Genomic DNA, 57,671 nt, shown 5'->3' with positions numbered 1-57,671 from the left:
GCCAACGGGCCCGCCGATCTCGCCGACCCCGCCGACCCCGCCGATCAAGCGGTGGAGATCGTGTCTATCCTGTGCACATGCCGATCACGGACGAGGAAGTGGCCCTCGCGGCAGCGCGATCAGGAGCCGCTGTCGTAAGAGCCATGTACGGTGCGTCGCTGGAGCGCTTCGAGAAGACCGCGAGCGACTTCGCCACCTCCGCTGACATCGACGCGGAGAACGCCGTCATCGACGTCATTCGCTCCGCCCGGCCGGACGACGCCGTGACGGGCGAGGAGAGCGGACGCGCCGGCTCGGCCGGAGCGGAACGCATGTGGCTGGTCGACCCCCTGTGCGGCACGCTGAACTACGCCGCGCGCACCACGCTGGTCGCGGTGAACGTCGCCCTGCGCGTCGGCCGGGACCTCACGGTGGCCGCCTCGGCCGACCCGTTCGCCGACGAGGTGTTCTGGACGGACGGCGACCGCGCCTACGTCCGCCGCGACGGCGTGGACGAGGAACTCGTGCCCTCGCCCGAGTCGCGACTGGTGGACCTCAACCTCGACCCGCCCTTCCCGAACGAGCCGGGCTTCCGGGTGGTCCGTCTGCTCGCCGACCCCGGGTTCGCCGAGCGCTTCCACACGCGCGTCCTGTCCACCTCTCTGGCGCTGGCCTGGGTCGCCGCCGGCCGGCGAGCCGCGTACGTCACCGACGGCGACCCGCGGGACAACGTGCACTTCGCCGCCGGGATCGCGTTGTGCCAGGCCGCCGGGTGCGTGGTGACGGACATCCACGGTCAGCCGCCGCACACCGGCGCGGGCGGGCTCGTCGTGGCGGCCGACCGCGAGACGCACGCCGCACTGCTCGAAATGATCGGCGGTCAGTCTCCCCCGGCGCCGTGACCACCGGATCGCCTTCGTGCGGAGACGGCGTTGCGAGTTCATACAGAGCCTTGGATGATGTGTCACCACACGTACGAAGGCGGCATGGTGGACTTCACGACGACATACGAACCCACTCCCGACGAAGTGGCGCGAGCACTCGGGCAGGGCGTCAGGCAGCAACTCAAGATCGCCTATCTGGTGTTGCCGTCGGTCCTGATCGTGTCAGGGCTTGTCTGCGTCCTGGTCGACGCCCTGTACATGGGTGCCGTCATGCTCCTGGTGGCGGTCGTCTTCCCGCTCGCGCTGACGTGGTCGATTCGACGTACCGGCAGGCGGCGGCTCACCTACCTCTGCGTGCCGACCACCCTCCGGTTGACCGACGACGGATACGAGGCCCGGAGCGACCACTTCACCACCACGATGCAATGGTCGCTGTTCGGACGGATCGTGACCGGCCCCGAGTTCTGGCTGTTCTTCGTGAACAAGCAGTTCACGGGCTTCCTCCCCCGGCGTGCCCTCAGCGGTGAGCAACAGGCCGAGTTCGACGACTTCCTGGCCTCTCGGCAGAACACAAGGGTTGCCTGATCTCCCATCGCCCTCTCCCCTGCCGCTCTCCGCCCGCCAATCCTCGAACACCGGCAGATAGAGAACGTCACGTTGCGGCCGTACCTGACCGTCTGTCGACAGATACCTCATCCACCCGGGCACGGTGAGCGGCCGGTGGTGTTCGTGGTCGGCGGCGAGTTCGGCGAACGCGTCCCGGTGCGACCAGACAGACCCTCCGCGTACAGGACTTCCCAGTCAGCGGTTCTGACCACCGCTCCGGCACCGAGGGCGAGCAACAGCGCGGCGACACACCGGCCGTAGTCCCTGAGGGACAGACAGGTCGTCGCCACCATGACCGACAGACTGGTCGCCCACAACCAGGCCGCCGTGATCGCGAGCCAGGCGAACAGCTCGGACACCCTGAACACCGGAATCCAGAGGTACTCCAGCGCCACCAGCACGAGCCACCCGAGTGACACCATCCTGAGCGACGGCCGGCCCAAAGGCTTCTTCTCGCTGGACGCAGTCGACACGGCGTGAAGTCTTCTGGAGCAATCAGCGGCCAAGCTACACCTGGACAGATAACTTCACACCGTTTGCACGGTTTCTCTCCATGTCCACGATGCTCAGGGGACCGCTGCTGAGGAACGAAGCTCCGGACCCTCGATCGCCACCGCAGGGCCTGTTCAGTCAGCCCGTACAGTCCCAAAACCGGTGGATCGCGAGGGGGCTGCCATCCAGACTGGGCCGTATGAGGGAAGACGACCTGGTGGCGGCGGCGACGATCGGGGAGGCGGGGGAGGTCCGGAGGCTGCTGGAGGGCGTTGTGCATCCGGACGGGCCCGGCGAGGACGGCAGCACGGCCCTGTACCGGGCCGCCGTGCGGGGGGACGCGGGCATCGTGCGGACGGCGCTGGCGGCCGGAGCCGATCCCGACCGGGAGAGCGGGGGCGAGGGCGAAGGGCTGCCCCTGTGTGCCGCCGCGGCCTGGGGACACCTCGAAGCGGTGGTCGCGCTGCTCGACGCCGGCGCCGATCCCGACCGGCGAGAGGACATCGAAAGGACCGCGATGACGGCCCTGCACTGGGCGGCGACGAACGAGCACCTGGCCGTCGTGAGAACACTGCTCGACCGGGGCGCCGATCCCGACCTCGACGATTCCGCCGGGCGCACCGCCCTGTCCCATGCCGCCGAGCGCGGCGCGACGGCCGTGGTCAGGATCCTGCTCGACCACGGGGCGAACCCCGCGTCGGCCGGCAGCCAGGACCGGGGCCCCCTCGATCTCGCCCGGCGCTACGCCGGCCGCGACATCGAGGCGGAGGTGCTCGCGCGGGCCGCGGAACACGCCCCGCGGGGAGCGCGGATCACCGTCCGTCGCGAGGAGTCCGAAGGGGGCGACGTGCGGATCGTGGCCGAAGTGCGCGACGACACGGGCAGGCTCCGCTCGGAGTCACGGCTCGGCACCGGCCATGCCGAGATCATCCGCCTCCTGGAGACCTGGACGGCCGGCCACGTCAACCGCCCGTAGCGCTCTCGGGATCGGGGGACGACGACGTGACGCACCGGACCGATTCCACGCCTGGGGCCGTATGGCAGGTTTGACGCCTTTTGTGCTGCCGATCGGCTAGCCGTCGAGGAATCCCTCGATCGCCTCGGCGAAGGCTGCCGGGGCGGTGACCCAGGGGTAGTGTGCCCCGGGCAGCACGATGCTGGTCCCGCGTGGAAAGATCCCGGCCAGCTCGGCCGCGTGCGCGGGCGACGGTCCCGGATCCCGCTCTCCCGCGACCACCAGGACCGGCGCGGTGACCTTCGCCAGGCTCGCCCGGGTCTTCTCGGCGTCGGGCATGTCGGTGTGAAAGCGCTTCGCCGCCTCGGCCGAGCGGTCGGCGAACCGTGTGGCGTGCGCCTCGGCGGTCTCGTTCCAAGGACTGTAGAAGAACGGCTGCGCCCTCAGGCGCCGGCTCTCGTCGCCCGCGTCCCACGCCTTGAGGTCCGGCAGCCTGCTCTCGTACCAGCTCTCATCGGCTCGGTGTTCGATCTGGGCGTACCACTGCTCGTCGGTTATCTCGATCCCCGCCGGGTGCACGCTCGGTGTGACCAGCACCAGGTGCCCTATCCGTTCGGGATACCGGGCCGCGTACAGCAACGCCAGCCCTCCGGCCGCCGAATGCCCGAGCAGGTCCATCCGCTCGAACCCCAGGCGCGCACGCAGCGCCTCGACGTCCGCGACCATGCGGTCCATCGCATACGTGTCCGGATCGAGTGGCGCCGCGGACTCGCCGGTTCCTCGATTGTCCAGCAGGAAGAGCCGACGCCGAGCCGTTAGACCGCCGAGATCTCCCAAGTACCGCGAGGACCGCCCCGGCCCGCCCGGCAGGCAGACCAGCGCCGGCCCTTCTCCCCGCTCATGACAGACGAGCACGGTCCCGTCATACGAAGTGAAACTGATCATTCCTCCATCCTCGCATCGCAGCCCCGGGAGCCGTCAGGCCACGATCTCGATCTCCAGCCCGGAGCCGACCGGACACCGGACAACCGCCTGTGCGCCTCGCCACTGCCACGCGTCGGCTCGTTGGGCGGACCGGATATCTGCGACCGTCGGATCAGAAGTGGAGGACTGCTCTTGCGCTGGCTGGTGTACTGACCTGCGATCCAGGGGGATTGCCCAATCGTGGTGAACCGGGCGTTCCGCGTATGTTCCGAATCTTGTTGACGAGAGATCTATGGCTTTCGGCCGACTGAGCGGATGCGGGCCGGTTCGAGGCTTTGAGCATGGAGCCGGATGGCGAGGCATTCGCGGTGGGCGACGACGGCGGTGCTGCCGGGGCCATCGGCGCTGCGGACGTCCATGGTCACGCCGTCGCCTCCCGGGCTCAAGGCGACTAGCGTGCCGCAGAAGTCGCACCTCCATTGGAGGCATTCCAGGTCCTGGCTGCGCAGGCTCAACCGCGCCCAGGCGGGCGAGGTGTAGCGGTGAAGCTGCTGGACGACGGCGTCAACCTCGGCACCGACCGGGGGTACTCCTCGGGAAGGGCGCGGAGGTTTCCCGATGGGCTGTCGATTACGGCGGCGTCCACGGACGCGCCAATGTCCTCATGGCCGGGGATCACCACGCTGATGCCCCACGGTTGATGGGTGGTCACCCGGGCCCGGACCGTTTGCCCGGGGACAAGGCCGGCCCCCGCGGCATCGAATCGACGCATCCAGCCATTCTCCTGCGTCGAACGCCTCGGCCGGACCGCTGCTTGGCGGCGTTATAAGCTCACGGGCCTGATGCGGGCAGCGCGCTTGGCCTCGTCTCCCTCGGCGGGTTGCCGACATCAGCTTGGGAAGTGCGTGGATTACGGCTTGTAGGCGCGCTGAGCTGGGCGTTTGGCATGTCATGAGTGACCGTGGTTGACCTCTCGTCACCCTGTCTAATGGCACGCCAATGGCACGAGCGGCAGGATGATCCGATGAAGCTGAACGAGAAGGTCGCGGCGCGGATCGCGGAGGAGTACCTGGACCGGTGGCGCCGTGTCGCGCGCTACGACGAGCTCGTCGTGATGGAAGAGAACGACGACAAGGATTGGGAGAACGTCACCGGCCAGGACGGCCAGGAGTACAAGGTTCTCTCCTACGTGCTTCCATATGGCGACGAGACGCTTCGGATGGTGATCTCGGTGAACCACCGGAGGGAGGATCACGCGGCTGCCGACCCGCTGATCCGGGAAGCGGTCATGCGCTCGGACGGCACCGTGACCACACCGGCGGATCTGGCCGAGCTGGAGGACCGTTGGCTTCTGCCCTATCGCGGTATGCAGGTGGTCCAGGTCTGGGTGAGCTATCAGTTGACGTTGCTCCTCGACGGTGACGCCCAGGTGAGCATCGCGTCCACGGCGACGCTCACCGGCGGCCCACTGAGCGCTCCCGATGCGAAGCCGGTCCAACTGGTTCCTGAACGCCAGGAGGTGGCACCGGCTCTGGCTCTCTTCGGCGCGACACTCGTGTCATCGGTCGTCTTCAAGTCCGGTGCGCTGCGGCTGGTCTTCGACACCGGGACGCACCTGAACGTGACGCCCGATTCCCGCTACGAGGCGTGGAGCACCTGCGGTCCTGACGATGTGCGCTTCGTCTGCCTGCCGGGCGGCGGGCTTTCGATTTTTCGATGATCGGAGGAGCCGGTTCGGAAGATCTCGGCACGCGACTCTCGGACCTGCTGTTTCCCAGGTCAGCGGCGGTCGCGCTGTGTCTGTGAGTCCCCCTTGTTCAACCTCCTGATGTGTACGCAACGGGCACGGCATGACGCCAAACCCCAACCGCATTAGGAGCTCGGGTCCTGGCCGTCCCAATCAGTTCCACCTGGACCAACGCGCTCGGCCGGTCCACGTGGAACGGCATGGCACGGCGGTGAACTGCAACCCAAACTGCAACCCGGGCCGGACCATCACCCGCGCAGACGCGCGTATCTCACCCGCCTACTCATTTCGTCTGCCGTCGCCCTGGCCGCGGGGAAGCAGGGTAGGTCCGGGGTCAAGGTGGGGCGCCCTGCTGGAGGCCGGCTGTCGGTTCCGCTACATCTGAGCTTGGACGTTCGACACCTCCCGTGTGACATCGGTGTTCGCCCATCGGTCGTGAAGCGTCCGGCCTTCAGGGTCGAAAAGCGCCCACACCCCATCCACGATGAGAACGATCGGCCCGGCGACCGGCGCGAAGACCAGGAGCGGAAAGATCAGCGTGCGGAGGGCCGTCCTTCCCGCCGTCGGCCGTACTGTCGTCCGCGTGGAGATGAGGCGGATGCGCAGCAGGCGTTTGCCCGGTGTCTGTCCCCACAGGCTGTGCTGCGCCCAAAAGTACAGAAACACAACGAACAGGACGAGTAACGGTTTGGGATCTGCGTTGTCCAGCGAGAGCCCCGCCCCGTTCAAAAGCCCGTAGCCCAGGTAGATGGAGGAGAAAAACTCGTCGATGCCGGTCAGCAGCAGGAGGGGTTGGACGACGAAGGTAAGGACCACGAGGACGACCGCGTAGTCGACCAGTAGTGCCACCGGCCGGCGCCAGGTCACACCGGTCGACGAGGCGACCTCCAGCCGTTTCGAGTTGGCGCCGCTCACCATCCGGGTGACGAGCAGGACGAGCGCGGCGGCGCCCAGGAGGCAGAGCTGGGTGCTTCCCCAACTGCTCATCACCGTGGCGAACCATTCAGTACTGAGGATGGGGATCGGGCCGCCGCACTCCTCCGCCGAAGCGTAGAGGGGAGTGGCCGGCTTGATGACCGCGATCAGAACGAGAACACCTGCCGTTCGGCGGCCCACGCTCCGTGGATTCCGGTGTCCAAGGCAGGCGAGAAATCCTCCCAGGACCAGCAGCGCGGGGATGGCCCATGCCTCCACGTTCTGCATGATCCCGTCGAGATCGCCGCGCAGGAGGTCCAGCGGCGATGTCTCCAACCACCCGGAACCCATGCAAGCGTGCATCTCGACCGGACCGGGGTGAAGCCGAAAGCGCCACTCCTCCCAGGTCGGGAAGGCGGCGACAGCCGCAGCCACCATCCAGGTCAGTAATGCCAGCCTCGACAACCGGGGGGAGTTCGACAAGGTGGTCCTTTCACAGACTGGGACACACCTTAGCGATCTTGGGGCAACATACGCCGATGACCGACCAGGATCGGTGGACAGGTGTTTTGGCTGGTGGAGCCTAGGAGATTCGAACTCCTGACATCTTGCTTGCAAATCGGTCGGGTCTTGGGCCGTACGGGCCGTGAGCTGGGCGGAGGACTCCCCGCGAGTGACCGTGACTGACCCCTGTTGACCGCCCTTAATGGCCCGCTAATGGCCCGGCGGGCAACCTGGCAGATCTGCTCGGCGACCGTCCCGGTCAGGCGCACGACCAGCAGTAGAGCTGCTGGCCATGTTCCTTCGCGCGGCGGGACAACCCGATGAGATTCTTGGCCACGGGCATCAGATACTCCAGGTCGTCCGAGCTGAAGTGTGAGAACTCTTCGATCTTCGCCCAGCGCTCCACCACCCCCGGCAGGCGTGCGTCGTCGGCGCCGGCAAGCAGGTCACGCACGTTCACCGACAACTCCTCGATACCCACGTCGCCAAGGTAGGGCGAGTCCTCGGGCAAGGCGTCCCACTCCTCGTCGGTCTGCGGGAACGGGTCGGGATACGAGGAGGGGTACAGGCTCACTGTGGTGTCCACCCCTGTGGGCAGGTCGACGTTGCCGATGAGCGCCGCCAGCTCGTTCAGGGTTATCCACGGGTCGAGCCACTTGGTCTCCACGGCGTCGAACTTAGGGACGCTGTACTTAGGGTCGGCAATTACACGGGAATGCTCCGGCTGGATGATCGCCGTCTCACGATCCGCAGCCCGGTAGTACTCATAGAAGCCCATGCGGGTGATCCTGGTCCGGCACGCGCAACAGGGCAACTCCCGTCAACGACGTCGTCTTCCTGGCATCCTGCTTGCAAAGTCTCTATCGCGTCTGGCTGCTGAGCTGGGAAGACACTGACCTGCGGGGGAGCGGGACGAGTGACCGTGGTTCCTCATGAGTCCCCCTTGATCACTCTCCTGACGGGCATGCAACGGGCACGCTAGGGGCATCAGGAAGGTCTGTACCTTCGTCGCTCTGGTGCTCGGTGGGCCGGGCGTGAGGAACGAATCCCCGGACCGTCGATCGCCCCCAACCCGTACAGAGACCAGCCCTGCCTGGCGATCGTGAGGGTGGTACCGTTCCGCGGCATCTTGCTTGAAGTTCAGCCTGTGACAGGATAGCGCTATGTCGATCACACGAAAGGGGCATGGCGCGTAGGCGTCCGGCTCTGGTTCGCGCTGATGCCCCGTGGCGCTCGCGGACAACCGTCGCGGAAGTTCCCGCAATTCCAGGCCTGTCGTATCGAGGTCGTATCGCAGTCGCTCGTCTGGAGTACGCACGCTATTGGCCCGGTGCGGCGGAAGAGGCGTTACGCGCCTGGGCATTGTTTTTACGAGACCCATGGCATCGGCTTTTTGATCCGGCGCAGTCCTGCGGGGAAATGTTTTGCTGTCCTGATCCTGTCGAGCTTCGAGCGCTCTTGGACGTCCTGGTTCGTGTCCTGCCCAAAAAGGACGCTCGCGTACTTCGGAAGCGGATCGGTGACCTGGATGATCTCTGGTAGCGGTCTGAGACGTGAGTGCGCAGCCAACGTCAATCCAGAGCATCCGAACGAATGTGAGGCGATGGGGCGGCGGCGCGTCGCTGGGGTCGGTGAATGCATCGGTTACGGCAAGCACGCGGTGCGGCTACGGCTTGGGACCGGCGCCCACGCCGCACGCCTGGACGGCGGGCGGCAGAGGGCCGGATACAGCGGCGCGGCGCGCCGTCGCCTTGATAACCATGAGATTAATTCGGCAACTGTTGGCCGTGCTCTATGTCCTGTCTCGCTTGATGGTTGACACTCTGGCTTCGCTTGATGCTTGACACCTTGATCGTTTTCTGTGCCTGCTCGTGGCGTTGTCTGCGCTTCGGGGAGGCCGGGATGGCATTGGTGGAGTTGAGTGTGGTGGAACAGCGCTATCACGCGGTGATCGAGGTGTTGTCGGGGGCGAAGGTCACCGATGTCGCCGGACGGTACGGAATCTCGCGTCAGTCGGTGCATACCGGGGTGCGCCGCTATCAAGAGGGCGGGTTGAGCGCGCTGGCCGATCGCTCGCACCGGGTGCGGGCGCATCCGATGCGAATACCGGCCGTTATCGAGGCGATGATTTGTGAATTGCGTCGGGCTCATCCCCGGTGGGGGCCGCGCACCTTGGGGTGGGAGATGGCCCGGCGCGGGGTGGATCCGGTGCCCTCGCGCTCCAGCATCTACCGGGCGCTGCTGCGTAACGGCTTGATCGATCCGATGGCCCGTAAACGCAAACGTGGCGACTACGTGCGCTGGGAGCGGCCCGAGCCGATGCAGCTGTGTCAGATGGACATCATGGGCGGGGTGCTGCTGCAAGACGGCACCGAATGCAAGCTGATCACCGGAGTGGACGACCATTCGCGGTTTTGTGTGATCGCCTCGGTGGTGGCCCGGCCCACAGGGCGGCAGGTCTGCGCGGCGTTCGCCACGGCGATGCGCACCTTCGGGGTGCCGTTGGAGGTGCTGACCGACAACGGCAAGCAGTTCACCGGCCGGTTCGGCGGCCCTAAGGCCGGTGAGGTGCTCTTCGAGCGCGTCTGCCGGGAAAACGGCATCCGGCTGCGCCATACCCAGCCACGGACCCCGACCACCACCGGGAAGATCGAACGCTTCCATCAGACAGTGCGCCGGGAACTGCTCGACGATGAGGCGCCGTTCGCCTCGATGAACGCGGCGCAAGAAGCGGTGGACGCCTTCACCGAGCACTACAACACCGCCCGCCCGCACCAGGCGCTGGAGATGGCCTTTCCCGCCGACCGCTTCTTCGCCGCCCGGGCCGGCCAGCAGCAGCGGCAACAGGCCGATGAGGCGTTACCGCTGCGGCTACCGGCGAGCTTGACCATGGCGATACCACCACCGCTCTCGCAGGCCGTCTCGGCGCCGCCGGAGGTCATCACCGATGACGAGACACCGGTCACAGAGCCGATGGCCCTGCAAGCCATCGAGATCGAGCGGGTGGTGCCGGACTCGGGCAACCTGTCGGTCGGCCGCCAGCAGGTCTGGCTCGGCCCCGACCGGGCCGGGCTGGCGATCACGTTGTGGATCAGCGCCGCGCATCTACACGTATTCACCGCCGGTGGCGGCCGGCTCAAGACGGTGGCCTCTCGGCTGACGGTCAAGGACCTGGCGGCTTTGGTCGCCTCCGGCGCTGCGCGTCCAGCCGGGCCCGCGCCGGTCCTGGAGGCCCCGCGGCACCGTCCGGCCATCGAGGTGGATCGGCTGGTCAGCTCGATCGGGATCGTCAGCTTGGCCAGCCAGGCGTTGTGCATCGGTGCTCATCTGGCCGGGCAACGCGTCACCTTGCGCCTGGACGGCATCACCGCCCAGGTCATGGACGGCGAACGCACCCTGCTGCGCGCGGTGCGCTGCCCGCTGCCGATCACCGAGTGCGGGCGGCTACGCGGAGCTCGGCGGGCCGGGCCACCGCCGACCGCGCCCACTGGGCCGGTCACCGTCCAGCGCACGGTCTCCATCCGCGGCACCATCATGGTCGTCGGCCAGAAGATCCAGGTCGGCCGGGTGCACGCCCGCAAGATCCTCGACGTGGTCGTCGATGACACCCACATCGCCATCCATGCCGACGGTGAACCGATCCGTGTCGTGTCCCGAACCACCACCCAGGAGATCACCAGGATCAAGTCCAGAGCGCATACTAAACAGCGAAAGACCAGCTAGGAGTGTCAAGCATCATCCGGCGCCAAAGCGTCAAGCATCAAATGAGACTAGACATTGGCCGTGCTCTAGGTACAACGGGCGGCCGATGCTGCGGGCGGTAACAGCGGCCATGACGCGGTTGGCCAGTCGTTCGATCAGCAGGCCGGGTAGTTCCTCGACGGGGTGGAAGTCGTAGCCGGCCAGCTCGTCGGTGCCGAGTCGGATGCTGTTGCGCATGCTCGGGGTGAGGGTTCCCCCGTCGAAGAGGAACAGGATCTTGTCGCCTTCTTGGGGGTGGGGTGCCCAGTCGACCACGAGGAGGTCGCCGATCGGTGGTTGGATGCCGAGTTCTTCGTGGACTTCGCGTACGCATGCCTGGAACGGGGTCTCGCTGGGTTCGATGTAGCCGCCGGGGATGTCGCGGTAGTCCTTGTAGTGGGGGCGGACCAGGAGTAGGCGGCCGTGTTCGTCGAAGAAGAGTGCCCCGGCTGCGGCGCGGGGAGTGGCCATTGGCGGGGTCTCTTGTCCGGTCATGATCCCTACGGTATGGGAAGTCCGCCCCGTGTGAAGGTTCCTCAGGTGACGCGCAGCCGGCGGGCCAGATCGGTGAGCCGGTGGCTGGGCTTGCCTTTCCGGCGGCGGATCCAGCTCAGGACGAGTTGGCGGCTGAGGTAGTGGTGGCGGATCTGCTCGGGGGCCAGGTGCTCGGCTTGGAGGAGGGTGTCCAATGCCTCGTCGGTGCGGTTCCACTGGCTGAACGCCTGGGCGACGGTGATGCCGTGGCGGGCGCGGCGCTCAATCGGCAAAGCACTGGTGTCCAGGCCGGGGCCGAGGTCGATGGCGACTTGGACGTCTCCCAGTTCGATGGCGGTGGCTACCTGGTGGATGGCCACGTTGGTGGGGCCGAACGCGGTCCACACGTGGTTGGCGTCGCCTCCCAGACGGCGGGCGGACTCCGCGGCTTCGGTCAGGAAGGCTCGGGTGGTGGCGCGGTCTTCTGCGCGGGCGGCGGCCATCGATCCGGCGAGGAGGAGTGTGCCGTGCACCGACAGGAGTTCGGGACTCGCCTGGGAGAGGTCTTCTTGGAGGAGTCCGGCGGCGTCGCTCGTCAGTCGGGAGGCGGCGTCGTAGCGGCCGTTGGAGAGCAGGGCGTGGGTGACCGATCGCAGCAATGAGGCGACCACGATCTGATCGCCGGAACTCTGGGCGTAGGTGAGGCCGCGTTCGGCGGCGATCCACGCGAGGTCGGTCTCTCCGACCTTGACGAGGATGGTGGCCGCGGCGTGGTAGGTCTGGCCGAGCAGGCTGAGGGCCTGGATGCGCTGGTCGGCGTGGTAGGCGCCGACGGCGTGGTGGGCCTCGGCGAGAAGCGCCGACAGGCGGCGGACCACGAGTCCGTACCGGGATGCCTGGTAGGCGTGCCATACGTCGGCGATCTCGCTGCGCAGCTCGGTGAGGCTGGGGGGTTCGTGGGCCCGGGCGAGATTGGCGAGCGGGGTGAGCCGGCGGTAGTCGGTGATCGCTGCCCGCAGGGCCGGGATGGTGCGATCTCCGCTGTCGGAGTTCCAGTCGAGTAGGGACGGCTCGGCGAGGAGGTCGCCGAGGGCGACGTCCAGAGCGCCCGCCAGGGATTTGATGACCGACAAGCGGTCAAGGTCGATGCGGTCGTTTTCGACTTTGCTCAGCCAATCGACCGTGCGGCCGACAAGACCGGCCAGGACTTCTTGTGACATTCCTCGTCGTCGGCGATACCACGCTACGCGTTCTCCGATGGTCAGGTGATCCGTCATGCCTCGCATATCGGTCAGCCTCGCATGGATGTCTCGGATACCCCGGAATTCTTTTCCGGGGCGGAGCGGCCTGTTCTTCCTAGTGTCTCGACTGATCGAGAAAACGTCCATCGCGGCGGAGGAGTAAGGAGTGGATAGACAGGCTCACATGCGACCGGCGGGGAGGGCTGTTCATCCTGCCGGGGCAAGAGGTGGCGGTATGTCGAGGTGAGCGCGGCCTACGGCGTGCAGGTCATCGACGGCCGACGCAGCCGGAGAACACGGAGCGATTGCTTCGACTGCTCCGGAACCGGGCGGTGGGAAACATGACAGACGTACTTGTTTGGCGATGTCCGGTTGAATTGGAAAGCGATGATTCTTCCTATTCTGCTGCGGTGCTCGCCGAGGAGCTGCGAAATCTGGGAATGCCCGCCGATATTCACCGGAGTTTCGGTATTGCGCTGATTTCGGTGTGGATTGACCTGGTCGTCTGGACCAACGGGATCTCCTACCACTGGTGGTCGGGAACGGTGTCGGCGCGCGGACGCCGGCTTTATGCGTACAACCCGGTGGGTGATCCGGTGACCGCTGCTCGCCGGATCGCTGCCCGGTATGCGGAGCTGCGCGGTGGTCACCCCTTGTCGAGGCTGGTCGAAGAGACGCAATGCGTTCTTCCGGATGATCGCCGACCGATCGACCTGCGCGGGAGGCGTTCCGTCCCGCCTGTCTGTCCGGAGTGATCCGTGACCCTCAACGAGTTGAAGGCCGTCTACGGCAGGCGCTGGAGTATCTCGGCGTCTCTGGGGGGCGGGTGGTACGCGGTGCGCCGAGAGGACCTTTCCCTCAAGAGCCTCCAGCGTGGCCTGTCCCATGTGCGGTGCGGCCAGACCTTGGAGGAGTTGGCCTGCCGCCTGGCGGCCGAGAAGCGAATCGAGGAGCAGTGGTGGACGGCCGGTGTTCTGGACGAAGGTCCCGGGTCGGCTGCCGGTAGTCCACCGAAGCAGGCGCGACGGAGAGATTGACCGCTACTGGTGTGCGGCCGGCACTGAGCGTGTCCTTCGCCGCCGCGCTGTGGCCCGGCAAGCCTGCCCTTCCCACACCTAGGCTTGCCGGGCCTTCCACCGATGGCCGGCTCTTCCGGACTCGTACGGGCGGGCTGATCTCCGGGTCGGCGCACGCCAAGGTATGGAAGGAGGCTCGGATATACGCCTTCACCCCTGACCAGGTCGCCTTACCCCTGGCGGGCAGGCCGTACGACCTGCGGCACGCAGCGGTCTCCCTCTGGCTCAAGGCCGGGGTACACACGCCGGAAGTCGCGGAGAGGGGCAGTCATGGGGTGGACGTGATGCTCAAGGTCTACGCCAAGTGCATCGACCAGGATTCGAACCTGCGACCGCCGGATCAGAGGTCCGATGCTCTGTTCAGCCGACGGTCGTGGCTTGTCCAACACCTTGGCGGCATGAACGAACGGGACCGGACAGCGGACGGTGGCCCGTCAGGCGTCCGTGTCGTATGGCCGTCGGCGGCGATCAGCCGCCGAAGAGCTGGGTGAGTTTCTGGAACAGCTCGTAGACGCCGTAGGCGAAGGGGAGGCCGACCCAGGTCCAGGCCAGGATCATCAGGGGGGTGTTCCCGGCCAGGGCGCGGTCGTCCGCCATCACGAGTCTCCTCCTCTTTCGTGCCGAATTTCGTGGTGTACGGGATCCTCATGCTGGCCGGGACCCTCGTGGTGGACGGGATGCACCGGGCGGATCAGCTCGTTGGCCAGGAAGCCGACCACCAGCAGCCCGATCATGATGTAGAGGGACGTCGTGTAGAGCTCCGGTCCCGACCGGCCCGCGGCCTTCTGCGCGTCGGCGATGGCGTTGACGATCAGCGGCCCGAGGATGCCTGCGGTGGACCAGGCCGTCAGCAGCCGTCCGTGGATGGCCCCTACCTGGTACGTCCCGAACAGGTCCTTCAGGTAGGCCGGTACGGTGGCGAATCCTCCCCCGTAGAAGGACAGGATGCCGAGCGCGCAGAGGATGAACAGGAACTTGTGGGAGTCCCCGGCCAGGGCGATCGCCAGGTAGAAGAGGGCGCCCACGCCGAGATAGACGCGGTACATGTTCTTGCGGCCGATCAGGTCCGAGGTCGAGGACCACACGAAGCGCCCCGCCATGTTCGCCAGGGACAGCAGCGCCACGAAGCCCGCCGCCGCGGCGGTCGTGACCGGCATGCCGGTGTTCGCGAAGAAGTCCTTGATCATCGGCGCGGCCTTCTCCAGGATGCCGATGCCCGCGGTGACGTTGAAGCACAGCACGACCCACAGGAGCCAGAACTGCGGCGTGCGGATCGCGTTGCGCGCGGAGACGTCGGCGGCGGTGACCAGCGGGCGGGCCGCGGCCTTCGCCGGCTCCCAGCCCCGTGGCCGCCAGCCCTGCGGCGGGACCCTGATCAGGAGCACGCCCATCGACATGAAGGCCGCGTAGACCAGGCCGTGCACCAGGAAGGTCGTGGCTATCCCGCCCGTGCCGGTGCCGAACGTCTCGAGCATCTGGTTGGACCACGGTGAGGCGATGAGGGCCCCTCCGCCGAATCCCATGATGGCGATGCCCGTGGCCATGCCCGGCCGGTCGGGGAACCACTTGATCAGTGTGGACACCGGCGAGATGTAGCCGATGCCGAGACCGATCCCGCCGACGAAGCCGTACCCCAGCACGACGAGCCAGTACTGCCTGGTGGCCACGCCGAGCGCGGAGATCAGGAAACCCAGGGAGAAGCAGACCGTGGAGACGGACATCGCCCAGCGCGGGCCGTTGCGCTCGACCAGCGTTCCCCCGAACGCGGCCGACAGGCCGAGCATGACGATGCCCACCTGGAAGGGCAGGGCGCTGGCCGTGCCGGAAAGGTGAAGCGCCGACTCCAGGGGCGGCTTGAAGACGCTCCACGCGTACGCCTGGCCGATGGCGAGGTGCACCGAGAGTGCCGCCGGGGGGATCAGCCAGCGGCTCCAGGCCGGCGGCGCGACCGTACGCGCACGGCTGAAGAAACCAGAGGAGACGGTAAATATGGGGGGTTTTGCCCGTTCGCCCGGCATGCAGATAACCGTATTCCGCGATCACTCCTTCGTCGAGAGTGGCCGATGCGGCAATTGAAACGATTTTCTGGGGATGTGGCCGGGCGTTCCGGCTCGCTCACGGTCCGGCGGGGATCGCGGTGCCGGTAACCGGAGGAAGGGGGCTGGACGAAACCGGCGTCCCTGGGGTGGCGGTAGAAGGTGACCTCTCCGGCTTCCGGGGCGTACGACCGGGTGGGGGCGTCGCGAATCCCGTCCATCCCATCGCTGTATCGTGTTTGACTTATATAAGCTGTTCTTGAAATAGTCATCGAGCACACGTTCGAGGCCCTCGGCGAACCCAGCGCCGGAGCCGACGAGCGGGCCGCCCCGTGACCGGGGACGGCCTCGTCCTTCACACCCGCTGCCAGGAGTTCACCGGATGTCGCAGAAGATCACTACTTTCCTGATGTTCCAGGGCGCCGCCGAGGAGGCGATGACCTTCTACATGTCGCTGTTCGACGACGCGGAGATCCTCGCCATCACCCGCTACGGCCCCGAGGGGCCCGGCGCGGAGGGCAGCGTGCAGCACGCCACGTTCACGCTGGCGGGCGGGGAGTACATGGCCATCGACAGCAACGTGCAGCACGCCTTCGGCTTCACCCCGTCGATCTCGCTGTACGTGCAGTGCGAGTCGGAGGCGGAGATCGAGCGCCTGTACGCGGCCCTGTCGGAGAACGGCGAGCCGCTGATGCCGCTCGGCTCCTACGGCTTCAGCAAGCGCTTCGGCTGGACCAACGACCGCTTCGGCGTCTCCTGGCAGCTGAACCTCGCCTGACCGCCGCCCCCCGCCGCCGTGACCCGCCGTGACGGATCCCCGCCCCCGCCGGGGGGATCCGTCACATGTGAGCACGCGGCCATGCGTCCTCGTGCGTGCTCACGGCGTCGTCGCTCAGTTCTCCCGAGGGACCTCGTTCTCCCGCAGGACCTCGCGCAGCCGGGAGGCGAATCCGTCGGGGTCGTCGGCGAAGGCGATGTGGCCGCCGGGGAAGTACGTCGGCTTCGTGCCGAGCGCCGCGGCGAGTGCGGTCGACGCGTGGTCGCAGAGCTGGCCTGCCGACTCCTCCCCGATACCGACCACGACGGAGCCCGGCCCGGCACGCAGGGCGTCGATGTCGGGCTCCCATCGGGTGGTCGCGCGCATCTCGTGCAGGAACCAGAAGCGCTCGTCCGCGACCTGCTGCGGATCGGGCTCGGCCGGTGCCTCCGCGGGACCGCCCGCCGGCTCCTCGAAATCGGGCATCGGGAGGTTGGCGTTGATCATGAACTTGGCCCAGGCGCCCGCGACGTCGCCGGAGACGTAGGTGGCGATGATGTCCTCGACCGCGGCGTCGCGCTCCTCGGGGTCGTCGAGCAGGCGGTTCAGCGGGGGCTCGTGCGCGATCACGGTGCGCACCTGCTCGGGGTGGGCGACGGCGAGCGCGAGCGCGGTGACGGCGCCGCCGCTGGAACCGAAGACGGCGGCCGGACCGGCACCGAGGTGGGTCAGGAGCCGGGAGAGGTCGTCGGCGCGCATTCGCGGGGTCGAGTCCCGGCCGGGTTCGTCGAGGGAACTGCGGTTGACGCCCCGGGGATCGGTGGTGAGCACGGTGTGGTCGTCGGCGAGCAGGTCGGCCAGCGGCGCGAAGTGCGCGGCGTGCATCGGGGCGCCGACGAGCACCACGAGGGGTCCCTGGCCCCGTACCTCGTAGTAGAGCGTGGCGTCGGGGACCTTGAGGTGGTCGGCGGTGACGATCGTCGCGGGGTTCATGGCAGCCTCCTGGAACGGTTTGGACTGGAACGGTTTGGAGCGGTGCTGTGGTGCTCGGTCGAAAGGAAGACTGCCGAGGTGAGGCAGAATCGTCGTTCGTGAGGGAGATTTCTTCGCGGACCGCGAGCAGGGCGACGGAAGGCACCGGGGACGCCGACCCGGTCCGGGCGCGTGGCGCGAACACGGGCCCGGTCCGGGCGCGTGGCGAGGACGCGGACCTGGCGCGGGAAGGGGACAGGAGCCCGGTTCGGGGGCACGACGGTGAGCGGGATCCGAGCTCGGTACATGGCGGTGACGACGATCCCACCCCGGTACGTGGTGGTGATGATGATCTGATCCGGGCGCGTGGCGGTGAGCGGGATCCGAGCTCGGTCCGTGACGGTGACGATGATCTGATCCGGGCGCGTGGCGGAGACGACGCCGCGTTCACCCGTCTCGTGGAGCCGTTGCGTCGTGAGCTGCACGCTCACTGCTACCGCATGCTCGGCTCCACCCACGACGCCGACGACGCCCTGCAGGACGCCCTGCTGCGGGCCTGGCGGGGAATCGCGCGCTTCGAGGGCCGCAGCTCGTTGCGCTCTTGGCTCTACACCGTGGCCACCCGCACCTGCCTGGACATCGTCGCCACCCGGGGCAGGCGGGCGTTGCCCGTCGACCTCGGCCCCTCCAGCGACCACGCCGTGTTCGGCGACCCTCCGCTGACCGACGTCGCCTGGCTGGGCCCCTACCCCGACGCGGGCCTCACCGACGACCCGGCCGGTCCGGGCGCACGCTACGAGCAGCGCGAGGCCGTCGAGCTCGCCTTCGTCGCGGCCCTGCAGCACCTGCCGGGCAACCAGCGGGCCGCGCTGCTGCTGTTCGAGGTCCTCGGTTTCTCCGCCGCCGAGATCGCCACCACGATGGACACCACCACCACGTCGGTGAACAGCGCCCTGGCGCGAGCGCGCAAGGTCGTCGCGGACAAGGTCTTTCCCCGCACCCAGCAGCCGACGCTGCGGAAGATCGGCGACGCCCGGGTACGGGAGATCGTCGCCGGCTACTCCTCCGCGCTGGAACGCGGGGACGCCGACGCCCTGGTCGCGCTGCTGACCGAGGACGTCACCTGGTCGATGCCACCGATGGCGCACTGGTACCGCGGCCTGGAGGCCGTCACCGACTTCGCCGTACGGGTCCCGCTGACCGGCTGCGGAAGCTGGCGGCACCTCCCGGCCGCCGCGAACGGCCAGCCCGCGGTGGGCTCCTACCTCTGGGACGAGGACGCCGCCGCCCACCTCGCCTGGTCGATCGACGTGTTCACCCTGCGCGACGATCGGATCGCCGAGATCACCTCCTTCGTCGACCCCGGCCACTTCGCCCCCCTCGGGTTGCCTGCCTCGCTGCCCTGATCCATCCTGATCCATCCTGATCCGTCCTGTTCCGGGGGTGCGCCGGTATCCGGGCGCGGCCACGTGACCTCGGCGGGGCCCGCCGCCGGCGCGTCACCGGGAACGGCCGTCCCCGACGGCGGGGGCCGCGGCGCCGCTCCTCCGGACTCCGCGGGCTCACCGGCCGCCCGGGCGGTTCAGCTGAACCGCTGATCGAGGTGGAACGTCACCTCGGCGCCGGCCTGGCTCTTGCCGATGAGCTTGCACAGGGCCGCCCTGATGGGAAGCCAGTGCGGACCGTTGCCCGACGGCATGAGGGTGGCGGTGAACGGGTGGCCGTCGATCGTCCCGCCGATCCTCACTGCCCGCCTCGTCCCGAGGAGCTCGGCGGAGTTCGGCACGGTCACGAAGGTGGCGAAGGCCCCGTCCTTCTCGATCGGCGCGGTGAAGGTGTGGTCGAGCGGTCGCGCGGGCTTCTGTACGGACATCTTCGTCTCCTTAGGTGGTGATGGCCGGTCGAAGAGGTGACTCCCGCGATGGGAGGGAATCGTCGCTCGTGAGCAGGAATTCTCCAGGACGGGGGGATTCACCTCATCGGCGGCGGCGGCGCATCCGGCCCCGGAGCACGTGGAGGCGGATGTGCCACCCGGCCGCGGGAGCGGAGGAAGCCACCTGCCGATGCCCACCTGCCGATGCCGTCCGCCAGCGCCGTCCGCCGGCGCGGCCCGAGACCCGGCCGCGTCCCGACCCGGCGCGGTACGATCGTCGACCCTGACGCGGGGGTGGACGAGGACGTGACGGGCGGCACCGAAGGCCGGTCACGCCGCAGAGGTGTTCCCCGGCGAACCGGCGACCGGAGTGACGCAATGGATCAACACCGTCGGCGGACCCTCCGAAGAAGAGGGGGGTGGCTGCTCGCCCTGCTCGGCGCGCTGGTCGTCGCCGCGCTGGTGGGGGTCGCGGTGGCCTTCCCGTCGGTCGCCGCCACGACCTGTCCAGGCTGTTATGGCATGGAACGGCTCAAACCGGGCCTGTACGTCGAGCCGGACCTGCCGGAGGCGCGGCAACGGCAGGTGGCGGAGGTGGTCGACGCGGCCGTCCGGCGGGTGGAGGACTTCTACGGCGGGCGCGAGAGCTCTCCCGGCGTTCTGGCCTGCGTGACCGGTGCGTGCTACCGGAGGATCGGCGGGGGAGGGGAACGCGGGATCGCGGTGCTGAGCCGCACGGTGATGCTGTCGCCGCGCGGGCTCGACCCGGTGATCGCCTCGCACGAGATGTCGCACGTCGAGTTGCACGCCAGGCTCGGATCGCGGAGGGTCCCGCAGTGGTTCGACGAGGGACTCGCCGTCCTGGTGTCCGGCGATCCGCGCTATCTGGCCCCCGAGACGGCCCGCGACCGGTGCCTGGTGGACTCGAAGGAGGCACTGCCCGCGACGCTCGAGGACTGGCTGCGTGTCGCCGGCACCGACCAGCGGCTCTACGCCAAGGCCGCGTGCCGGGTGAGCCGCTGGGCCGAGGCGAACGGCGGGCGACAGGCCGTGCTCGCACTGATCGAGCACGTGGCGGGCGGCGGTGAGTTCCCGGCGGCCGGATCGGCCGGCATGCCTTCCTGACCGCGCGAAGGGACGTGGCGGCGCCGACCGGCGCCACCCGGTCGCCGAACCGGGGACCGGAGGCTGCTGCCGGGCCCGCAGCGGCTTCGATCCGGGCCGCCCGCCGGCCGGTTCGTCCGGCACCCCAGTACCGCTGAAAGGTCCCCGGCAGGTCCCGTGGAAGATCACGTGGAAGGGGGCGGGAATCCGCGGGGAAACTGGCGGGGCGGCAGGCGCGGCACCACGAGCCGGGGTCTCGCCGCCGCGTTGGGGGTGTGCGGCGGCTGGAGGACCAGGCGCTCCTTGGCGGCCTCGATCGCCCGGTCCAGCTGGGTGTCCACCCCCGCCGCGTAGTCCTGCGGGGTGATGTCGACCTCGATGTCGGGGTCGGTGCCGTAGTTCTCCACCCGCCAGCCCACGTCGTCGAAGGCGAAGGAGAACTCCGGCTGGGTGGTGACCGTGCCGTCGGCTAGGTGGTGCCGGGGCCAGATGCCGATCACCCCGCCCCAGGTGCGCTTGCCGATCAGGGGACCCAGGCCCAGCAGCTTGAAGGTGTGGCTGAAGATGTCGCCGTCGGAACCGGCCCACTCGTTGGTGATGGCCACCATCGGGCCGCGCGGCGACTCGTCGGGGTAGGGCTCGGGCACGCCCCAGCGCGGGAAGTCGTAGCCCAGGCGGCGCCGGGCCAGCTTCTCCAGCAGCAGCGCCGACACGTGGCCGCCGCCGTTGAAGCGGACGTCCACCACGAGGGCCTCGCGGTCGTACTCGGTGAGGAAGCCCCGGTGGAACTCGGCGTAGCCCTCGGGGCCCATGTCCGGGATGTGCAGGTAGCCGATCCGGCCGCCGCCGAGCTCGTGGCAGCGGGCCCGGTTCGCCTCCACCCAGTCGCGGTAGCGGCCCGGCTGCTCGTCGCCGATGGCCCGCACGGTGACGGTCCGCCTGTCGTCCCCGCGCCGGATCGTCAGCTGCACCTCCTGGTCGGCCTGGTTGACCAGCAGCTCGTCCGGGCTCGTGTCCGCGCCGACGGGCTGGCCGTTCACGGCCAGCACCGCGTCACCCGGCCGTACGTCCACCCCGAGGCGGTTGAGCGGCGAGGTCGCCTCCGGATTCCACCGGTCGCCGCCGACGATCCTCGCGATCCGGTAGACGCCGTCCGCGAAGGCCCAGTCGACGCCCAGCTTGCCCTGCCGGTAGTGCGGCCGGGACCGGTAGGCGCCGCCGCTCTCGTAGGCGTGGGAGGTGCCCAGCTCGCCGAGCAGTTCCCACAGCAGGTCGGAGAACTCGCCCCGGGTGGTGACCCGGTCGACCAGCGGCAGATAGCGCCGGTAGACGTCGTCCCAGTCGAGCCCGGCCATGTCCTCGGTCCAGAAGTTCTCCCGCTGCAGCCGCCAGGCCTCCCTGAACATCTGCCGCCACTCCGCCTCGGGCCGGATGGACACCTTCACCCTGGACAGGTCCACCCACCCGCTCGTACGGCCGGGCGCGTCGTCGTCCTCGGGCTCCTCGTCCGCCTTGACCATCCGCAGCCGCTTGCCCGACTGGTAGAGCAGCGTGGTCCCGTCGCGGCCGAGCGCGAATTCCGACACGTCCCCGACCAGGGTCTCCTGCTTCTGCTTGGCGAAGTCGTAGACGTGCAGGGTGCCGTCGGAGGAGTCGGCGTAGTCGTCGCCCAGGCTGCCCTCGACGGGGAAGGTCAGGTAGACGGCCTTGCCCTTGATCCCGGCGATGGCGTCGTAGCGTCCCTCGGGGACGGGGAAGACGACGACCCGGTCCTCGATGCCGTCCAGGTCGATGACCACCTCGGGCGGCCCGTCGTCCTCGCCCTCGTTCTCGCCGTGGTCGCCGTCGCCGCCACGGTCGTCGTCGTCATCGTCGTCGTCCCCGAGCGGCCGGGGCTCGGGGACGAAGGGCGAGGTGACGTCGGCGCGGAGCGCGATCGCGTAGGGGCGGGAGCCCAGCGGGAAGCCCAGGTCGAAGTGGAGCTCGTCGTAGACGGGGTTGAAGACGCGCCGGCCGATGAAGTACAGGTAGTCGCCGCCCGGGTCGAAGGCCGGGCGGGCGTCCCACAGCACCGGCCGGGTGGCGAGGAACGTCTCGCCCGTCTCGACCCGGCACAGCTTCACCGCCGTCGTCTGCGCGGTGTCGCGGCAGGCGTACGCCAGCCAGCGGCCGTCGGGGGACCAGGCCAGGTCCTCGATCGCGCCGAACCTGCTGGAGTCGATCACCCGGCCCCGCGCCCGCCCCTCCTCGCCAGTACCGCCGGAGACACGGCTGGAGACACGGCTGGAGGCGCGGCCGGAGACCTCACCGGGCGCGGGCCCGGGCGCGAGGTCGACCAGGATCAGCTCGTTGCGGTGGTTGGCCACCGCGACCAGGTCGGCCGTGGGGGAGACCTCCAGCTCGATGGCGCGGCCGGTGTCGAGGTGGTCGAGCCTGGCGGGCTCGGTGCCGCCGTCGGCGGTGAGCACCGTCAGCACCTCGCGGTCGCCCTCGTCGCTGGCCGCGGCCACCAGCCGCTCACCGTCGTTGAGCCAGTTCAGCAGCCGGTACCGCACCCCGTACAACGCCCCGTGCTGGCGCACCGGGCCCTCCCACGCGGCGAAGGAGAACGCCTTGCCCCGGGTGGTGACGGCCAGGCCGACGCCGTCGGGGCTGAGGGTCGCGCTCTCCAGGAAGTCCTCGGCCGGCGCGAAACGGCGGTTGCGCTGGGTGCGCGAGCTGCGCAGCCGCACCTCGATGGGGCGCGACTCCCCGTCCTCCACCAGGTACAGCTCGGCCCCGGCGTGGTAGACCAGCCTGCGGCCGTCGCCCGACAGGTTGCGGGCGTAGTAGTCGGTGTGGTCGGAGTGCCTGCGCAGGTCGCCGCCCTCGGCGTCGCAGGAGTAGACGTTGCCGACCCCCTCGTGGTCGGAGATGAAGTAGACCCGGTCACCGGTCCAGCAGGGCGACGCGAGGTTGCCGGGCAGCGCGGTGAGCCGCCGGAACCGCCCGTCCTCGCCGGTCCCGATCCACAGGTCGCCCATGGTGCCGCCCCGGTAGCGCTTCCAGCGGGCGGGGTCGGCGGTGTTGCGGCCGAGCACGATCCGCGGGCCGTACGAGATGGTGTTGGCCGGGCCGTACGGCAGGCGCTCGGGCACCCCGCCGGGCTCCACCCGGTGCAGCCAGTTGCGGCCGTCGAAGGGCTGGCCCTGGTCACTGGCGTAGACGACGCCGCCGCGGGGATCCCAGCCGGTGACGCTGGAGCGTGCCCCGTGGTAGGTCACCCGCTGTGCCGCGCCGCCGTCGGCGGGCATCACGTAGACCTCCTCCGGCCCCTCCTCGCGGCCGACGAAGGCGAGCAGGTCACCGTCGGGGGAGAAGCGCGGGTATCCCGCCTCCGCCACCCCGGCGGTGAGGCGGAAGGCCCGCCCGCCGCCGGCGGTGACCATCCACAGGTCGTCCTCGGAGGCGAAGACGACAATGTCCCCGAAGATCGTGGGAAATCGCAGGTAGGCGGGCATCGTGTCACTCCATGATCGGGTGACCGGGTTTCACCCCGGTCACCCGATCATGATTTCACGCCCTCGGCGACTGGATGGGCCGCCCGCCCTGGTGGGCGGGTCCCGTTTCCGGCACCCTGGCCTCGGGCTGCCCGGCCTGTTTCTTCGCCTCCTTGGCCGACCGTGTCGCCTTGATCGCGGCCTTCTTGCTCTTCCCCGAGGCCTTCGCGGCCTTGTTCTTGGAATCCTTGGTGTCCTTGGAGTCCGTCATCGTTTCCCCCGTTGTGCTTGATGGACGATGCCGTTGATTAGGCATTCAAAGAGGTTTAATACCCTTTGCGGGCATCAATCATCCACGTTCGGTGACGTGATGGATGCGCACGGTGATCGGGCGGCGGAGGGGCCGGGTCGTGTTCTCGAACACGACCGACGCGGTGAGGCGGCGGGCGAACGCCGGGTCGCCGGTGTGCCCGTCGGTGTGCCCGTCGGTGTGCCGCAGGGGCGGCGCGGGAATGCGCGGGGCGAATGCGTGGGGAGAACGCGCGGGGGGACAGGAGCCGCCTGACGGGCCGAACCCGGCACTGCCCGGCCGCGCCCCGCCAGTGCCCGGCCGAACCCGCCGGCACGACGCCCGGGGCGGGCCCGGGCCGCACCGGGGCATCGCCGACCACCGCCACGGACGGGGGCCACGATGGCCGCCGGCCTCCTCCGCTTAGTGCTGCTTTAGCAGGCGTCATTAGCGTTCTGACGCGGAAGGCCGAGGTGGGATCCGCGGCACCACCTCGGGAGCGCCGGACCTGACCGCCTGACGACGCGCACGACGCGGAAACGGCTCGATGGAGGAGCAGCATGGGGGAAAGCCCGATACGAGTTCTGTCCGTGGGGACGGCCCTGCCGGGACCTCCCATCGACACCGCCGCACTGGCCGAGCGTTTCGGGATGGACCGCCTCTGGCAGCAGTGGGTCGACACCTTCATCGGCACGCGGACCCGGCACCTCGCGATCGACCTGAGGTCGGGTGAGCGCATCCAGGACCTGGCCGATCTCGGCGAACTCGCGGCGGTCCAGGCCCTCGCCCGCGCCGGGATCTCCGCCGCGGAGATCGACGTGGTGGTGCTCGGCACCGCCACGCCGGACACGCTGATGCCGACCACCGTGAACGTGATCGCCGACCGGTTGCGCATCGACGGCGTGCCGACCTTCCAGCTCCAGTCGGGCTGCTCGGGAGCCGTGCAGACCTTCGACGTGGCGGCCGCGCTGCTGGCCACCGGCCGGTACCGGACCGCGCTGGTGATCGGCGGGGACGTCATCGCCAAGCACTACGACGTCAAGGTCGACCTGGCCGCGCTGCCGCCCGACGAGGTGGTCAACTACCTGCTGTTCGGTGACGGCGCGGGCGCCGCGGTGCTCAGCACCGAGGACCGTCCCCAGGCCCCGGTGGTCCGGTCGGTGCTCACCAGGCTGTCGGGCCTGGACCAGGCCCCCGGCCAGACCCTGCGGTGGTACGGCCTGGCGGACCGCGACAGCGCCGAGGCGCCGGCGAGTGAGGACTACAAGGCCATCGAGAGGCTCGTGCCCGTCCTGGCCGAGGAGGTCGCCGAGGAACTGCTGGACGACCTCGGCTGGGAGCGGGACCAGGTCGACTACCTGCTGCCTCCCCAGTTGTCCGTCACCATGACCGACAAGATCGCCAAGCGGCTGGACTTCTCGTCGGCCAAGGAGATCTCCTGCGTCGGCGAGACCGGCAACAACGGCAACGCCCTGCTGTTCTTCCAGCTCGACCGCCTGCTGCCCGAGATGGCGACGTCGTCGCGCGCGGTCGCGGTGGCCATCGAGTCGAGTAAGTGGATCAAGGCCGGTCTCGCGCTGGAGCGCGGCCGATGACGGCCGGGATCTCGCGGGCGGAGTTCGTGGACCTGCTCCAGGACGAGATCGGGCTGAACGTCGGCGACGAGGACCTGGGACGGGCCTTCGACGACCTCTCCGGCTGGGATTCGGTGCGGCTCCTGGCGATGCTCGTCCTGCTGGAGAAGCACCTGGGCAGGCCGTTGTCGCTCCCCGGTTTCCTGGAGGCGGCGAACCTCGAATCGATCTACGAGATGGTGAACCGTTGACCGAGCAGCCTTTCGCCACCCAGCGCCGTCACACCCTTTTCTTCCTGGACCAGATCCGTGACTTCTCGCCGGTCTTCCTCGACACCGAGGTGGACGCGACGGCGATCGTCGCGGGGCGCGAGCGGGCGCGGCGGGCGGGTGAGCGCCGGTCGGTCGTCTCCTACGTCGTGCACGCGGCCGCGGCCGTGCTGCGCAAGCACCCCGAGGCGAACGCGGCGATCCGGGGCCGCCTGGATCCGGTCGTCGCCACGTACGACACCGTCGCCGCCAAGGTCACCCTCGACAAGACGCTGGACGGTCACCGGGTCGTGCTGGCGACGGTGATCGGCGGCCTGGAGAGCGCGAGTCTCGCCGAGGTCCAGGCGCACCTGGACCGGGCGATCGAGGCCGACCCCGACACCGCCGAGGAGTTCGCCGGCATCCGGGCCCTGCGGCGGCTCCCGTGGCAGGTCGCGCTCGACCGGTTCCGGGAGGTGGCGGGACTGCTCGACCGGCGGCCCGCCGTCACCGGGACGTTCAGCGTCACCTCGCTCGGCCACCGGGCGGTCGACGGGTTCCACTCCGTCGGCGGCACCACGATCACCCTGGGGGTCGGCCGGATCGCCGACCGGCCGGTCGTCCGGGAGGGCGCGATCGTGATCGCCCCGGTCATGCGGCTCTCCATGGCGTTCGACCACCGCGTGATCGACGGGGCGGAGGGCGCCGACGTACTCACCGAGATCAAGGACGCGCTGGAGGGATACGCCGAATGAACGACCTGTCCGAGCTCAAGCGGTTCGTGGTGGCGCACGCGATCTCACAGAACCTGCCCGCCGACCACTACGCGAGCCTGCTGGAGCGGATCACCTCCGACACCGGTGACGAGCCGGGTTCGTGGCCCTACGAGTGGATCCGCGCGGGGGAGGAGGCGGAGGACGAGGGCGAGACGTCGGCGGCCTTCCAGTACCACAACATGGGACGGTTCCCGTTCGTCGACGGCCCGGGCCGCAAACGGGCCCTCGCGCGCTGCGTCGAGGCGTTCGAACGCTGGCGGCGGGGGCAGCCCGGGATCGAACCGGTCGTCGTCGAGGTCGGCGGGATCCCCGTCAAGGTGTGGGCCACGGGGCTGTCCGCCGAGGAGCCGCGCCCGCTGCTGGTGATGACCGGCGGCATCGTGAGCCCCAAGGAGCAGTGGGCCCCGGTGCTGCCGCAGATCGCGGCCTTCGGGATGGCCGGGGTCGTGGCCGAGTTCCCCGGCGTCGGCGAGAGCCCCCTGCGGTACGGGCCGGACGGCTGGCGGCTGTTCCCGGCGATACTGGACGCCCTGGCCGGGCGGGCGAAGGTGTCCGAGACATACCTGCTCGCGCTGAGCTTCAGCGGCCATCTGGCGATCACCGCCGCGCTGCGCGACCGGCGGATCCGCGGCGTGGTCGGCAACGGGACGCCGATCCACGACTTCTTCACCGACACCGCCTGGCAGGCGCGGGTGCCGAGGATCACCAGGGACACCCTGGCGCATCTGGCCGGCGTGTCGCCCGGCGCGGTGTTCGAGCACATCCGGGACTGGGCGCTCGACGACGGGGACCTGCGCGGCCTGGAGGTCCCGTTCGCCACCGTGAGCGCGACCAGGGACGAGATAATCCCGCCCGGGGACACCGAGCGGCTCAAGCGCTCCGTGCGCGACCTGAGGCTGGTCGAGCACCACGACGTGCACGGCGCCCCGTCGCACCTGGCGGAGACCCGGGCGTGGAGCCTGCTCGCGGTGCAGGAGATGCGGCCCGACGCCGATCCCCGGGTCACGGCGGCGCTCGCCACCGCCCTCGACGCGGCCCGCGCGGGGGCGGGACGATGACCGCGACCGGGATCGGCACGGGAACCGGGACGTCGGTCAGGAGCGACTGGCTGCGGCAGTTCGCCCCGGCCGCCGCCGGCGCCCCCTGCGTGGTGGTGTTCCCCCATGCCGGTGGGTCGGCCGGCTTCTTCGTCCGGCTGGCCCAGGAACTCTCGCCGGCGGTGCGCGTGCTCGCCGTCCAGTATCCGGGCCGCCTGGACCGGCGCGGCGAACCCGCCGTCGAGGACCTGCGGGAACTCGCCCGCCGGATCGCGGCGGCGGTCGCCGAGGAGCGGCCGGCCGCGCCCCTCGCCTTCTTCGGGCACAGCATGGGCGCCCTGGTGGCCTTCGAGGCCGCGCTGCTCGGCGAGCGGGGCCTCGGCGCCGCCCCGGATCTGCTCTTCGTCTCGGGCGGGCGCGCTCCGGCCCTGACCCGGGTCGATCCGGCCGTCCTGCGTGACGACCGCTCCCTGATCGAGGAGGTCGTGCGTCTCGGCGGTACCTCCCCCCTGGCGCTGGAGGACGAGGGTCTGCGCGATCTCGTCCTTCCGGCGCTGCGCAGTGACTACCGCGCCCTGCGGGCGTACGTCCCGGCGCCGGGCGCGCGGGTCGGCTGCCCGATCGTGGCGCTGGCCGGGGACCGCGACCCGCTGGCGGCCGTCGCCGAGGTGGAGCGGTGGCGGGACAACACCTCCGGCGGGTTCCGGCTCAGGGCCTTCCCCGGGGATCACTTCTACCTGACGCCGAGGTCGCGGGACGTGGCGGAGACGGTGTGGCTGGCGCTCACCGGCCGGGACTGACTCGGCCGCCCTTCCCGCCGCGCCGGCGCACCGTCCCGGCACCACGTCCGCGGCCTCGCACGGCCACACGACACCACGTCCGCGGCCTCCTACGGCCATGACACACCACGCCCACGGCCATGACACCACGCGGCCTCGCACGGCCATGCCGTCATGCCGTCACGAGCGAGAGTGAGGCAGCAGTTGAGCAGCCACGACCAGCAGGTGTCCCGGCCGATCGCGGTGATCGGGACGGCGTGCCGCCTCCCGGGGGCGCCGGACCCGCGCGCCTTCTGGCGACTGCTCGACGAGGGGCGCGACGCCGTCCGTGAGATCCCCGAGGGCCGGGACTCCTCCGCCGTCCTGGCCGAACTCGCCCGGGACAATCCGGGCGTCGGGTACGGCGGCTACCTCGACGACATCGGCGGTTTCGACGCCGGGTTCTTCGGCGTCTCGCCGCGCGAGGCCGCGGCGATGGACCCGCAGCAGCGGCTCGTGCTGGAGCTGGCCTGGGAGGCGCTGGAGGACGCGGGAGTGCTCCCCGCCACGCTCCGCGACAGCGAGACCGGCGTGTTCGTCGGCTCCATCGCGGACGAGTACGCCACGCTGTCACGCGCCTCGGCGATCGGGCGTCACACGCTCACGGGGACGACCCGGGGCATCATCGCCAACCGGGTGTCTTACGCCCTCGGCCTGCGGGGTCCGAGCATCGCGGTGGACACCGCCCAGTCGTCGTCGCTGGTCGCCGTGCACCTGGCGGTCGAGAGCCTGCTGCGCGGCGAGACCCGGCTCGCGCTCGCCGGTGGCGTGAACCTGATCGTGGACCCCGTCGGCACCGCCGCGGTCGCGCGCTTCGGCGGGCTGTCCCCGGACGGGCGTTGCCACACCTTCGACCGCCGGGCCAACGGCTACGTCCGCGGTGAGGGTGCCGGGCTGGTGCTGCTGAAACCGCTGGACGCGGCGGTCCAGGACGGTGACCGGGTCCACGCGGTGCTGCTCGGGAGCGCCGTCAACAACGACGGCACGACCGGCGGGCTCACCGTGCCGAGCGCGGAGGCGCAGGCCGAGGTGATCCGGAAGGCATGGGCGGCGGCCGGGGTGTCGCCGTCCGACGTGCAGTACGTCGAGTTGCACGGCACCGGCACGCGAGTCGGCGACCCGGTGGAGGCCAGGGGCCTCGGACTCGCCAGGGACGGGGGCCCGGTGCTGCACGTCGGCTCCGTCAAGACCAACATCGGTCACCTGGAGGGCGCGGCCGGGATCGCCGGCCTGCTGAAGGCCGTTCTCAGCGTCGGTGAGCGCCGGCTGCCCGCGAGCCTCAACTACTCCGAGCCGAACCCGGACATCGACCTGGACGCCTGGCGCCTGGCGGTACGCGACCGGGGCGGCGCCTGGCCCCGGGAGGACGAGCGGCTCGTCGCCGGCGTCAGCTCGTTCGGCATGGGCGGGACCAACTGCCACATCGTGGTGGCCGAGGCGCCCGGACCGTACGGGCGCCCCGAGGTGCCCGGATCTGCCGGGGAGCCGGACGTTCGCGCGCCGCGGACCCCCCTGGTGCTCAGCGCCAGGACCGAGCCCGCGCTGAGGGAGCAGGCGGCGCGGCTGCGCGACCTCGTCGCGGAGCACGGTGAGGTCCCTCCGGGGCTGCCGCGAGGCCTGGCCACCACGCGGACCGCGTTCGAGTGGCGCGCCGCCGTCACCGGTGACGCGCTGGCCGGGCTGGAGGCGCTGGCCGGCGGCCGTGCGGCGGCCGGGGTCGTGACGGGACGGGCCGGGGCCGCGCCGGTCGCGGTGCTGTTCCCCGGGCAGGGCAGCCAGCGGCTCGGCATGGGGCGCCGGGCGCACCGGGACTTCCCGGTCTGGCGGTCGGCGTTCGACGAGGTGGCCGCCGCTCTGGACGACCGGCTGCCACACCCGATCAAGGACGTCGTCTGGGCGGAGCCGGACGGCGCCGAGGCCGGGCTGCTCGACCGGACCGCCTTCACCCAGCCCGCGATCTTCGCGGTCGAGGTGGCGACCTTCCGCCTGCTGGCCTCCCTGGGCGTCGAACCGTCCTTCCTGGCCGGTCACTCCATCGGAGAGGTGGCCGCCGCGCACGTCTCGGGCATCCTGGACCTGCCCTCCGCCGCGGAGCTGATCGTCGCCAGGGGCCGTCTCATGGAGTCGCTGCCCCCGGGCGGCGGCATGCTCGCCGTGGGCGCCGGGGAGGCGGACGCCGCCGAGCTGGTCGCCCGGGCCGGCGGGACCGCGGTGATCGCCGCGGTCAACGGCCCGGAGTCCGTGGTCGTCGCGGGGGAGACGCACACGCTGGAGGAGGTCGCCGCGCTCGGCGCCGCGCGGGGCTACCGCACGCGCCGGCTTCCGGTGAGCCACGCGTTCCACTCCCCGCTGATGGATCCGGTGCTCGACGACTTCCGGGAGGTGCTCGCCGGGATCCCGTTCCGCAGGTCCCGGATCCCGTTCGTGTCGGCCGTGACCGGCGAGCTCGTCGAGAGCACCGGCCCGGAGTACTGGGTGGAGCACGCCCGCCGGCCGGTGCGGTTCGCCGACGGGCTCGCCCGGCTCCGCGAGCTGGGTGCCGGGACCTTCGTGGAGGCGGGCCCCGGGTCGGCCCTGAGCGGTCTCGGCCGGGAGGCGGTCGGCGGCGCGGCGGCGTTCGTGCCGGTCCTCGGCAGGCACGACGAGGTCGAGGCCGCCGTCGGCAGGCTGTTCACCACGGGTGTGCCGCTGGACTGGGACGCGCTGTTCCCTCCCGGCGGCCCGCGCGTCGGCCTGCCCACCTACCCGTTCCAGCGTGAGCGCCACTGGCTGGACGCCGTTCCCGCCCAGGGGCCGGCCACCGCCGGGGAACCGGCTCCCGGCCGGGGATCCGTCCCGGCCGTGCCGGTCGTCCCCGGCGCCTCGGCCGCCCTCAAGGGCCCCGCCGTTCCGGCCGTTCCGGCTGCCCCCGCTGTCCCCGTCGTTCCGGCCGTCCCCGCGGGGACGGCGGAGGTGGAGCGCCGCGTCCTCGACGAGGTGGCGGCGGTGCTGGGCTTCTCGGATCCGGCCCGCGTCGACCAGGACGCCACCTTCAAGGACCTGGGCCTGGACTCGCTGGGCCTGGTCGAGCTGCGCGACCGGGTCGGCGCCGCCCTGGACGTCACCTTGCCCACCGCCACGCTGTTCGGCCACCCCACCACCGCCGCCCTGGTCCGGCACCTGACCGGCGGTACGGCCCCGGACACCGCAGAGGCCCCGGACGCCCCGGACGCCCCGGACACCACGGGCGCGCCGGACGCCACGGCGGGGCACGGCGACGACCCGGTGGTGATCGTGGGGATGGGGTGCCGGTTCCCGGGTGGGGTGGCCTCGCCGGAGGAGTTGTGGGAGCTGGTGTCGTCGGGAACCGATGCGATCGGGGAGTTCCCGGAGGATCGTGGCTGGGATCTCGAGGCCCTCTACGACCCCGACCCCGAGCGTCCCGGCACCTCATACACCCGCCATGGCGGTTTCCTGCGTGGTGCGGGGGAGTTCGACGCGGCCTTCTTCGGGATGAGTCCGCGGGAGGCGCTGGCCACCGATCCGCAGCAGCGTCTGTTGTTGCAGGTGGCGTGGGAGGCGCTGGAGCGGGCGGGGATCGATCCGCTGTCGTTGAAGGAGAGCGACACGGGCGTCTTCATCGGCGCGACCACGTCGGACTACACACCACGGCTTCACGAGGGCGACGGCGCCTCCGACGGTTATCTCCTCACCGGGGGCAGCATCAGTGTGGCGTCGGGGCGGATCGCGTATGTGCTGGGGTTGCGGGGTCGGGCGTTGACGGTGGATACGGCGTGTTCGTCGTCGTTGGTGGCGTTGGATCTGGCGGTGCGGTCGGTGCGGTCGGGGGAGTGTTCGCTGGCGTTGGCCGGTGGGGTGGCGGTGATGGCGTCGCCGGGGATGTTCGTGGAGTTTTCTCGTCAGCGGGGGTTGTCGGTTGATGGGCGGTGCAGGGCGTTTGGGGCGGGGGCTGATGGGACGGGGTGGGCGGAGGGTGTGGGGGTGGTGGTGGTTGAGCGGTTGTCGCGGGCGCGGGCGCGGGGGCATCGGGTGTTGGCGGTGGTGGCGGGGTCGGCGGTTAATCAGGATGGGGCCAGTAATGGGTTGACGGCGCCGAATGGTCGGGCGCAGGAGGAGGTGATTGTGCGGGCGTTGGCGGATGCGGGGGTGGGTCCGGGTGAGGTGGATGTGGTGGAGGGTCATGGGACGGGGACGCGGTTGGGGGATCCGATCGAGGCGCAGGCGGTGATCGCGGCGTATGGGCGGGGGCGGGGGGCGCCGTTGTGGTTGGGGTCGTTGAAGTCGAATATCGGTCATGCTCAGGCCGCTGCGGGGGTGGGTGGTGTGATCAAGATGGTGATGGCGTTGCGGTGTGGGGTGTTGCCGCGGACGTTGCATGTGGGGGAGGTTTCGCCGTTGGTGGGGTGGGCGGGGTCGGGGGTGGAGGTGCTTCGTGAGGCGGTGGTGTGGCCGGAGCGGGGCAGGGTGCGGAGGGCGGGGGTGTCGTCGTTCGGGATCAGTGGCACCAACGCCCACGTCATCCTCGAACAGGCACCGGACGCTCCCGCCGAGACGCCGAGCCTCCTCGCCGAGAGGCCGGACGCTCCCGCCGAGACGCCGAGCCTCCTCGCCGAGAGGCCCGACGCTCCCGCCCGCGCCGGTCGGCACGTGACCGCCCCGGCGCTCCCCGTGCTGCTGTCGGGCGACGGTCCCGCCGCCCTGCGCAGGCAGGCCGCCGCGCTGGCCGACCACCTGCGGACCCACCCCGGACTGGACATGGGCGACGTGGCGGCCACCCTCGCCTCCAGGGCACGGCTCGGCCACGGTGCCGCCGTCCTGGCGGACCACCTGCCCGCCCTGCGCGCCCTGGCCCGGGGCGAGCTCCACGACGCGGTCGTCACCGGTGAGAAGGCTCCGGGCAAAACGGTTTTCGTCTTCCCTGGCCAGGGATCGCAGTGGCCCGAGATGGCCCGCGCCCTCCTGGACTCCGACCAGGTCTTCCGCGCCGAGATCGAGGCCTGCGCGCGGGCGTTCGTCCCGCACACCGGATGGTCCCTGACCGCCGTGCTTCGCGGTGACGCCGGCGCGCCCCCACTGGAGCGCGTCGACGTCGTGCAACCGGTGCTCTTCGCGATGATGGTGTCGCTCGCGGCGATGTGGCGCGCCGCCGGAGTGCGGCCGGACGCCGTGGTCGGGCACTCCCAGGGCGAGATCGCCGCGGCGTACGTGGCGGGCGCGCTGTCGCTGGAGGACGCGGCGAGGATCGTCACCCTCCGCAGCAGGGCCATCGCCCGCGTCGCCGGGAACGGCGGCATGGTGTCGGTGGCGCTGGGCGCCGACGAACTGGCCCGGATCCTGGCGCGCCGGACCGGGGAGATCGAGGTCGCGGTGCGCAACGGGCCGCGCTCCACGGTGGTCGCGGGCGGCGCGGACGCCCTCGACGAGCTGCTCGCCTGGTGCGACGAGCAGGGCGTGCGCGCCCGCCGCGTCCCGGTGGACTACGCCTCGCACACCCGATACGTCGAACCGCTGCGCGACGACCTGCTGGAGACGTTCGCCGGCCTGGAACCGCGACCGGCCGAGATCGCGTTCCACTCCTCGGTGACCGGGGAGCTGATCGACACCGCCACGCTCGACGCCGGGTACTGGTATCGCAACCTTCGCCGGACCGTGGAGTTCGAGGCCGCCGTCAACGGCCTGCTCGACACGGGTCATCACCGCTTCGTCGAGGTCAGTCCGCACCCGGTGCTCACCGTGGCCGTCGAGGAGATCCTCGCCGAGCGGGGCGTGCCCGGCCTGGCGGGCGGCACGCTCCGGCGCGGCGAGGGCGGGACGGACGCGTTCCGCCGCGCCCTCGCCGTGGCCTGCCTCGGCGGCGTCCCCGTCTCCTCCTGGACGACGACGGGCACGCCTCCGGTGGACCTGCCGACCTACCGGTTCGAGCGCGAGCGCTACTGGCTCACCCCCTCCGCCGGTTCGCTCCAGGCGTCCGGGTTCGGACCGGCCGCCGTCCGCCACCCGCTGCTGGGGGCCATGGTCACGCTCGTGGACGGCGGTGCCGTACTGACCGGACGGCTCGACACGGCGGCGCAGGAGTGGCTCGCCGACCACTCGGTGTTCCGCACCGTGCTGGCGCCCGGCACGGTTCTCGCCGAGCTCGCCGCCCGGGCCGGGGACCTGGTCGGCTGCCCCGAGGTACGCGAGCTGACCGTCCAGGCGCCGCTGCTTCTCGCCCACGGGCGTCCGGCGTCGCTGCAGGTGCTCGTCGCCGCCCCCGACGAGCACGGGCGCCGGACCGTGGAGGTGCACGCGCGCCCGTCCGACGACGCCCCGTGGACCCGGCACGCGGCCGGGATCCTCGCCCCCGGGACTCCCGGCCCCGGGACACCGGAGGCCGCCCGGGTCGCGTGGCCTCCTCCCGGAGCCGAGACCGTCGACGTCACCGACGTGTACGCGCGGCTGTACCGGCTCGGCTACGACTACGGCCCGGCCTTCCAGGGGCTGGCCGCCCTGTGGCGCGCCGACGGTGACGGTGACGGCGGCACGGTCTACGCCGAGCTCGTCACGGACGAGATCCAGGGTGCCGCGGGCGGGACCTTCGGTCTCCATCCGGTGCTGCTCGACGCCGCCCTCCACCCCGTGGTGGCCGGGCTGGCCGGACTCGCCGATCCCGACCCGGACCACCCCCTCCTGCCGTTCGCCTTCGAGGGCCTACGCCTGACCGGCGGGGCGGAGCGGGCGCGGGGAAGGCTGCGGGCACGCATCGAGCCGCTCGGCGGTTCCCGGTTCCGCTACACCTTCGCGGACGAGGACGGAGAGGTCGTCGGCGTAGTTGCCTCCCTGGCGTTCCGCCCGGCCTCGCGCGCCGAACTCGCCTCGGCCCGGCCCGCGGCCGAGGCCTACCGGGTCGGCTGGGAGCGACCGGCCGGGACGGGCCCGGCCCCCGGGAACGTCGTCGTGCTCGGCGGCTTCAGCGGTCCTGAGGGCACCGACGCCCCTGATGGCCCCGCCGGCCTCGTGCGGGCGGGCGGGGACGTCACCGTGGTCGACGGCCTCGCCGCGGTGGCCGGCGCCGACGTCGTGCTCGTGCCCGTGGGCGGGGGCGGGGGGCAGGCGGGCGACCTGGTCACGAAGGCGCACGAGCGGACCGCCGCCGTCCTGGGCCTGCTCCAGGAATGGCTCCGCGATCCCGCGCTCGACGGTACCCGGCTCTCGGTCGTGGTGGACGGGTCCGACCTCGCGTCCGCCCCGGTCCGGGGCCTGGTCCGCACCGCCGCCGCCGAGCACCCCGGCCGGTTCACCCTGGTCACGGTCGACGGCCCGGCGCCCGCCGCGCTGCTCGCCGCCGCGTACGGCGAACGCGAGGTGGCCGTACGCGGCGGTGAACCGCTGGTACCCAGACTCGCCGCCCACGACCTCGGCGGCGTCCCCTCCGGATCCCCGGAGGGGACGCCGGAAGGGACGCCGGGCGGCACCGTCCTCGTCACCGGAGGCACCGGAACCCTCGGCGCGCTGGTCGCCCGCAGGCTGGCCGCGTCGGCACGCCCCCCGCACCTGCTGCTGGTGAGCCGCTCGGGGCCGGACGCCCCGGGCGCGGAGGCTCTGGCCGGGGAGCTCGCCGGGGCCGGGGCCGGGGTGACCGTGGTGGCCTGCGACGTCACCGACCGCGCGGCCGTGGCGGAACTGCTGGAGTCCATCCCCGAGGACCGCCCGCTCCGGTCGGTGATCCACACCGCGGGGCTGCTCGCGGACGCCACGGTCACCGGGATGACCACCGAGGAGCTGGCCGCCGCGCTGGGGCCCAAGGTGGACGCGGCCTGGCACCTGCACGAGCTGACCGAGGGTCTCCCGCTGGAGGGCTTCGTGCTCTTCTCCTCCGCGGTGGCCACGTTCGGCGTGCCGGGCCAGGCGAACTACGCGGCCGCCAACGCCTTCCTCGACGCCCTGGCCGAGCACCGGCGCCGCGCCGGCCTGCCGGCCACGGCCGTCGCCTGGGGCCTGTGGGAGGAGGCGAGCGCGATGACCGCCCACCTGGGCACGGCCGACCGGGCCAGGCTCGCCAGATACGGTGTCGGCCCGGTCGGGACCGGCCGTGCGCTGGACGCGCTCGAACGGGTGCGTGAAGCCCACACCGTCGTGTCGCCCCTGGACGAGGGCGTGCTGCGGGACGAGGCGGCCGCGGGCCGCCTGCCCGCCCTGTTCTCCGGGATCGTCAAGCCGCCCGCCACGGCCCGGCGACCGGCGGCCGGCGGCGCCTGGGCGCGGCGGCTGCTGGCCGAGCCGCCGCACGAGCGGCTTCGCACGGTCACCGGGCTGGTGCGCGAGCAGGCCGCGGCCGTCCTGGGCCGCGAGGACGCGGGCGGGGTGGGCGCCGACCGGCCGCTGAAGGAGCTCGGCTTCGACTCGCTGACCGCCGTCGAGCTGCGCAACCGGCTCAACGCGCTCACGGACCTCACCCTGCCCGCCACCGTCGTCTTCGAGTTCCCGACCGTCGCGGCGCTCGCGGGGCACCTGCTGGACGCGCTGTCGGCGCGGGAGAGCACCGCGACGGTGACCGTGGCCGGTACCGAGGCGTCCGACCCGGTGGTGATCGTGGGGATGGGGTGCCGGTTCCCGGGTGGGGTGGCCTCGCCGGAGGAGTTGTGGGAGCTGGTGTCGTCGGGAACCGACGCGATCGGGGAGTTCCCGGAGGATCGTGGCTGGGATCTCGAGGCCCTCTACGACCCCGACCCCGACCACAGGGGGACGTCCTATACCCGCCACGGCGGTTTCCTGCGTGGTGCGGGGGAGTTCGACGCGGCCTTCTTCGGGATGAGTCCGCGGGAGGCGCTGGCCACCGATCCGCAGCAGCGTCTGTTGTTGCAGGTGGCGTGGGAGGCGCTGGAGCGGGCGGGGATCGACCCGCTGTCGTTGAAGGAGAGCGACACGGGCGTCTTCATCGGCGCGACCACGTCGGACTACACACCACGGCTTCACGAGGGCGACGGCGCCTCCGACGGTTATCTCCTCACCGGGGGCAGCATCAGTGTGGCGTCGGGGCGGATCGCGTATGTGCTGGGGTTGCGGGGTCGGGCGTTGACGGTGGATACGGCGTGTTCGTCGTCGTTGGTGGCGTTGGATCTGGCGGTGCGGTCGGTGCGGTCGGGGGAGTGTTCGCTGGCGTTGGCCGGTGGGGTGGCGGTGATGGCGTCGCCGGGGATGTTCGTGGAGTTTTCTCGTCAGCGGGGGTTGTCGGTTGATGGGCGGTGCAGGGCGTTTGGGGCGGGGGCTGATGGGACGGGGTGGGCGGAGGGTGTGGGGGTGGTGGTGGTTGAGCGGTTGTCGCGGGCGCGGGCGCGGGGGCATCGGGTGTTGGCGGTGGTGGCGGGGTCGGCGGTTAATCAGGATGGGGCCAGTAATGGGTTGACGGCGCCGAATGGTCGGGCGCAGGAGGAGGTGATTGTGCGGGCGTTGGCGGATGCGGGGGTGGGTCCGGGTGAGGTGGATGTGGTGGAGGGTCATGGGACGGGGACGCGGTTGGGGGATCCGATCGAGGCGCAGGCGGTGATCGCGGCGTATGGGCGGGGGCGGGGGGCGCCGTTGTGGTTGGGGTCGTTGAAGTCGAATATCGGTCATGCTCAGGCCGCTGCGGGGGTGGGTGGTGTGATCAAGATGGTGATGGCGTTGCGGTGTGGGGTGTTGCCGCGGACGTTGCATGTGGGGGAGGTTTCGCCGTTGGTGGGGTGGGCGGGGTCGGGGGTGGAGGTGCTTCGTGAGGCGGTGGTGTGGCCGGAGCGGGGCAGGGTGCGGAGGGCGGGGGTGTCGTCGTTCGGGATCAGTGGCACCAACGCCCACGTCATCCTCGAACAGGCACCCGTGGGCCCGGAGCCCGAGGACATCCCGGACGGAGAGGGCCCGGTGCCGCTCGTCCTGTCGGCGAAGACCGCGACGGCGTTGCGGACGCAGGCCGGGGCACTCCACGACGCCCTCGCCTCGGGCACGGCGCCCGGACTGCGCGACATCGGCTTCACCCTCGCCCGGCGCCCCCGGTTCGAGCACCGGGCCGTCGTCGACGCCGATGCCGACGACGGGAACACGATGGCCGCGCTGGCGGCGCTCCGCGACGGCGGACGTCATCCCCGGGTCGAGCACGGGCGCGCCCTTCCCGACCAGCGGCTCGCTTTCCTCCTCTCCGGGCAGGGCACCCAGCGGACGGGGATGGGAGCGGAACTGCTGGAGACGTCCGCGCCCTACGCGGAGGCGTTCGACGAGATCTCCGCGTCGCTGGAGCCGCTCCTCGGCGTCGGCCTTCGGGAGCTGGTCACCGGCGACCCGGACCTGCTGGGGCAGACCAGGTACGCCCAGCCGGCGTTGTTCGCCCTGGAGGTCGCCCTGTACCGGCTGGCCGAGTCCCACGGGCTGCGGCCGGACTTCCTGATCGGCCACTCCGTCGGCGAGCTCGCCGCCGCCCACGTGGCGGGCGTCCTCGGACTGGCCGACGCCTGCGCGCTGGTCGCCGCACGGGGCAGGCTGATGCAGTCCGCGAGGGAGGGCGGGGCGATGGCCGCCTTCGCCGCCACCGAGGCCGAGGCCGCGGAGCTGGCCGCCGCCTCGGACGGCAGGGTGGAGATCGCCGCCGTCAACGGCCCCGCGGCGGTGGTGCTGTCCGGCGACGCGGACGAGATCGACCGCCTGGTCGGGCTGTGGAAGGACACCGGGCACAAGGCCGCGCGGCTGAAGGTCGGTCACGCCTTCCACTCCGCGCACATGGACGGCGTCCTGGACGAGTTCCGCCGGGTGGTGTCCGGACTGTCCTTCCACGCCCCCCGCGTCCCCGTCATCTCGACGGTCACCGGGGCGCTCGCCGGCGAGCGGGAGATGTCGGCGCCCGGCTACTGGGTCGCGCAGCTTCGCGGTGCGGTGCGGTTCGCCGACGCGGTGCGCGCGGCGCACCGGTCCGGAGTGACGAGGTTCGCCGAGCTGGGGCCGGACGGATCACTCGCCGCGATGGCGCAGGAGAGCGCCGAGGGAGTGCTCGCCGTGCCCCTGCTACGACCCGGTCGGCCGGAGGCGGCCACCTTCCGGGCCGCGCTGGGCCGGTTGCACGCGGCGGGCGCACCGGTCGACTTCGGGCCGCTCCTGTCCGGTGGCCGGTTGGTGGACCTGCCCACCTACCCGTTCGAGACGCGGCACTACTGGCTCCTGCCGGCCGAGGACGACGGGCGGCCCGCGACCTACGGGCTGGACGCCTCCCCGCATCCGCTGCTCACGGCCTCGGCCGAGTTGCCTGACGGGGCGCGGCTGTTCACCGGCGCGCTGTCCGCGCGCAGGCAGCCGTGGCTGGCCGAGCACCGCGTCGACGGACGGGTGCTCGTCCCGGCCGCGGCACTGGCCGAGCTGGCTCTGGCGATCGGCGCGAGCACCGGCCGTCCGGTACTGGGCGACTTCGTGATGCACGCACCGCTGGAGCTGGAGGGCGCCGCGGAGACCCAGCTCCAGGTGAGCGTGTCCGCGGCCGGGGAACTCACCGTGCGCGGCCGCGTGGCGGGCGCCGGATGGACGTCCCATGTCACCGCGGTGCTCACCGACGGCGGGGTCGCGCCCGGCCGGACGGCACCGCCGCCCTTCGAGTCCGGCGCCCGCCTCGACGCGGGCGGTCCCGAGGCGGCCTACCGGCTGCTGGCCGAGCACGGCTACGAGTACGGGCCGGCGTTTCGGGGACTGGGCGCTGCCTGGCTGGACGGGACGGACCTCCACGCCGAGGCGGAGCTCCCCGCGCCGCTCCGGGCGGAGGTCGGCCGGTACGGCCTCCACCCGGCTCTGCTCGACGCCGTCCTGCACGCCATCTCGCTGCACGGGATCGACGGGCCCGCCGGAGTCAGGCGCGTCCCCTACTCCCTGGACGGGGTACGGCTGCACGCCGCGCACGCGACCAGGGTGCGGGCACGCCTGACCCCGGCGGACCCGGACACCTACCGGGTCGACCTGTTCGGCGACGACGGGCGGGCCGTCCTGACCGTGGAGCGGCTGCGGCTACGCCCGCTGCCGTCCGCCGCGGGGCTGTACCGCCTGCGCTGGGAGGCCGTGGCGCCGTCGGTGCCCGCGGCCGGTGATCTCGCTGACCTCGCCGACCTCACGGTGGCCGGATCCCTCCCCGAGCGGCTCCCGGGCACCGCGCTGCTCGCCCTTCCCGACGACGACGAGGACCCGTACGCCGTGGTGGAGGCGGCGTGCCGGGCCGTCCGGCGGTGGCTGGCGGAGGCGGACGGCGGACGCCTGGTCTTCCTCACCCGGGGCCTCGCGATCGACGACGGCGAGACGGCACGGCCCTCGACCGCCGCGCTGTGGGGCCTGGTACGGGCGGCGCGGGCCGAGCACCCCGGCAGGTTCGCGCTGCTGGACACCGACACCACCACCGCCGACGTCGCCGACTCCGCGCTGCTCGCGGCGATCGGGACCGGGCTGCCCGAGGTCGCGCTCCGCGACGGCGTGCCGAGGGTCCCCAAGCTGTCGCCCGAGCCCGAGCCCGAGCCCGGAGCCGGGCCGGGAACTGAGCCCGGGGTCAGAGCCGGAGCCGGGTCTGGAACCGGGCCTGGAACCGGGGCCGGAGCCGGGCCCGGAGCCGAGGGCGTGACGGAGGGGGTGGCCTGGCCGCGCAGCGCCGCGGGTGGCACCGTGCTGATCACTGGCGGCCTCGGCGCGCTCGGCCGCCGGATCGCGCGTCACCTCGTCACGCGGCACGGCGTGCGGAACCTTCTGCTGGTCAGTCGCCGAGGCGAGGGGCACCCCGACGCCGCCCGCGCCGAGGCCGAGCTGACCGGGCTCGGCGCCCGGGTCGAGATCCGGGCCTGCGACCTGTCCGACCGGGACGCCCTCGCCGGTCTGCTGGCCGCTCTGGATAGCCCGCTGACCGGTGTGGTGCACGCCGCGGGCGTCGTCGAGGACGCACCCGTCGAACGGCTCTCCGCCGACGCGCTCCGCCGGACGATCGAGGCCAAGGCCGTGGCCGCCGGCAACCTGGACGAGGCCACGCGCGACGCCGGGCTCGACGCGTTCGTCCTGTTCGGATCGGTCGCCGGCGTCGTCGGCACCGCCGGGCAGGGCGGCTACTGCGCGGCCAACGCGGCCCTGGAGGCGATCACCCACCGGCGGCGGCTGTCCGGCGGGCAGGGGGTGACCGTCCACTGGGGGCTGTGGGACATCGGCGACGGCATGGGCGCCGAGCTCACCGGCCGCGACGTCGCCAGGCTCGGCCGGGCGGGTGTCAAGCCGATGGGCGAGGCCGACGGGCTCGCGCTGTTCGACCGCGTCCTGCGGCTGGACACCGCCGCGGTGGTCGCGGCGCACCTCGACCCGCGGGCGGCGGAACGGCACCGCGGATCCGCGGCCGTACGGCGGGCGCCGGGCACGGTGGACGCGACGGCCACACCGGTGCCGGGCACCTCCCACCTGGTGCTCGACGCGGTCGCGGCGGTGCTCGGGCACGCCGGCGGCGCGGAGGTCGATCCGGAACGCTCCTTCAGCGACCTCGGGTTCGACTCCCTGACGGCGGTGGAACTGCGCAACCGGCTCAGCGGCGAGCTCGGCGTCCGCCTGCCGGGGGCGATCGTCTTCGACCACCCGAACCCGGTCGCCCTGATCCGTTTCCTCGACGAGCTGACCGGCGCCGGGGCCCGGGACGAGCAGCGGGAGCCGGACGCGCCGGCCGGTGCCGCCGACGACGTGATCGCGATCGTCGGCATGGCCTGCCGGTTCCCCGGCGGGGTGCGCACCCCGGCCGAGCTGTGGGAGTTGCTCGACTCCGGCGGCGACGCCATCTCGGCGTTCCCCACCGACCGAGGCTGGGACCCGGACCTGTTCGACCCCGATCCCGAGCGCTCCGGGACCTCCTACACCCGGCACGGCGGTTTCCTCCGCGACGCCGCCGAGTTCGATCCCGGGTTCTTCGGGATCAGCCCGCGCGAGGCCCTCGCCGTCGACCCGCAGCAGCGCCTGCTGCTGCAGACCGCGTGGGAGGCGGTGGAGGACGCCGGGATCGACCCGGCCGCCCTGCGCGGCACGCAGAGCGGCGTCTTCGTCGGCGTCATGTACTCCGACTACGGCGCACGGGTCCACCAGCGGCGCGGTACCGCCGGAGATCTGGAGGGGTACCTGGTCAGCGGCAGCGCGGGCAGCGTGGCCTCCGGCCGTATCTCCTTCACCCTCGGTCTGGAGGGCCCGGCGGTGACCGTGGACACCGCCTGCTCCTCGTCGCTGGTGGCGGTCCACCAGGCGGCCCAGGCGCTCAGGTCGGGCGAGTGCGCGCTCGCCCTGGCCGGCGGTGTGACCGTCATGGCGAGCCCGGCCACGTTCGTCGAGTTCAGCAGGCAGCGCGGCCTCGCGCCGGACGGCCGCTGCAAGCCGTTCTCGGCCGACGCGGACGGCACGGCATGGGGCGAGGGCGTGGGGCTGCTCGTCCTGGAACGGCTCTCGGACGCCCGCCGCAACGGGCACCGGGTGCTCGCCGTCGTCCGCGGTTCCGCGGTCAACCAGGACGGCGCCAGCAACGGTCTCACGGCGCCGAACGGGCCTTCCCAGGAGCGGGTCATCCGCAGCGCCCTGCGCAGTGCGGGCCTGCGGCCCGCGGACGTGGACGTGCTGGAGGCGCACGGCACGGGTACCAGGCTCGGCGACCCGATCGAGGCCGGCGCGGTGCTCAACACCTACGGCCGTGACCGTGAGGACCGGAGCCCGCTGCTCATGGGCTCGGTGAAGTCGAACATCGGGCACACCCAGGCCGCCGCGGGGGTCGCCGGGATCATCAAGATGGTGCTCGCCATGCGGCACCGGCGCGTACCGGCCACCCTGCACCGGGGAAGGCTCACCGAGCACGTCGACTGGTCCGGCGGCACCGTGTCGGTGCCCGCCGAGCCGTCCGCCTGGCCGGACACGCCGGGGCCGCGCCGGGCGGCGGTCTCGTCGTTCGGGATCAGCGGCACCAACGCCCACGTCGTCCTGGAGTCAGGCGATGAGGCACCCGCGGCGGTGACCGGCGGCACCTCCGACGGGGCCTCCGACGCCTCGGCCGGGGCGGTGGTGCCGTGGGTGCTCAGCGCCCGTGACGCGGCCGGACTGCGGGAGCAGGCGATCCGTCTCAGGCGGCACGTGCTCGCCGACCCCGGCCTGCGGGTCGTCGACGTCGCCCTGTCCCTGGCGACGACGCGGACCGCGTTCGAACGGCGGGCCGTGGTGCTCGGCCGCGACCGGGGCGAGCTGCTCGCCGGCCTCGGCCACCTGGCCGACGGCACCGCGACGCCGCCGGGCTCCTTCCCCTCGGTGCTCACCGGCACGCCGGCGCGCGGCGGGACCGCCGTGCTGTTCACCGGCCAGGGCAGCCAGCGCGTCGGCATGGGTGCCGAGCTGCACCGCTCGTTCCCGGCGTACGCGCGGGCCTTCGACGAGGTCTGCGCCGAGTTCCGCAGGGTGGACGGCACGGACGTGGCAGGGGTGGTGGCCGGGGACGCCGCGGCCGGGCCGATCGACCAGACCCGGTACACCCAGGCCGCGCTGTTCGCGGTGGAGGTCGCGCTGTTCCGGCTGCTGGAGTCGTGGGGGCTGCCCGCCGACCTCCTCGCCGGGCACTCCGTCGGCGAGGTCACCGCCGCCCACGTCGGCGGAGCGCTGAGCCTGCCCGACGCGGTGGCGCTCGTCGCCACCCGCGGGCGCCTGATGCAGGAACTCCCCCCGGGAGGCGCGATGACCGCCGTTCAGGCCGACCTGGCGACCGTGGAACGGCTCATCGCGGACACCGGGGCACGCGTGGACGTCGCGGCGGTGAACGCGCCCGGTTCCGTGGTGCTCTCGGGAGACACCGGAGCCGTCGAGGAACTCGCCGGCGTCCTGGCCGGGAGGGGACACCGCACCAGGCCGCTCACCGTCAGCCACGCGTTCCACTCCGCGCACATGGAGCCGATGCTCGCGGCCTTCCGCGCGGAGATCGGCGACCTGCCCACCGGGCCCGCGATCCGCACCGTCGTGTCCACGCTGACCGCGCGGGAGATCGGGGCGGACACACTCGGGTCGGCCGCGCACTGGGCCGACCAGGTACGCGGGACCGTGCGGTTCGCCGACGCGGTCGGCCGGATGCGAGAGCTGGGCGCCGTGCGTTTCCTGGAGGTCGGGCCCGACGCCGCGCTGACCGCGATGGTCGGGCAGCACGACCTGGGAGAGGGCGGCGTGGCGATCTCCGTGCTCGACCGCGGGCACGACGATCCGTTCGCGCTCTGGTCGTTCGTGGCGCGGGCCTTCGTCGCGGGTGTCGCCTGGGACTGGCGGGCGATGCTCGGCGGGGAGGGCGGGTTCGGCGGGGACACCGGGAACACCGGGAACACCGGGAACACCGGGAACACCGGGAACACCGGGAACACCGGGAACGCTGTCACCGTGCCGCTGCCCACCTACCCCTTCCACCGGGAGCGTCTGTGGCTCCTGCCGCCGGCCGAGGACGGGACCGCCGCCGGGATCGGCGCCGAGGATCCGGGCCACCCGCTGCTCACCGCCTCGATCACCGTGCCGGACGGGGCGCAGACCCTCTACACGGGCGTGCTGTCGCAGCGGCGGCAGCCGTGGCTGGCGGACCACGCGCTGGCGGGCACGCCGGTCCTCCCGGCCACCGCTCTCGTGGACCTGCTGGGGTGGCTGGCGGACCGGCACGGCATGACGACGGTGCCGGAGCTGACGCTGCACGCCCCCGTCACGATCGGCGCGGAGGAGGAGGTGCACCTGCGGATCACCGTGGCGGACGAGGCGGTGCGGGTGCACGCGCGGCCCGGCCGGGAACCGGTCGCCGGCGAGTGGACCCTGCACGCCGAGGCCGTGCTGGGCACCGCCGGACCCGTCCCCGGCTGGTCGGGTCACCGCCCGCCCGAGGCCCGTCCGGTGGACGTCACGGGGATCTACGCGGCCTTCGCCGAGCGCGGGTACGACTACGGGCCGGCGTTCCAGGGCCTGCGCGCGCTGTGGACGACCGGGGACGAGCTCCACGCCGAGGTGGACACCGGGGGAGACCTTGCCGCCGGGGTCCCCGGGCTGCTCGACGCCGCCCTGCACGCGTGGATCGCCGACGCGGGCGAGGCGGCGGAGGGCGGCGTCCGGGTCCCCCATACCTGGCGGGAGGTGCGCGTGCACGACCTGCCGCGCGGGCCGCTGCGGGTCAGGATCCGGCACACCGGAGAGGGGACGTTCGCCCTCGACGTGGTGAGCGCCGGTGGAGGCGACGGTGACGGCGGCACGGCGCGTCCGGTGCTGTCGGCCGGTGAGGTCCGGGTGCGCCGGGTCGAGGAGAGCGCCCTGCTGGGCGGGGGCGGGGCCGCGGCCCGGCCGTACGAGCTCGCCTGGATCCCCGCGCACCTCGCCGCTACGGCTCCGGCGGGGGAGGGGGACGGCGGGAACGGCGAGGACACGATCGTGCTGATCGACGGCGACGGCGACGGCCTGAACCTGCCGTTCCCCACGGTCTCGTACGGCGAAGAGCAGGACGGCCAGGACTTGGCCGCCACCGTACGCGCCCGCTTTCTGGCGGTCCGCGAGAGCATCCTCACGCTGCCCGAACGGGCGCACCTGGTGGTGGTGACGCGCGGGGCGGTCGCGGTGGACGGCGACGACCGGCTGCCGGGGCCGGCCGGGGCCTCGCTGTGGGGCCTGGTCCGCGCCGCCCGGCAGGAGTACCCCGGACGGATCAGCGTCGTCGACGTCGACGGGCACGGGGAGTCGTCCGCGCTGCTGCCGCGTGCGGTGGCGGCCCGGCCCGGCGAGCTCGCCATCCGCCGGGGCGAGGCGTTCCGGCCGCGCCTGCGCGCGGTGGCGGGCGCCGCCCTCGGGACGCCGCCGGAGCTCGCGGAGCTCGGGACGGGCACCGTGCTGGTCAGCGGCGCCGGCGGCGCGCTCGGCGCCGCGGTCGTCCGCCACCTGGTCGCCGAGCACGGCGCCCGGCACCTCCTGCTGGTCAGCAGGCGCGGCGACGCCGACCCGGCGCTGCGCGCCCTCGCCGGGGAACTCGGCGACCGCGCGCGGATCCGGACGGCCGCGTGCGACCTCGCGGACGCGACGGCCACCGAGGCACTGCTCGCCGGTGTCGACCCGGACAGGCCGCTCGGCGCGGTGTTCCACATAGCGGGCGCGCTCGACGACGCGGTACTGGAGAACACGACCGGCGAGCGGCTGGAACGGGTCCTGCGGCCCAAGGTGGACGCGGCCTGGAACCTGCACCGCCTCACCGGGGATCTGCCGCTGACGGCGTTCGTGCTGTTCTCCTCGGTCGCGGGCGTGCTGGGCAACGCCGGGCAGACGGGCTACGCGGCGGCCAACGCCTTCCTGGACGGGCTCGCCCACCACAGGCGGGCGGCGGGTCTGCCGGGCACGTCCATCGCCTGGGGACTGTGGGAGACCGGATCGGACACCGGGATGGCGGCCGGGCTCGACGGAGCGGCGCGGGCCAGGCTCGACCGGCTGGGCATCCGCGCGCTGTCCCTCGACGCCGGGCTGGGGTTGCTCGACAGGTCGCTGGCGAGCGGCCTGGCCGTGGTGGTGCCGGTCCGGTTCGACCAGGCGGCGCTCGCCCGGCGGCGGGACGATCTTCCCGAGGTGCTCGGCGGCCTGGTCCCCGTCCGGCCCGCCGGGGCGGCCGTGCCGCTGGCCCGGCGTCTGCCCGGCCTGGACGAGGCCGCGTCGCGCACCCTGGTACGTGACACGGTCGCCGGCCGGGTCGCGGAGGTGCTCGGCCTCGCCGGACCGGCGCAGGTTCCCGACGACCGGGGGTTGTTCGACCTCGGTCTCGACTCGCTGACGGCGATCGAGCTGCGCAACCGGCTGGGCGCGGAGGTCGGTGAGCGGCTGCCCGCGACCGTGCTGTTCGACCACCCCACCGTGCGGGCGCTGACCGAGCACCTGCTGGAGCGCCGCGCCCTCGACCGGCCCGCGTTCGACACGGCGGCGCTGGACACCTGGGTGTCCTCGGCCTCGGAGCTGGCCCCCGGCCACCGGCGCCGCGCCGACCTGGTCCGGGCGCTGCGGGCCGCGCTGAACACCCTGGACGCCGGTGGGGCCGCCGCCGAAGCCGGCGGCGCGGCCGCCGTGAACGGCGGCGGGGAGCCGCTCTTTGGCGTGGATTCAGCGTCCGATGATGAGCTGTTCGGGCTGCTGGACCGAGAACTGAGCGACTGATCCGACGCCGCGATCACTTTCGAGGACGACAACGGGGAGCGGTTCACCGATGGCGAATGAAGACAAGTTCCGCGAGTACCTCCGGCGCACCACGGCCGACCTGATGCGCACCCGCGCGGCACTGGAGCGGCTGGAGCAGGCCGCGCGCGAGCCGCTGGCGATCGTCTCCATGGCCTGCAGGTACCCCGGCGGTGTCCGGTCGCCGGAGGACCTGTGGCGGCTGGTGGAGGCGCGGACCGACGCGATCGGCCCGTTCCCGCGTGACCGCGGCTGGCCGCTGGACGAGCTGATCGACCCCGACCCGGACAGGGAGGGCACCAGCTACGCCGCCGAGGGCGGCTTCCTGTACTCCGCCGCCGACTTCGACCCCGAGCTCTTCGGCGTCAGCCCACGCGAGGCGCTCACGATCGACCCGCAGCAGCGGCTGCTCCTGCAGACGTCCTGGGAGGTCTTCGAGCGCGCCGGGCTGGACCCGCGCTCCGTGTCGGGGGAGCGGATCGGGGTGTTCGTCGGCGTCATGTACTCCGACTACGGTTCCCGCCACAGCCGCGCGCCCGAGGGTTTCGAGGGGTTCGTCGGCACCGGCAGCGCCGGGAGCATCGCCTCGGGCCGCGTCGCCTACACCTTCGGGCTGCAGGGACCTGCGGTCACCGTGGACACCGCGTGCTCGTCCTCGCTGGTGGCGCTGCACTACGCGGCGGAGGCGGTGCGCCGGGGAGACTGCGAGATGGCCGTCGCGGGCGGGAGCACGGTCATGGCCACCCCGGCGACGTTCGTCGAGTTCAGCCGCCAGCGCGGGCTGTCCCCCGACGGCCGGTGCAAAGCCTACGCGGCCTCGGCCGACGGCACCGGCTGGGCGGAAGGCGTCGGGCTGGTGCTCGTCGAGCGCCTCTCGGAGGCCCGGCGCAAGGGCCATCCGGTCGTCGCGGTGCTGCGCGGCAGCGCGGTCAACTCCGACGGCGCGAGCAGCCGGCTGTCGGCGCCCAACGGGGTGGCGCAGCGGCGGGTGATCCTCGCCGCGCTGGCCGACGCGGGCGTCGACCCCGCCGAGGTGGACGCCGTCGAGGGGCACGGCACCGGTACGGGCCTGGGCGACCCGATCGAGGCCGGCGCCCTCATGGAGACCTACGGCCGGGCCCGCCCGGTGACGGATCCGGTGTGGCTGGGCTCGCTCAAGTCCAACATCGGGCACACCCAGGCCGCGGCGGGCATCGGCGGCGTGATGAAGATGGCGATGGCGATGCGGCACGGGGTGCTTCCGGCCAGCCTGCACATCGACGAGCCGTCGCCGCACGTCGACTGGGACGCGGGAGGGCTCGCCCCGCTCACCGGGGCGAGGGAGTGGCCGCGCCGGGACCACCCGCGCCGGGCCGCGGTCTCCTCGTTCGGGATCAGCGGCACGAACGCGCACGTCGTCATCGAGGAGCCGCACGAGGAGCCGCACGAGGAGCCGTCCGCGCCCGAGGAGCCGCTCGCGGCCGGGGAGTCACCCGCGCCTGGGGAGCCGCTCGCGGCCGAGGAGCCGTCCGCGCCTGGGGAGCCGTCCGCGGCGCCGGAGTCCCCTCGGGCGGGCGCGACCGGGACTCCGGCGCCGGTGGTGTGGACGGTGTCCGGGCACACCGAGCAGGCGCTGCGTGACCAGATCGGCCGGTTGCGGGCACACGTGGCGGAGAACCCGGGCCTCGCCCCGGCCGACGTCGCCCACAGCCTCCGCACCGGGCGTGCCGACCTGTCCCACCGCGCGGTCGCCGTCGGGACGGACCTCGACCGGCTGGCCGGGGAGCTGGCGGCGATGGAGCAGGGGCTCCCGTCCCGGCGCGCGGCGCAGGGCGAGGCGGTGGTGAACGGGCGGCCGGTCTTCGTGTTCCCCGGCCAGGGGTCGCAGTGGGCCGGGATGGCCCGCGAGCTCCTCGCCGCCTCCGAGCCGTTCGGCGACGAGATGCGGCGGTGCGCCGAGGCGCTGGCCCCGCACGTCGGCTGGGACCTGCTGGAGGTGGTGTCCTCCGGGGAGGAGACCCTGCTCGGCCGGGTCGACGTGGTGCAGCCCGCCCTGTTCTCGATGATGGTCTCGCTCGCCGCGGTGTGGCGTTCCCTCGGGATCGAACCCGCCGCGGTGGTGGGGCACTCGCAGGGGGAGATAGCCGCCGCCCACGTCGCCGGTGCCCTTGACCTGGCCGACGCGGCGGCGCTGGTGGCCCGGCGCAGCGCCGCCATCCTGGACATCGCGGGAACCGGGGCGATGGCGTCGATCGGCCTGTCCGCCGGGGAACTGCGCCGCAGGCTCGGCGGCCGGGACGAGATAGCCGTCGCCGCCGTCAACGGGCCGGACGCGACCGTGGTGTCGGGAGAGGCGGGCGCGGTACGCGACCTCGTCGCCCGGTGCGAGGCCGAAGGGGTCAGGGCGCGGCTCGTCCCCGTCGACTACGCCTCCCACTCGCCGGCCGTCGAGCCCCTGCGAGAACCCCTGCTCGCCCGGTTCGCCGGCATCCGCCCGCGGACGTCGGCCGTCGCCTTCTTCTCCACGGTCACGGCCGCCGAGATCGACACGAGTGCCCTCGACGCCGGGTACTGGTACGACAACCTTCGCCGGCCGGTACGCCTCGCCGAGACCGTCACCGCCCTCCTGGAGGCGGGCCACCGGTGCTTCCTGGAGGTCAGCCCGCATCCGGTGCTCGTGGCCCCGCTGCGCGACACCTTCGACGGCGCCGGCGTGGAGGCGCACGCGCTGGCCACGCTCCGTCGCGACGACGGCGGGCTGGAGCAGCTGCTCACCTCGGCCGGGAGCCTGTTCGCGGCCGGAGTCCCCGTCGAGTGGGGGGCGGCCACGCGGGGACGCCGTGTCGGCCTGCCCACCTACGCGTTCCAGGAACGACGGTTCTGGCTCGACACCCGCACCGAGGGGGCACCGGGGACGCCGCCCCTGACCGGTCCCGCCGGGGCGGGGCACCCGCTCCTGGGCGTGGTCGTGGAGCCGGCGGACGGGCGGGCGGTGCTGTTCAGCGGTGGCCTCCCCGGCGGGCCCGGCGGCTGGACCCGCGAGCACCGGCTCGGCGAGCGCCCGGTGCTCGTCGGGAGCGCGCTGGTCGAGCTGGCACTCGCGGCCGGGGAACGCCTCGGCCTGCCGCGAGTGGACGACCTCGCGTTCCTCGCCCCCGTGGACGTGCCGGACGGGCCCGTACAGGTCCAGGTGGAGGTGAACGCCGAGGACGGCGGCGCGGGCGCGACGTTCACGGTGCACACCCGGCGGGGAGGTGAGGACGCCGAGGAGCCGTGGCGGCTGCACGCCTCGGGCTCGCTGGGCGCGGGTGACCCCGAGGGCCCCGATGATCTCGACGGCCTTGATGACCCCGGCGAATCCGGTGGCCTCCGTGGCTCCGGCTCCGGCTCCGGTGGTCCCGGTGTCCTCGCGGAGGGGGGCGGGATCCCGGAGGCGTGGCCGCCGCCGGGCGCCGAGCCCGTCGACGTGGACGCCGGATACGCCCGGCTGGCCGACGCGGGCGTGCACTACGGCCCCCGCCTGCGCCGCGTACGGGCCGCCTGGCGTTCGGGCGGCGACGTGTTCGCCGAGGTGACCCCGCCGGACGGGGACGCGGGCCAGGGCGGTGAGGGGTTCGTGCTCCATCCCGCGCTGCTGGACGGGATGGCGCAGGCGGCCTTCCTCGACCGGGCGGTCCGCGCGTACGACCGGAACGAGCCACCCGAGGCCGCCGTGCCGTTCAGCTGGACCGGTGTACGGCTCCACGCCGCCGCGACGGGCCCGGCGCGCGTCCGCCTGGCCTGGACAGGGCCGGAGACCTTCTCGCTCACCGCGGCCGACGCCACCGGCCGGGCGGTGCTGACCGTCGAGGAGGTGCGCGTCCGCCCGGCCGCCGGGGAGCCCGGCGAGGCCCCGGCCCCCGCCCCTGCCCCTGCCTCTGCCCTCGCCTCCGTTCCCCGGCCGCGCCGCGCGGTGCGGCGGTCCGGGCGGGCCGTTCCCGCGGACGCCGGGCCGGCCGGCGCCGTGCCCGCCGACGTCCTGGCCGGGCTTTCCGGGAGCGAGCGGGAGGAGCGGGTGCTGGACCTGGTCACCCGGACGCTCGCCGGCCTCCTCGGCCACGAGTCCGCCCGTGCCGTCCGCCCGGACCGGCCCTTCCGCGATCTCGGCATCGACTCCATGACAGGGGTACGGCTCCGGGACCATCTCGGCCGCCTCCTGGGCCGCCGCCTGCCGAGCACGCTCGTGTTCGACCATCCGAGCCCGCGCGCCCTGGCCCGCCACCTGAGCCGCGCCGCGCCGGACGGCCCCTCCCGGGCCGTGGCCCGGCGCGGGCGGACGGCCGAGGACCCCGTCGCGATCGTCGCGATGGCCTGCCGCTACCCGGGCGGTGTCAGCACCCCCGAGCAACTGTGGGAGCTCCTGGAATCGGGCGGGGACGCGGTCGGGCCCTTTCCCGGCGACCGGGGCTGGGACCTGGGCAGGCTGTTCGACGACGACCCGGACAGCCCGGGTACGTCCTACGCGCGCGACGGCGGGTTCATCCACGAGGCCGCCGAGTTCGACGCGGACTTCTTCGAGATGAACCCGCGCGAGGCCAAGGCCGCCGACCCACAGCAGCGGCTGCTGCTGGAGACCTCGTGGGAGGCCTTCCAGCGCGCGGGCATCGACCCGGCCGGCCTGCGAGGCTCCCGCACCGGTGTCTACGTCGGCCTGATCTACACCGAGTACGGCGGCCGGGCGCAGGACGATCCGCGCGAGTACGGCGGGTATCTGGGCACCGGCAGCGCCGGGAGCGTGGCGTCGGGCCGGATCGCCTACACCTACGGCCTGCAGGGGCCCGCGATCACCGTGGACACGGCCTGCTCGTCCTCGCTGGTGGCGCTCCACCTGGCGGTGCAGGGGCTGCGCGCCGGGGAGTGCGACCTCGCGCTGGTCGGCGGGGCCACGCTCATGGCGACGCCCGCGACCTTCGTGGAGTTCAGCCGCCAGCGAGGGCTCTCGCCCGACGGGCGCTGCCGCGCGTTCGCCGACGCCGCCGACGGGACGGGCTTCGGTGAGGGGGTCGGACTGCTGCTGGTGGAACGGCTGTCGGACGCGCGGCGCAACGGGCATCCCGTGCTGGCCGTGGTCAAGGGCTCGGCGGTGAACCAGGACGGCGCCAGCAACGGGCTCACCGCGCCCAACGGCCCCTCCCAGGAACGGGTGATCGAGGAGGCCCTGCGCGCCGCGGGCCTCGCCCCGGCCGACGTGGACGCGGTCGAGGCGCACGGCACCGGCACCACCCTGGGTGACCCGGTGGAGGCGCAGGCGCTGCTCGCCACGTACGGGGCGGCGCGCGGGGACCGCCCGCCACTCAGGCTGGGCTCGCTCAAGTCCAACATCGGGCACACCCAGGCGGCGGCCGGCGTCGGCGGGATCATCAAGATGGTCCTGGCGCTGGAGCACGGGACGCTGCCGCGTACGTTGCACGTCGACAGGCCGTCCCGTCACGTCGACTGGGACCGGGGCGGTGTCGCGCTGCTCACCGAGAACACCCCCTGGCTCCCGGGGGAGCGTCCACGACGGTTCGGGGTCTCCGCCTTCGGCATGAGCGGGACCAACGCGCACGTCGTCGTCGAGGAGCCGCCCGCGCCCGAGGTCGCTCCCGCGCCGGAGCCCTTCGCCGGTCCGGTCCCGCTGGTCCTGTCGGCGAGGTCGGCGCGCGCGCTCCGGGGCGAGGCGCGGCGGCTGCGCGCCTACCTGGAACGGTATCCGGAGGCCGCCCTGGCCGACGTCGCGGCGGCCCTGGTCACGACCAGGGCCGAGTTCGGCCATCGCGCGGTCGTCGTGGCCGGCGACCGCGAGGAGGCGCTGGCGGGGCTGGCCGCCGTCGCGGACGGGGCGCCGTCGGCCTCGTCGGTGACCGGGTACGCGAGGGATCCGCGCGAGCCGGTCCTCCTCTACCCCGGCCAGGGCGCGCAGTGGGAGGGCATGGCCCGCGCGCTGCTCGCCGAGTCCGAGGTCTTCGCCCGGCGGGTCGGCGAATGCGCCGCGGCCCTCGACCCGGTGACCGGCTGGTCGCTGCTGGAGGCCCTGCGTGACGGCGCGGACCTGGGGCGCGTGGACGTGGTGCAGCCGGTCCTGTGGGCCGTGATGACCGGGCTGACCGCGCTGTGGGAGTCCTTCGGCGTACGGCCCGCCGCCGTCATCGGTCACTCGCAGGGCGAGATCGCCGCCGCGCTCACCTCGGGCGCGCTGTCGCTGGAGGAGGCGGCTGCGGTGGTGGCGCTGCGCAGCCGGGCCATCCGCACGATCGCGGGCGGCGGGGCGATGCTGTCGGTCGCGGCCTCGCGGGAGCGGGTGCGCGCGGTCCTCGAAAGCCTCGGGTTCCCGGCGGGCCCGGAAATCCCGGAGAGCGCGGGGGGCGGGGGCACAGAGAACACAGAGAACACGGGGAACACAGAGGGCGCGCAGGGCACAGGGCGTACAGGGAGCGCCGCGGGCGCTGTGTCGGTCGCCGCGCTGAACGGGCCGGCCTCGACCGTCGTCGCGGGCGAGGCCGGGGCGGTGGACCGTGTGCGACGTGAGCTGGAGAGGCTCGGCGTGCGCGTGCGGCTGATCGACGTGGACTACGCCTCACACTCGCCCCAGGTCGAGGCGCTCGAGGCGGAGCTGCTGGAGATCCTGCCCCGGCCCGCGCCGGACCGTGCGTTCACCGCCGGTGTCTTCTCCACCGTCACCGGCGCGAGGGTCGAGCCGGGTGACGGCACCGGCTTCGGGACGCCCGGGTACTGGTACCGCAATCTGCGCCGGCCGGTGCTGCTGCAGGCCGCGGTGGAGGCGGCCGCCTCGGCCGGGCACGAGACGTTCGTCGAGGTGAGCCCGCACCCCGTCGTCGGGCTGGGGGTCCAGGAGATCCTGGAGGCCCTCCCCGGAGTCGAGCGGCCCGCCGTGCTGGGCACGCTGCGCAGGGACGACGGCGGCATGGCGCGGGTGCTCACGTCGGTGGCCGAGGCCTGGGCGAACGGCGTCCGCGTCGACTGGCGGGGGTACCTCGGCGAGCGCCGGGGGCGGGTACCGACCCTGCCGACCTACGCCTTCGACCGGCACCGGTACTGGCTGGACGCGGCGGCGCCGGCGGCCACCGCCGGGGTCGCGGCGGGCGCGCGGCGGGTCGCCCATCCGCTGCTGGGCACGGCCGTGCGCGCGGCGTCCGAGGACGGCCTGCTGCTCTTCGGCCGGCTCTCCCTGGACGACCAGCCGTGGCTGGGCGATCACGTGGTGGACGGCGCGGTCCTGGTCCCCGGCGCGGTCCTCGCCGAACTGGCGGGACACGCGGGAGAACTGGCCGGTGTCGCGCGGGTGGACGAGCTGACCCTCCGGCGCCCGCTGGTGCTCGACGGCTCCGGCGCGGTGGAGATCCAGGTGACCGTGGGCCCGGCGGAACCGGACGGCCTGCGCCCGGTCGGGATTCACGCGCGGTCGGCGGACACCGATGATCCGCTGGGCGCGCCGTGGACGGTGTACGCCGCCGGTTCGCTCGCCCCGCCTTCCGGACCCGCCGCCGGGCCGGTCCCCGCCGAGTGGCCGCCGCCCGGCGCGGTGCCCGTCGACGTCGGCGGGCTGTACGAGGACCTGGCGGCCAGGGGCTATCACTACGGTCCGGCCTTCCACGGCCTGCGCGGGGCGTGGCGGTCCGGGGAGGACGTCCTCGCGGAGGTGTTCCTGGAGGGCCCGCGCGGGTACCGCGTCGCGCCCACGCTGCTGGACGCCGCGTTGCACGCCGTCGGGCTCGCGGGTCTGTTCCCCGACGACGGCGCCGTACGGCTGCCCTTCGCCTGGCGCGGCTTCACCCGGTACGCCGACACGTCCGCGACCGTGCCGTCCCCGGTACGGGTGCGCGTGCGCCGCACCGGGGACGACACGGTCGCGGTCGACCTGGCCACGGCCGGGGGCGACCCGGTGGCGGGCATCGAGGCCGTGACATTCCGCGCGGCCGACCCGGCGGACCTGGCCACGGCGGGCGCGGAGGACCTGCTGTACGAGCTCGCCTGGGACCCGGTGCGCTCCGGCGCCGGCGTACCGCGCGAACGCGTACGGGTCCTCGGCGACATCAGCGACATCAGCGACATAGGAGACATCGGCGGCACGGATGCCACCGGCGTCGTCGTCGAAACAGGCGAAACAGGCGGGAGTGGCGAGAGCGGCGGCGTCGGCGTCACCGGCGGCGCGGACGGTCCGGGGCTCGGCGCGGTGCTCGCGGCGCTGGACGCGGGAGAGTCCGCGCCCGAGGTGCTCGTCGTCCCGGCGGGCGGGGCGGCCGGGCCCGTGCCGGAGGCGGTCCGGGCCACCCTGTTGCGGGTGCTCGGCACGCTCCGGCGGGGGCTGGCCGACGACAGGCTGGCCGGCACGCTGTTCGTGGTGCGTACCCACCGCGCCGTGGAGGCGGTTCCGGGCGAGCGCGCCGGTGCGCTCGACGGCGCCGGCGTCTGGGGCCTGGTCCGCGGCGTGCAGGCCGAGGAACCGGGCCGGGTGGTCGTCGTGGACACGGAAAGCGCCTCCACGCCGCTGCCGGAGATCCTGGACGCCGTGGCGTCCGGCGAGCCGCAGATCGCGATCAGGGACGGCGGACCGCTGGTGCCCCGGCTCCGGCGCCGCCGGCGCGACCCGGTACCGTCCGGCGCGGGCAACTGGCGCCTGGAGGCGGCCGGGAGCGGGGTGGCCGACGACCTGGCGTACCGGCCCGTCGAGGACAGGCCACCGGGCCGCGGGGAGGTCAGGGTCGCCGTCCGCGTCGCCGGTCTCAACTTCCGTGACGCGATGCTCGCCCTGGGCATGTACCCGGGCGCGGCGGACCTGGGGACCGAGGGCGCCGGGGTGGTGCTCGCGGTCGGGGACGACGTGACCGGTATCGGGCCGGGCGACCGGGTGATGGGCCTCATCCCTGGAGGAATCGGGCCGGAGGCCGTCACCGATCACCGTCTGCTGGTGCCGATTCCGGAGGGGATGTCGTTCGCCCAGGCGGCGACCGTGCCCGCGGTGTTCCTCACCGCCTACTACGCCCTGCGCGACCTCGCCGGAGCCCGCCCGGGGGAGTGGCTCCTGGTCCACTCCGCCGCCGGCGGCGTCGGCGGGGCGGCGATCCAGCTGGCGCGCCACTGGGGGCTGACCGTGTTCGGCACCGCGAGCCCCGCCAAGTGGCCCGCGCTCGAAGGGGCGGGGCTGCCTCCCGGCAGGATCGCCGGCTCCCGCGACCTGTCCTTCGCCGGGGCGGTGCGGGCGGCGACCGGCGGGCGCGGCGTGGACATCGTGCTGAACTCGCTGGCCCGCGAGTTCGTGGACGCCTCGCTCGAACTGCTCGCGCCCGGCGGGCGGTTCGTCGAGATGGGCAAGACGGACGTGCGAGACCCCGACGAGGTCCGCGCCCGGCACGGCGCGCACTACCGGGCGTTCGACCTGGCCGAGGCGGGGCCGGACCGGATCGGCCGGATGCTCGCCGAGCTCGCGGGCCTGTTCGGGAGCGGGATCCTCACGCCGCTCCCGGTCACCTCCTGGGACGCGGGACGGGCGCCGGACGCCGTACGGCACCTCGGCCTCGCCCGGCACGTGGGCAAGGTGGCGATCCGGATCCCCCGGCCGATCCGCGCCGACGGCACGGTCCTGGTCACCGGCGCGACCGGCGGCGTGGGCAGGCTCGTCGCGCTGCACCTGGCCAGGGAACACGGCGCCCGGCACCTGCTGCTGCTGAGCAGGCGGGGCCCCCGGGCGGAGAGTGCCGGGCGGCTCCGCGAGGAGCTCGAAGGGCTCGGCGCGAAGGTGACGTTCGCCGCCGCGGACGTGGCGGACGCCGGCGCGCTGGCACGCGTGCTCGCGGACGTCCCGGCCGAGCACCCCCTGACGGCGGTGGTGCACGCGGCCGGGGTCCTGGACGACGCGACGCTCGCCAACCTCGTCCCCGAACGGCTCGACGCGGTGCTGCGGCCCAAGGTGGACGGCGCCTGGCACCTGCACGAGCTCACCAGGGACCTGGACCTCGCCGCGTTCGTGCTGTTCTCC

The 57,671-nt window shown here is 72.6% G+C and carries 30 protein-coding genes (1 of these 30 running past the window's edge); 19 read left to right on the top strand and 11 right to left on the bottom strand.

Going from position 1 to position 57,671, the window contains the following annotated elements:
- Nucleotides 1–77 precede the first annotated feature (77 nt).
- From ACFFRH_RS27110 to ACFFRH_RS27095, 4 genes are all read left to right on the top strand, one after another.
- A complete protein-coding gene (locus ACFFRH_RS27110; protein ID WP_386160480.1) occupies nucleotides 78–881 on the top strand; it encodes an inositol monophosphatase family protein in 804 nt (267 codons plus the stop codon).
- 84 nt (nucleotides 882–965) lie between these two features.
- On the top strand, nucleotides 966–1,448 hold the full coding sequence (locus ACFFRH_RS27105; RefSeq protein ID WP_386160478.1) for a YcxB family protein: 483 nt from the start codon (nucleotides 966–968) through the stop codon (nucleotides 1,446–1,448).
- Nucleotides 1,449–1,760: 312 nt separating this feature from the next.
- Complete coding sequence (locus ACFFRH_RS27100; RefSeq protein WP_386160476.1) at nucleotides 1,761–1,949, top strand: hypothetical protein; 189 nt, start codon at nucleotides 1,761–1,763, stop codon at nucleotides 1,947–1,949.
- A 211-nt stretch (nucleotides 1,950–2,160) separates the two neighbouring features.
- Nucleotides 2,161–2,937 carry an ankyrin repeat domain-containing protein gene (locus ACFFRH_RS27095; RefSeq protein ID WP_386160474.1) on the top strand — a complete coding sequence of 259 codons (777 nt, stop codon included), beginning with the start codon at nucleotides 2,161–2,163 and terminating at the stop codon, nucleotides 2,935–2,937.
- 96 nt (nucleotides 2,938–3,033) lie between these two features.
- On the opposite strand, the gene ACFFRH_RS27090 is transcribed toward ACFFRH_RS27095, so the two are convergent.
- Nucleotides 3,034–3,861, bottom strand: coding sequence for an alpha/beta fold hydrolase (locus ACFFRH_RS27090; RefSeq protein ID WP_386160472.1), 828 nt, complete (start codon nucleotides 3,859–3,861; stop codon nucleotides 3,034–3,036).
- A 330-nt stretch (nucleotides 3,862–4,191) separates the two neighbouring features.
- Here ACFFRH_RS27090 and ACFFRH_RS27085 point away from each other — a divergent pair, with 330 nt between their 5' ends.
- The 3 genes from ACFFRH_RS27085 to ACFFRH_RS27075 all read left to right on the top strand — a co-directional run bounded on the left by ACFFRH_RS27085 (nucleotide 4,192) and on the right by ACFFRH_RS27075 (nucleotide 5,560).
- Nucleotides 4,192–4,380: a hypothetical protein gene (locus tag ACFFRH_RS27085; RefSeq protein WP_386160470.1), complete on the top strand. Its 189-nt coding sequence runs from the start codon at nucleotides 4,192–4,194 to the stop codon at nucleotides 4,378–4,380.
- Between the two features lie 2 nt (nucleotides 4,381–4,382).
- Nucleotides 4,383–4,541, top strand: a complete 159-nt coding sequence (locus ACFFRH_RS27080; protein WP_386160468.1) for a hypothetical protein — start codon at nucleotides 4,383–4,385, stop codon at nucleotides 4,539–4,541.
- Nucleotides 4,542–4,864: 323 nt separating this feature from the next.
- Nucleotides 4,865–5,560, top strand: coding sequence for a DUF6188 family protein (locus ACFFRH_RS27075; protein WP_386160466.1), 696 nt, complete (start codon nucleotides 4,865–4,867; stop codon nucleotides 5,558–5,560).
- A 402-nt stretch (nucleotides 5,561–5,962) separates the two neighbouring features.
- Here ACFFRH_RS27075 and ACFFRH_RS27070 read toward each other — a convergent pair whose 3' ends face one another.
- Together ACFFRH_RS27070 and ACFFRH_RS27065 are read right to left on the bottom strand one after the other, a co-directional pair.
- A complete protein-coding gene (locus ACFFRH_RS27070) occupies nucleotides 5,963–6,985 on the bottom strand; it encodes an RDD family protein (protein ID WP_344744081.1) in 1,023 nt (340 codons plus the stop codon).
- Nucleotides 6,986–7,265: 280 nt separating this feature from the next.
- Entirely contained in the window at nucleotides 7,266–7,784 is a 519-nt protein-coding gene (locus ACFFRH_RS27065) for a YjeF N-terminal domain-containing protein (protein ID WP_344744080.1), read from the bottom strand.
- 1,139 nt (nucleotides 7,785–8,923) lie between these two features.
- Here ACFFRH_RS27065 and ACFFRH_RS27060 point away from each other — a divergent pair.
- Nucleotides 8,924–10,729 carry an IS481 family transposase gene (locus ACFFRH_RS27060; protein ID WP_344744084.1) on the top strand — a complete coding sequence of 602 codons (1,806 nt, stop codon included), beginning with the start codon at nucleotides 8,924–8,926 and terminating at the stop codon, nucleotides 10,727–10,729.
- 30 nt (nucleotides 10,730–10,759) lie between these two features.
- On the opposite strand, the gene ACFFRH_RS27055 is transcribed toward ACFFRH_RS27060, so the two are convergent.
- Nucleotides 10,760–11,242, bottom strand: a complete 483-nt coding sequence (locus ACFFRH_RS27055) for an NUDIX domain-containing protein (protein ID WP_344744079.1) — start codon at nucleotides 11,240–11,242, stop codon at nucleotides 10,760–10,762.
- Between the two features lie 41 nt (nucleotides 11,243–11,283).
- Nucleotides 11,284–12,498, bottom strand: coding sequence for a helix-turn-helix domain-containing protein (locus tag ACFFRH_RS27050; RefSeq protein WP_386160463.1), 1,215 nt, complete (start codon nucleotides 12,496–12,498; stop codon nucleotides 11,284–11,286).
- A 374-nt stretch (nucleotides 12,499–12,872) separates the two neighbouring features.
- Here ACFFRH_RS27050 and ACFFRH_RS27045 point away from each other — a divergent pair, with 374 nt between their 5' ends.
- Entirely contained in the window at nucleotides 12,873–13,217 is a 345-nt protein-coding gene (locus tag ACFFRH_RS27045; protein ID WP_386160461.1) for a hypothetical protein, read from the top strand.
- A 789-nt stretch (nucleotides 13,218–14,006) separates the two neighbouring features.
- On the opposite strand, the gene ACFFRH_RS27040 is transcribed toward ACFFRH_RS27045, so the two are convergent.
- Together ACFFRH_RS27040 and ACFFRH_RS27035 are read right to left on the bottom strand one after the other, a co-directional pair.
- A complete protein-coding gene (locus tag ACFFRH_RS27040) occupies nucleotides 14,007–14,135 on the bottom strand; it encodes an MFS transporter small subunit (protein WP_344744076.1) in 129 nt (42 codons plus the stop codon).
- Nucleotides 14,135–15,556, bottom strand: coding sequence for an L-lactate MFS transporter (locus ACFFRH_RS27035; RefSeq protein WP_344744075.1), 1,422 nt, complete (start codon nucleotides 15,554–15,556; stop codon nucleotides 14,135–14,137). Before ACFFRH_RS27035 ends, ACFFRH_RS27040 begins: the two co-directional genes overlap by 1 nt.
- Nucleotides 15,557–15,956: 400 nt before the next feature.
- Here ACFFRH_RS27035 and ACFFRH_RS27030 point away from each other — a divergent pair, with 400 nt between their 5' ends.
- On the top strand, nucleotides 15,957–16,352 hold the full coding sequence (locus tag ACFFRH_RS27030; protein ID WP_344744074.1) for a VOC family protein: 396 nt from the start codon (nucleotides 15,957–15,959) through the stop codon (nucleotides 16,350–16,352).
- A gap of 114 nt (nucleotides 16,353–16,466) precedes the next feature.
- Here the strand turns inward: ACFFRH_RS27030 and ACFFRH_RS27025 are convergent, their stop codons facing one another.
- The gene (locus ACFFRH_RS27025) at nucleotides 16,467–17,324 is read right to left on the bottom strand and encodes an alpha/beta fold hydrolase (RefSeq protein WP_344744073.1); all 858 of its coding nucleotides are present in this window, start codon (nucleotides 17,322–17,324) and stop codon (nucleotides 16,467–16,469) included.
- A 47-nt stretch (nucleotides 17,325–17,371) separates the two neighbouring features.
- Here ACFFRH_RS27025 and ACFFRH_RS27020 point away from each other — a divergent pair, with 47 nt between their 5' ends.
- A complete protein-coding gene (locus tag ACFFRH_RS27020; protein ID WP_386160457.1) occupies nucleotides 17,372–18,709 on the top strand; it encodes a sigma-70 family RNA polymerase sigma factor in 1,338 nt (445 codons plus the stop codon).
- Between the two features lie 176 nt (nucleotides 18,710–18,885).
- Here the strand turns inward: ACFFRH_RS27020 and ACFFRH_RS27015 are convergent, their stop codons facing one another.
- Nucleotides 18,886–19,176, bottom strand: a complete 291-nt coding sequence (locus ACFFRH_RS27015) for a DUF1905 domain-containing protein (protein WP_344744071.1) — start codon at nucleotides 19,174–19,176, stop codon at nucleotides 18,886–18,888.
- Between the two features lie 378 nt (nucleotides 19,177–19,554).
- On the opposite strand from ACFFRH_RS27015, the gene ACFFRH_RS27010 reads away from it, so the two are divergent.
- Nucleotides 19,555–20,301: a hypothetical protein gene (locus tag ACFFRH_RS27010; protein ID WP_344744070.1), complete on the top strand. Its 747-nt coding sequence runs from the start codon at nucleotides 19,555–19,557 to the stop codon at nucleotides 20,299–20,301.
- 164 nt (nucleotides 20,302–20,465) lie between these two features.
- On the opposite strand, the gene ACFFRH_RS27005 is transcribed toward ACFFRH_RS27010, so the two are convergent.
- On the bottom strand, nucleotides 20,466–23,780 hold the full coding sequence (locus ACFFRH_RS27005) for a S41 family peptidase (protein WP_386160455.1): 3,315 nt from the start codon (nucleotides 23,778–23,780) through the stop codon (nucleotides 20,466–20,468).
- 55 nt (nucleotides 23,781–23,835) lie between these two features.
- On the bottom strand, nucleotides 23,836–24,030 hold the full coding sequence (locus ACFFRH_RS27000) for a hypothetical protein (RefSeq protein ID WP_386160453.1): 195 nt from the start codon (nucleotides 24,028–24,030) through the stop codon (nucleotides 23,836–23,838).
- A 578-nt stretch (nucleotides 24,031–24,608) separates the two neighbouring features.
- On the opposite strand from ACFFRH_RS27000, the gene ACFFRH_RS26995 reads away from it, so the two are divergent.
- The 7 genes from ACFFRH_RS26995 to ACFFRH_RS26965 all read left to right on the top strand — a co-directional run.
- Nucleotides 24,609–25,643, top strand: a complete 1,035-nt coding sequence (locus ACFFRH_RS26995) for a 3-oxoacyl-ACP synthase III family protein (RefSeq protein WP_386160451.1) — start codon at nucleotides 24,609–24,611, stop codon at nucleotides 25,641–25,643.
- Entirely contained in the window at nucleotides 25,640–25,873 is a 234-nt protein-coding gene (locus ACFFRH_RS26990) for a phosphopantetheine-binding protein (RefSeq protein ID WP_386160449.1), read from the top strand. Before ACFFRH_RS26995 ends, ACFFRH_RS26990 begins: the two co-directional genes overlap by 4 nt.
- Complete coding sequence (locus tag ACFFRH_RS26985) at nucleotides 25,870–26,625, top strand: 2-oxo acid dehydrogenase subunit E2 (RefSeq protein ID WP_386160447.1); 756 nt, start codon at nucleotides 25,870–25,872, stop codon at nucleotides 26,623–26,625. The genes ACFFRH_RS26990 and ACFFRH_RS26985 overlap by 4 nt, the downstream gene beginning before the upstream one ends.
- Nucleotides 26,622–27,704: an alpha/beta fold hydrolase gene (locus ACFFRH_RS26980; protein WP_386160445.1), complete on the top strand. Its 1,083-nt coding sequence runs from the start codon at nucleotides 26,622–26,624 to the stop codon at nucleotides 27,702–27,704. Before ACFFRH_RS26985 ends, ACFFRH_RS26980 begins: the two co-directional genes overlap by 4 nt.
- Nucleotides 27,701–28,483 (top strand): thioesterase II family protein, encoded by a 783-nt coding sequence (locus ACFFRH_RS26975; protein ID WP_386160443.1) that lies wholly within the window; start codon nucleotides 27,701–27,703, stop codon nucleotides 28,481–28,483. Before ACFFRH_RS26980 ends, ACFFRH_RS26975 begins: the two co-directional genes overlap by 4 nt.
- A 171-nt stretch (nucleotides 28,484–28,654) precedes the next feature.
- The gene (locus ACFFRH_RS26970; RefSeq protein WP_386160441.1) at nucleotides 28,655–47,659 is read left to right on the top strand and encodes an SDR family NAD(P)-dependent oxidoreductase; all 19,005 of its coding nucleotides are present in this window, start codon (nucleotides 28,655–28,657) and stop codon (nucleotides 47,657–47,659) included.
- Between the two features lie 49 nt (nucleotides 47,660–47,708).
- Nucleotides 47,709–57,671: the 5' portion of an SDR family NAD(P)-dependent oxidoreductase gene (locus tag ACFFRH_RS26965; protein WP_386160439.1), read on the top strand. Its footprint extends 882 nt past the window's final position; the window shows 9,963 of its 10,845 coding nt (coding positions 1–9,963); it begins with the start codon at nucleotides 47,709–47,711; the stop codon falls past the right edge of the window.

Source organism: Streptosporangium vulgare, assembly GCF_042428775.1.
Lineage (GTDB): Bacteria > Actinomycetota > Actinomycetes > Streptosporangiales > Streptosporangiaceae > Streptosporangium > Streptosporangium vulgare.
Note: the sequence above shows the minus strand (reverse complement) of the source record. Positions and strands in the feature narration are given on the sequence as shown.

Excerpts from the sequence above, each read along its gene's own strand:
- ACFFRH_RS27110 (WP_386160480.1), top strand. The coding sequence starts at position 78 with ATGCCGATCACGGACGAGGAAGTGGCCCTCGCGGCAGCGCGATCAGGA.
- ACFFRH_RS27105 (WP_386160478.1), top strand. The coding sequence starts at position 966 with ATGGTGGACTTCACGACGACATACGAACCCACTCCCGACGAAGTGGCG.
- ACFFRH_RS27100 (WP_386160476.1), top strand. The coding sequence starts at position 1,761 with ATGACCGACAGACTGGTCGCCCACAACCAGGCCGCCGTGATCGCGAGC.
- ACFFRH_RS27095 (WP_386160474.1), top strand. The coding sequence starts at position 2,161 with ATGAGGGAAGACGACCTGGTGGCGGCGGCGACGATCGGGGAGGCGGGG.
- ACFFRH_RS27090 (WP_386160472.1), bottom strand. The coding sequence starts at position 3,861 with ATGATCAGTTTCACTTCGTATGACGGGACCGTGCTCGTCTGTCATGAG.
- ACFFRH_RS27085 (WP_386160470.1), top strand. The coding sequence starts at position 4,192 with ATGGCGAGGCATTCGCGGTGGGCGACGACGGCGGTGCTGCCGGGGCCA.
- ACFFRH_RS27075 (WP_386160466.1), top strand. The coding sequence starts at position 4,865 with ATGAAGCTGAACGAGAAGGTCGCGGCGCGGATCGCGGAGGAGTACCTG.
- ACFFRH_RS27065 (WP_344744080.1), bottom strand. The coding sequence starts at position 7,784 with ATGGGCTTCTATGAGTACTACCGGGCTGCGGATCGTGAGACGGCGATC.
- ACFFRH_RS27055 (WP_344744079.1), bottom strand. The coding sequence starts at position 11,242 with ATGACCGGACAAGAGACCCCGCCAATGGCCACTCCCCGCGCCGCAGCC.
- ACFFRH_RS27050 (WP_386160463.1), bottom strand. The coding sequence starts at position 12,498 with ATGACGGATCACCTGACCATCGGAGAACGCGTAGCGTGGTATCGCCGA.
- ACFFRH_RS27040 (WP_344744076.1), bottom strand. The coding sequence starts at position 14,135 with ATGGCGGACGACCGCGCCCTGGCCGGGAACACCCCCCTGATGATCCTG.
- ACFFRH_RS27035 (WP_344744075.1), bottom strand. The coding sequence starts at position 15,556 with ATGCCGGGCGAACGGGCAAAACCCCCCATATTTACCGTCTCCTCTGGT.
- ACFFRH_RS27030 (WP_344744074.1), top strand. The coding sequence starts at position 15,957 with ATGTCGCAGAAGATCACTACTTTCCTGATGTTCCAGGGCGCCGCCGAG.
- ACFFRH_RS27025 (WP_344744073.1), bottom strand. The coding sequence starts at position 17,324 with ATGAACCCCGCGACGATCGTCACCGCCGACCACCTCAAGGTCCCCGAC.
- ACFFRH_RS27015 (WP_344744071.1), bottom strand. The coding sequence starts at position 19,176 with ATGTCCGTACAGAAGCCCGCGCGACCGCTCGACCACACCTTCACCGCG.
- ACFFRH_RS27010 (WP_344744070.1), top strand. The coding sequence starts at position 19,555 with ATGGATCAACACCGTCGGCGGACCCTCCGAAGAAGAGGGGGGTGGCTG.
- ACFFRH_RS27005 (WP_386160455.1), bottom strand. The coding sequence starts at position 23,780 with ATGCCCGCCTACCTGCGATTTCCCACGATCTTCGGGGACATTGTCGTC.
- ACFFRH_RS27000 (WP_386160453.1), bottom strand. The coding sequence starts at position 24,030 with ATGACGGACTCCAAGGACACCAAGGATTCCAAGAACAAGGCCGCGAAG.
- ACFFRH_RS26995 (WP_386160451.1), top strand. The coding sequence starts at position 24,609 with ATGGGGGAAAGCCCGATACGAGTTCTGTCCGTGGGGACGGCCCTGCCG.
- ACFFRH_RS26990 (WP_386160449.1), top strand. The coding sequence starts at position 25,640 with ATGACGGCCGGGATCTCGCGGGCGGAGTTCGTGGACCTGCTCCAGGAC.
- ACFFRH_RS26980 (WP_386160445.1), top strand. The coding sequence starts at position 26,622 with ATGAACGACCTGTCCGAGCTCAAGCGGTTCGTGGTGGCGCACGCGATC.
- ACFFRH_RS26975 (WP_386160443.1), top strand. The coding sequence starts at position 27,701 with ATGACCGCGACCGGGATCGGCACGGGAACCGGGACGTCGGTCAGGAGC.